This is a genomic window from Dyella sp. 01N448, assembly GCF_056399225.1.
This window is the reverse complement of the sequence record NZ_JBFTQX010000008.1, coordinates 1-56,574: the sequence shown is the minus strand read 5'-3', so window position 1 is coordinate 56,574 and position 56,574 is coordinate 1. Positions and strand designations below refer to the sequence as shown.

Genomic DNA, 56,574 nt, shown 5'->3' with positions numbered 1-56,574 from the left:
GCTCAGTTCGCGCTCCACCTCATCGGCGGCCACGCGCCGGCTCACTACGCGCACACCGGGTGCCTCCCGGCCGATGCTGTCCATCAGTCTCGGCAAGGCAATCGATTCGAGGATGTCGCGAAAGCCGATCACGAACTCCATCTGCAGTCGCGCTGGGTCGAAGCTGGGCTGTGCGTGCGCGCTGGCCATCAGGCCTTTGAGGTGCCCCTGCACCGCCGGCATCATCGCGCGCACCTTGTCCGTGGGCAGCAGGCGATTGCCCTGCCGTACGAATAGCGGGTCACCCAATTGGTCACGCAGACGACGCAGGGCGTGGGTCACCGCCGGCTGGGTCAGGTGCAGCACGCGCGCTGCGGCGCTCACGCCGCCTTGCGTGTAGATCGCGTCAAGCACGCGGAACAGATTGAGGTCGATACGGCTGTCACGATCCATGCTCTGGCCCATTCTTATGGCTAATGTCTACCCATAAAGTATATTCATTTCAATTATTGGCCGCCCAAGGCGTACGCTCCCTGAGAGTTGAGGAGCACAGCCATGGATTTCGCCCCCGCCGAACGCACCCGCGAACTCACCGAACGCCTGCAAGGCTTCATGCGCGATGAGGTGCTTCCCGCTGAGCCCGTCTATATGGCGCAACTCACCGGCAGCGCCGACTATCGTCAGTGGCGCCAGCCCCCGGTGATGGAACAGCTCAAGTCGCGCGCGCGCGCCGCCGGCCTGTGGAACCTGTTTCTGCCCGACCTGGAAGACGGCCCCGGCCTGAGCAATCTGGACTACGCGCCGCTCGCCGAAATCATGGGCCACTCGTTCATCGCGCCCGAGGTGTTCAACTGCAACGCGCCCGACAGCGGCAATATGGAAGTGCTGCATCGCTACGCGTCTGCCTCGCAGCGCGAACAATGGCTGGAACCGCTGCTGCGCGGCGAGATCCGCTCCGGCTTTGCGATGACCGAACCCGATGTGGCTTCGTCCGATGCCACCAATATGCGCGCCACCGCCACCCTCGAAGGCGATGAAATCGTCTTGAACGGCCGCAAGTGGTGGACCACCGGCCTCGGCCATCCGCATTGCCGCTTCGTGATCTTCATGGGCCTGAGCGATGCGCAGGCCGAGCCGCATCGTCGCCACAGCATGGTGATCTGCCCGCTGGATACGCCGGGTGTGCACATCGAACGCATGTTGCCGGTCTTCCACGACTACCACGAGCCCAGCGGCCACGGCGAACTGCACTTCGCCCATGTGCGACTGCCGTTGAGCAACGTGATACTCGGGCCCGGTCGTGGCTTCGACATCGCACAGGGGCGCCTGGGGCCCGGTCGCGTGCATCACTGCATGCGTGCGCTCGGCGCCGCAGAGCGCGCGCTATCGCTGCTATGCCAACGCGCGCAATCGCGTGTGGCCTTCGGGCAGCCGCTGATCAAGCTTGGCGGCAATGCGGATATCGTGGCCAACCTGCGCATGGCCATTGAACAGGCGCGACTACTCACGCTGAAGACCGCATGGGTGCTGGACACGCAAGGCAGCAAGGCGGCGCTAAGCCTGATCTCGCAGATCAAGGTGGTGGTGCCTGCGGTGGCCCAACACGCGGCTGATGCCGCCATCCAGATCCACGGCGGCGCCGGCCTTACCGACGATTTCCCGCTCGCCCAGCTCTACGCCTATGCACGCGTGCTGCGACTTGCGGACGGTCCGGACGAAGTGCATCGCGCCGTGGTCGCCAAGATCGAAGCCAAGGCTCAACTCGCTGCAGGAAGCCCCGCATGACCGCCATTCCGGATCAGGCGCGCAGCGTGCGCGAGGAAGACGCCTTCGATATCGCCCGCGTCGATGCGTTTCTCAAGCAACAGATCGATGGCCTGGTTGGCAGTCCCACCGTCAGGCAATTTCCGGGTGGCGCGTCCAATCTCACTTATCTGCTGAGCTACCCCGATCGCGAACTCGTGCTGCGCCGTCCGCCGCGCGGCGCCAAGGCAAAATCCGCGCACGACATGCTGCGCGAGGCGCGCGTGATGGGCGCGCTGAAAGCCAGCTATCCCTATGTGCCGGCGATCCTCGCGCGTTGCGACGACGACAGCGTGATCGGCCAGGACTTCTACGTGATGGAGCGGCTGAGCGGAACGATACTTCGCCGCGACCTGCCCGCCGAACTCGGACTCGATCGCGACGGCGTGCATGCGCTGTGCCTGGGCTTTATCGATCGCCTGATCGAACTGCATCAGGTAGATGCCACCCAGGCCGGGCTGAAAGAGCTCGGCAAGGGCGAGGGTTATATCGCTCGCCAGCTCGCGGGTTGGAGCGAACGCTGGCGACAGGCGACCACGGAAGGTTCCGACCCGTGCGAGGACGTGATTGCCTGGCTCGATGCGCAGCAACCCGCGCATGACAACGCAAGCTGCGTGGTCCACAACGATTTCCGCTTCGACAACGTGGTGCTCGCCAGCGACAACCCGCTATCCATCATCGGCGTGCTGGATTGGGAACTGGCCACCATCGGCGATCCGTTGATGGACCTGGGCAGCTCGCTCGCCTATTGGGTGCAGGCCGACGACGACGCGGTGTTTCAATCGTTCCGCCGCCAACCCACCCACGAAGCCGGCATGCTCACGCGCCGCGAAGTGGTCGCCTACTACGGCGAGCGCACGGGCATGGATGTGTCGGGCTGGCGCTTCTACGAGGTTTTCGGCCTGTTCCGGCTGATGGTCATCATCCAGCAGATCTACCGGCGCTATGCGCTGGGGCAGACCACCAACCCGCAGTTCGCCGGCTTTGGCGATGCGGCGCGCTATATGGGCATGCGTTGTCGCCGCATCATGGCGGCGAAGGACTGACGCATGCGCGAGCTGCTGTTGATCCGGCACGGACAGGCAAGCTTTCATGCCGAGGATTACGACCAGTTGTCACCGCTGGGCGAACGCCAGTCGCTGCTGCTGGGCGAATGGATGGGCGAATGTGGCGCGATGCCGGATCGGGTGGCGATGGGTCCGCGTGCGCGTCATCGCGACACCGCGCGGCCTTGCCTGCGCGCCGCCGGTGTCAGCACGCCTCCGATCACCCTGCCCGGCCTCGACGAAGTCGATCACCTGGAATTGCTGGCGCGTCTTCGACCCGAGCTGGCCGGCGCCGGTGCCCTGCGCGCGGCGATGAAGCAGCAAGCCGATCCCTATCGCGCCTTTCAACAATTGTTCGTCGAAGCGCTCCGGCGCTGGACCAGCGGTGAGCACGATGCCGACTACAGTCGCAGCTGGCAGGACTTTCGGCGCGACGTGCTGGACGCGCTTGAGCAGCTTACCCAGTCGCCCGCCGAAACGATCTGGGCCTTCACCTCAGGTGGCCCCATCGCCGTGATCGCGGGCGCCCTGCTGCAGGCACCGGAAGCCAAGACCTTCGATCTCAGCTGGTCGCTCGTGAACACCGGGGTGACGCGCCTTCGACTAGGCTCCCGCGGCGCTCAGCTGGCGACGTACAACACATGGCCGCACCTGGAGCGCACGCGTGACGCATCGCTGGTGACCCTGCGATGAAACGACCGCCTCCACGCGCCCATAAGGCACATCGCACGACTCGGACTGGACCTCTCTCAGGAACCCTCACTCCATGACCACATCCAACACCTTCGACCTCGCCGGCAAGATCGCCATCGTCACCGGCGCCAGCCGCGGCATCGGCGCCGAGATCGCCAAGTTGCTCGCCACCCATGGCGCGCACGTCATCGTCTCCAGCCGCAAACAGGCCGACTGCCAGAGCGTGGTGGACGAGATCGTGGGCCTGGGCGGCAAGGCCGAAGCCGTGGCCTGCCATATCGGCGAGATGGAACAGATCGAGGCGCTCTATGCGCACGTCGAGAAGACGCATGGTCGACTGCATATCCTGGTCAACAACGCGGCGACGAATCCGTACTTCGGCCACATCATCGATACCGATCCCTCGGTGTTTCAGAAAACCGTCGATGTGAATATCCGTGGCTATTTCTACATGTCTACGCACGGTGCGCGCCTGATGGCGAAGAACGGCGGCGGTTCCATCATCAACGTGGCCTCGGTGAACGGCGTGGTGCCGGGCTTCCAGCAGGGCATCTACTCGATCACCAAGGCCGCGGTGATTTCCATGACCAAGGCCTTCGCCGTGGAATGCGCGGAGCAAGGCGTACGTTGCAATGCTTTGCTGCCTGGCCTGACCGATACCAAGTTCGCGTCGGTGCTGGTCAATACACCCGCCATCCTCAAGCAGGCACTCGCCCACGTGCCGATGCGCCGCGTGGCGCAGCCGTCGGAAATGGCTGGGGCCGTGCTGTATCTCGCGTCCGATGCCGCGTCCTATACGACGGGCAGCGTGCTCAATGTCGATGGCGGCTATCTCTGCGTCTGACCCAAGGAACCTTCATGAGCCAGCTACAGAATCAACGCGTCGCGGGCAAGCGCGCCTTCGTAACCGGTGCGGCCGGCGGCCTTGGTACCGCGATCTCACACATGCTGGCGCGGCATGGCGCCAAGGTCTTCGTCACCGACGTGAACGCCGCTGCCGCTGCGGCGCTCGCCGATGACATCAATCGCGACGCAGGCGCCACGGTTGCCTGGTCCAGTGCGCACGATGTCAGCGACGAAGCCGCGTGGAAGGACACGCTTGCGCAAGCTGCACAAGCCATGGGCGGCGTGTCGGTGCTGGTCAACAACGCCGGCATCGGTTCACTGGGCGGCGTGGAGAACATCGAGCTGAAGGAATGGCGCCGCGTGATGGGCATCAACCTCGAAGGCGTGATGCTCGGCTGCAAGCACGCGATGCCGTATCTGCGCGACGCGCAGCCAGGCTCGATCATCAATATCTCATCGCTGGCCGCGTTCAAGACCGATCCGAGCTTTACCGCATACAACACCTCCAAGGCCGCGGTGGCTGCACTGAGCAAATCCGTTGCGGTCGATTGCGCGCATCAGAAGATCGATGTGCGCTGCAATTCCATCCATCCCGCCTTCATCCGCACCGGCATCGTCGCGCCGATCTTCGCCAGCATGGGCGAGGCAGATGCCACGCGCCGGCTGGCGCGCGTCAACCCGATGAATCGCCTGGGTGATCCTGATGACGTTGCCTATGCGGTGCTTTATCTAGCCTCGGACGAAAGCCGCTTTGTCACCGCCGCCGAACTGATGGTCGATGGCGGCGCCCGCGCCGTCTGACCAGGAGACCACCATGAGCTTCAAGAATCGCCAGCTGCTGTTGAAGACCCGTCCCGAAGGCCTGGTCAGTCTCGATCATTTCGACCTGCACGAAACCACCACCGCCGAACTGACGGATGGCCAGGCCCTGGTGAAGGTGTTGTATCTGTCCATGGATCCCACCAACCGCGTGTGGATGAGCGACGTCCCGCAGTACATGCCGCCGGTCGCTATTGGCGAGGTGATGCGCGGCCTGGGTATCGGCCGTGTGGTGGCATCGAAATCCGCGAACTATGCGGTGGGCGATCTGGTGCAAGGCCTGGTGGGTTGGCAAGACTATGCCCTGCTCGATGAAAACAAGATGGGCTACTGGGTGAAGTTGCCACCCAAGCCGCCGGTGGCACTGCCCACCTTGCTCGGCGCCTGCGGCTTCAGCGGCATCACCGCCTATTACGGCCTGGATGAAATCGCGCCCGTGCAAGCCGGTGAAACGCTGGTGGTGTCCGCCGCTGCGGGTTCGGTGGGTTCCATCGCCGGACAGATCGGCAAACTGCGCGGCGCGCGCGTGGTCGGCATCGCCGGTGGCGCGGAGAAATGCCGCCACCTGGTGGAAGACCTCGGCTTCGATGCTGCGGTCGACTACAAAGCCGATGACTTCAAACAGAAGCTCGCGGCCGCCACCCCGGATGGCGTGCACGTCAATTTCGAAAACGTGGGCGGGCCGGTGATGCGCGCCGTGTTGTCGCGCATGGTCAACGGCGGGCGCGTGGCGCTGTGCGGACTGATCGCCAACTATGCAGGCGGTGGACGCGGGCAAGACGATTACAGCGTGATCATTGTCAAGCGTCTCACCGTGCGCGGCTTCCTGGCGTTCGATTACAAGGATCAGGCGCGCGCGGTGCGGGATCTGGTGGGCTGGGTGGTCAGCGGCAAGATCAAGGCCGGCGAAACCGTGGCGGATGGGTTGGAGAACGCGCCCATGGTGCTCAATCGGCTGTTCGATGGAAGCCATACCGGCAAATTGGTCTTGAAGGTAAGTGACGACGACTGAGGTTGCGTGGGTCGCGCACAGGGTGCGCTCCTACAATGTCGCGAGGCACCCCTGTGGGAGGGCACCCTGTGCCCGACAGCCACCTGTACGAAAACCAGGCGCCCCGGCTTCCGCCGGGGCGCTTCGCCTTTACGGACTTGCTTCCGGCACCGGCGGCGGCTCTGCCACCTTAGGTTTGCGCGCCCGCCAGTACCCGCCCTTGCTCCACGCCTCAAACCCCCAGCGCAACCAGCCGATCAAGGCATTGGCCAACCACAGCGCCCACAACAGCATGGCGATCTTGTAGACCCACAGCGACACACTCAGCACCCCGCCCTGCGGCAACACGCTGTCGGTCTGATCGGCAAACCAGTTGAGCTGCCACGCGGTGGATTCGTTGCCACTCACATGCATGTCGGGCAGACCGAGCAGACCCTTGGGCACAGCCGAGATCAGCACGACGATGGCCACCAGCGTGACGATACTCAGCGCGATCTGCGCGAGGTTGAAGCTTGCACGATAGCGCTCCGGCAGGACGTGACGCGCGCGCAGCCCCAACAGGATCAACCACACGACCACCACGGCGTACGCACCCCACGCGAATGCGGAAAAGCCCAGGCCCAAGAGCAGCCACTGATGAAAACGCAGCGGCGTGGGCGTGTAGCGGGCCAGCAGCCATGCGGCCATCAGCAGCACGATGAGCTGCGACCAGTACAGCACGGCCGGACCCATGCGCGGCCCCCAGGTCCACAGCACCCAGCGGCTTTCGGGGAGCGTGTGACGCAACTGGATATTCGCAGCCGGTGCATTCAGTTCGAAGAGCGGCGTGCGCGTACCAAACGCCACACCTTGCGGCTCACGCAGGCGCAACGTGTAGACATGCGTGCCCGGCAGCAGCGGCAGGCTGAGCTTGTCGTCGCGTATCGCCAGACTCAAAGCGATGGCATCACGCCTGGCCTCCAGCAGTTCGGCACCCTTCGGCAAGCCGATGGCGTGCTCGCCGCCGCGCGTGCTGCGCGCCGTGAGCGTGAGCAGGGTTTCCGTGCTGCGCTCGCCTGCGCGGCTTTCCACGTCCACCCGGTCGAAGGCCAGGCTGTCACCGGCGATGGCCTTGGGTTGCGTCACCGTGACATGCAGGCTCTCGCCCGGCAGCGGCTGGAAGCGCAGGCCCTGACCGTCCTGGCTGGACGGTACGCCCTTCGCGTCCAGATGCCACATGGGCGAGGACTGCAATACCCAAGTCTCCGCGCGTTCGCCCAGTCCGGGTGCCGTCAAGGAGAGCACGTCGGCGCGATCCAGACGGCTCGTCCAGCTCTTGCTGTTTTCGCTGGCATTGAAGGTGACGCCAATGCGGCCATCGTGCACACGGGCGTCGTCACCCAGGGGATGCTCGCCGGGCAGCAGCGGCAGGTCCAGACTGAAACCGCCTTCGTTGGGGGCGATGCGTTGCACCGTGTTGCGCACCGTCCACTCGCTGCCCAGCACCAGCGTGCGCGTGAGCCGGACATACGGCGGGAATGCCTGCGTCATGGCAGTGGGTGTGCTGCCGTCTTCCATGACGCGCACTCGATTGAACGTGAGGCTATCGCCGAGCAGGCGACCATCGGCCACACCATCGGGTTTCCAGCCATTGCCGTTGAACACGATGTGCTGCGGGCGCAGCGGGAAATGCAGCGTTGCGACGTCGGCCGATGATGCGCTGTACCGCAGCGATACGTGATGCACGCCACGCTCCAGCCTGACCAGCACGCCATCGTCGTCGCGCGTCAACGCAGCGTCCCGGTTATCGACCGCCACGGTCTGCAACATCAATACAGGACCGCCCAAAGGCAACGGCACGGCAACGTCGGTACCGGCGTGCATTTCCATATCGACGATCAGCTGATCGCCATTCGCCAGGAACGTGGCCTGCGCCACAGCCGCGCAATCAGGCGCGCACTTGGGTGCCTCGGTGAGACGGTTGCGCAACTGCACAAGCATGCCGTCGTTCGGCGTGGCCTGCGCATGGGCGCCGTGCGGCACCAAGGCGAGCACCAGCAACGCCGTCGCGCTACCGCGTATGCGCACACCGCGCCACTGTCCCTGCAGCGTTGGCCACAGGCGCGAGGCCAGTCTGGCCAGCAGCATGAGCAGCAAGGCCAGCATCGCCACGCGCAACAGGCGAACCAGCCATGCGGGTGCAATGACCAGATGCGTGGTTTGATCGACCGTGACCGGACCTGACCAGGCGAGGCGATAGTCGTTGCCGACATCCCAATCGGGCGTGCCGCGACCGGCCTGGATGATGCTGCGGGCGTCCGACTCCTGCCCGACATTGATCAGCGAGCCGGTGACGGTGACCGACTCCAGTGAGCGCTGAGGCTTTACCTTCTGCAGGATCATTGGCGGCGGCTGACCGCCAACGATGCCCGCGGACGGCGCGATCATCGCAGGCGCGGCTTCTTCGGACGCCGATGCATCCGCTGGCGGTGGCGGTGGCGGTGGCGGTGGCGGTGGAGGCGCGGGCTGAGCGATGTAGCCCGCCTGTTCCACCATGTCGACCCGTGCCTGGAGCCTACGACTCACTTCCGACTGGACGCCGCTTTGAATACGCCCTTCTTCCAGCTGCGGATGCAGCGCGTATTCCATTTGCGCGGCCGCGAATGGCAGCGTCCACAGCACAGCGATCACCAACAGCGCCATCGCGCCGACGCGTGACGCCCACCTCAACCTGCCTTCGGGTAACGCACGCACCAGCAGCGCCAGTGCAAATGCCAGTGCCAGCGTCCAGCGGGGCGCGCCGGCCTCGTGTTGTGCGAGCGCGAGAAAACCCAGCGCAACGAGCGCCCACGGCCAGCCCAGCAAGCGTCCGGCGAGCAGCGCAATCAGCGCCACCACGAACAGGTCGAGCAGACTCCATTGCGCCACCCAGGAGTCGGGCGAATGATCGGCGCCCGACGCACCGATCAGGCGATAACCATAAGGGAGGTGCAAGGTGGTCTCGATGTTCTCCAACGGCAGCAACCAACCGCCTGCTGGCGCGCTACCACGTTCGGGCAGTCGCAGCCCTGCCGTTAGGTTGAGCCGCGCGTCGCGCAGTTCGACACCGCTGCGACCGTTGCCGCCGTCGGTCACCAGCAGCGGACGCTCCGGCTGCGATGCGTTTTGCAATTGCCACGGCGCAGCGACATCCAGTCGCTGACTGCGGCGCAATGAGCCAGTCAGACGATCGGCGGCAGTAAAACCCTTGCCATCGAAGTCAAGCCACAACTGGCGATGCAGCGTGATCTGATCGCCCTGCCCGCCCTCACCACCGCGCATGCCTTGTTCGATGCTGAGGCCGTGGTTCGCATCGAGGGCGAATGCCGGCAGATCCACCCACAGGTCCGGCACATCGGCCTGGCCAGCGTCGGTAGGCTGTCCTTCGACGCGTGTGGTGCGAAACGAGAGGTGGTCTTCGTAACTCCAGATTTCCTGGGCGGGCCAAGGGGCGCCAGGCAGGTTCAGACTGATCTGTTTTGGGACTTCGGTACTGCGCGCGCCCAAGGTGATTGCCCACTGGCCAGGACGCAGCTGCACGCGAAGGCGTCCGTCACTTTCCAGTCGTGCCGGCAAGCCGCCTTCGATAAACGTGGCGACAAACCCTTTGGGCAAGACCGGTCCGAGCAGTTGTTCGCGCGAACTGCCGGTGACGTTGAGTTGCAGCTCGGTCTGCAGATCGGCCGGCATGCCATCTTGCAGTCGCCGGAACACGCGCATGGACAAGGCATCTGCCACGCGTTGGGCCTCAGCGGCCTCGCCCAGCGTCAACTGCGCGCCGTTGCGTTCGACACGCGTCACGGGAGTGCCGTCCAGTGTCAGCGTGACGAGACCGATGGAAACAGGCACCTCTAGGCGCGCTGGTCGGTTTTCCCAGGGCAGCGTGCCGTGTAGCGCGTAGTCGCCCGGCTCGAGCAGCAAGGCCGGCTTTTCGTCGTGGTCCAGCACGACCATCGGCTTGCCGTTGACACCCACCTGCTGTGGCCAGTTGCGCTCGTCACCGGGCAGCGCCACCCAACTGCGCCCATCCACATGGACGTCCAGACTGAAGCGGGCTCCAGCCTTGCCGGCGTCAAGGGTAAGCCGCCCGGGCCACGCACACTGTCGGTCTGCCGTGGTACCGCTTGCAGTGCTCAGCACCGGGCACGCATGCTCCGGCACTTCATGCAACACCCAATCCTGCCAATCCTTCAACGGTGGTGGTACGTCCTGCGCCATGGCTGGCGCGATCAACAACACAAGCGGGCACAGCCATTCCCACGGACGACGCATGTCTCTCTCCCTGACTACCCGGGTGGGCCGGCTCAGTGTAGGTGCCGGCAGAAGGTGGCGGAAAGCACCCTCGCCAGGTCTAACGGGCCAGTCGGGGAAAAGGGTTCGAGGCCGCGCACAAAAAAACCGGGCGGCTTGCGGCCGCCCGATTGGGTAACACTCGCTTGCCCCTGAAGCTCAGCGCAGGATCGCGGCGGCGTCCTGCTTGCGCACCAGCGCGTTGCACAGCAAGGTGGATTCGCTGGCCTGGGCCAGGCCGCGATCGGCGCCGCTCACGTCCTTCGCGCGATCCTTGAAGAACGCCTGCAAGCGATCGGCTTCGTCCTGCGAGCAACCGCCGCCACCGACGAGATCAGGCAGGCGACCGCCCGAGAAGCTGCCGGTGCGGTCGACGATCTTGTCGTAGTTGGTGGTGGTCCACTGCCACGACGCATCGCGTTCGGTGCGGGTGTCGCGGCTGCCGTGCAGCAGCATCGACATCTCGCCGACCTTCACCTTCTTGTCGAGGGCAAAGTTGCGCACTTGCAAGGTCAGCGACGGATCGTTCGCTTCGGCCAGGCCATCGAGCATGGCATTGCGCAGGGCCGGATCGCTGGTCTGTGGCACTTCGGCGATCAGTGCGTCCACCGCCGGCTTGCCGCGTTCCTGCACGGCGACGCCCAGTGACGTGCCCAGCAGATCCGCGTCGGCGGCCGCAAGATCCAGGCGACCATCGGCCTTGCGCTTGAGCGCGGCATCACCCTGCTTGAGCAGTTCGGCGCGCACTTCCGGCAGCTTGACCGTCAAGGCGAGTTCGTCGGCCAGCGTGCTGCGCAACAGCGAGTCGCTATCGGCTTCGTTGGCCTTGCGCTGGTAGCTCAGCTGCTGCATGCGCGGCAGATAGGCGGCCTTGGCCCAGGCGGCGAGTTTGGCGCGCTCGGCATCGGTCTGCGCCAGGTTGCGGTAGATCCAGTTGAAGGTGGTCAGCGGTGCGGTGGCCACTTCGCGGGTCTTGGACGAGGTCAGCGGCTTGAGCGCGGCGAGCACGTCGCCCGCATCGATGTCACCGTGCTTGAAGCTGGCATAGACCGCATCCGCATAAGCTAGCTGCTCGGCATCGTCGAGCTTGCCGATCTGCTTGCCCAGGTTGCCGAGGTCGCCCTTGGTCATCGCGAAACGGTAGTAGCCGCTGCCGTTGGCATTGGGCAGCACCCACGTACCCTTGCTGGCGCCCTCGAGCACCATCGAGCCGGTGGCCTGGTCGAGCAGTTCGCAGCTCACCTTGCTGCCGCTGGCGGTGCCGTAGCGCACGCACATCGGCACGCCCCAGACCTGCTTGTCGTCACCCTTGCTGCCGGTGGGCAGGTAACGGCTCTGGCTGAGCTTGAGCACGGTCTTGCCGCCTTCCTGGGTCAGCTCGGTCTGCACATACGGCACGCCCGGCTGGTTGAGGAAGCTCTTGAACGCCTGCTTGAAGTTGTCGCCCTTGTCGGCCGCCTTGGCGATGGCGTTGATCAGATCGTCGGCCGTGGCGTTGCCGAACTTGTGCTCCTGGACATAGGCGCGCATGCCCTGCTGGAACGTCGCCTCGCCGACGTAGCCTTCGAACATGCCCAGCACCGCCGCACCCTTCTGATAGGTGATGCTGTCGAAGGCGGTTTCGATGTCGCCATTGCCGGTGATCGGCTGGCGGATCTTGCGCGTGGTGACCAGGCTGTCGCCGTTCATCGCACCCTGCGCGCCGCGCACGCGGTCGAGATCGGCGCGGTATTCCGGATGCACCTTCTGCGTCACCTTCTGCTGCATCCAGGTGGCGAAGGCTTCGTTGAGCCACAGGTCGTCCCACCAGGCGAGCGTGACGGTATCGCCCGTCCACTGGTGGGCCAGCTCATGCGCAGTGACATTGAACGAGCCGCGCACGTAGTTGGCCGGGGAATCCGGATCGATCAGCAGCAGCCAGTCGCGGAAGGTGACCAGGCCCGCGTTTTCCATCGCGCCCGCGGAGAAATCCGGCGCGGCCAGCAGGTCGAGCTTGTCCCACGGATAGCCGAAGCCGTAGTAGTCCTCCAGCGTGTGGATGATCGTCGGCGTTTCGCCGAGCACATGCTGCAGGCGATGGCCTTCGCCCTTGGCCGCCACGCCGCGAAGTTCCAACGCAGCAGTGCGGTACTGGTTGGACGAAATATCCGGCCCCTTCACCACATCCCACGGACCCACGCCGAAGGCGACCAGATAGGTCGGCAGCGGCTTGGTGGTGGAGAAGGTCAGCCGCTTCCAGCCGTCGCCGGCCTTTTCTTCCTTCACCTGCTTGGTGTTGGCCACGCCCACTTCGTCGTTGGGAATGGTCAGGCGGACATCGAACGGCGTCTTGAAACCGGGCTCGTCGAAGCCGGGGAAAGCGAAGCGTGCGCTGATCGGCTCCATCTGCGTCATCGCGTACGGCTGGCCTTCGTGGCTGACCTTGTACAGGCCCTGCAGCTGCTGGTTGAGCGGCGCGGTGTAGTTGAACGCCAGCGTCAGCTCCTGCGGCTTGAGCGTGCCGCCGAAATCGATGCGCACCACGCCTTCCTTCGGCGCCGCTTCCACGTATTTCGCCGCGTGCGCCTTGCCCGCCGCATCGGTCACGGTGACCTTGCTGACCTTCAGCTCACGGCCGTGCAGCCACAGGTGATCGGAGGCCTGGCTCAGCTTCACCTTGATCACGGTGGTGCCGGAGAAATCCTGCTGGCGCGGGTCGACCTTGAAGTCGAGCTGGTAGGACTCCGGCTGGGCCCAGCCCGGCAGGCGGCCGTGCGGCTGGTCGTCGGCCGCAGTTGCGGCGAGGGCGGCGCCGCAGCAAGCGGCGAGGGCGGTAAGAACGAGTGGACGGACAAAACGGCGCATGCGCAAAAGCTCCCCTTGGGTAAAGCAAACGCCGACCCTAGGCGCTGCCGTGACTTTGGACCCAGTGCCAAAAGGCATGAGCGGGCCGTCTTCAGCCAAGTCCTACCACGGGCAGGCGCAGACCTCGGCGCTTGGCGCCCGGCGAGACTGATGGCGCCCCAGGCATTGCCTATGACGATCATCAACCCCACAATCATAGGCGACACCTATCACAAGAACATCGGCTCCGCCCATGAACCTGCGCGACCTCAGCTACCTCGTTGCTCTCGCCGAACACCGCCATTTCGGTCGTGCGGCGGAAGCCAGCTTCGTCAGCCAGCCCACCCTGTCCACCCAGATCAAGAAGCTGGAGGACGAACTGGGCGTGGCGCTGGTCGAGCGCACCCCGCGCAAGGTGTTGCTGACCGAAACCGGTCGCGAGATCGCCCGCCGCGCGCGCGGCGTGCTGTCGGAGATCGACGAGATCAAGGCGATTGCGCAACGCACGCGCGATCCGGAATCGGGCACGCTGCGACTGGGCATCTTCCCCACGCTGGGACCGTACCTGCTGCCGCACCTGGTGCCCCTGGTGCGAAAGAATTTTCCGCGTCTGGAGCTGCTGCTGGTTGAAGAAAAAACCGAGCAGGTGATCCGCATGCTGCGCGAGGGCTCGCTCGATGTGGGCATCCTCGCGCTGCCGCTGCACGAAGACAGCTTGCACACGCAGTTCCTGTTCGAGGAGCCCTTTGTGCTCGCCGTGCCGGAAGACCATCCGCTGGGGCTCAAGCACAAACGCCTGAAGCTCGACGACCTGGCCGACGAAAGCCTGCTGCTGCTCGAAGACGGTCATTGCATGCGCGATCAGGCGCTTGAGGTATGCCAGCTCGCGGGTGCGGGCGAACGCTCCGGTTTTCGCGCCACCAGTCTGGAGACTCTGCGCCAGATGGTCGCCGCGAATGTGGGCATCACCCTGCTCCCCACGCTCGCCATCAAGCCGCCGGTGGCGCGCACCGACAACGTACGTCTGCTGGAATTCGCCGGTCGTGCGCCGAGTCGCCGCATTGCGCTGGTATGGCGCAAGAGTTCGTCGCTGGGGACTTTCCTCAAGCGCTTCGCCGAAGTGATCGGCGATCTGCCGGAAGGTCTGCTCGAGCCGGGCATTGTCGAGGGCAAGCCCGCGGTAAAGTCGGGGCGCTGACGCAGCATGCAACGCTTCATCCTGGTCGGCCTGTTGCTGATTGCACTGCTCGGCGGCGTCAACTGGTGGCGCCATCGCGCCATCACGCACGCCCCCGGCATGCTGGCGACCGACGTGCCCGCGCAGATCGACCTCGGCGACAGCAACACCTTGCAACGCGGTGACTTCAGATTGCAGACACGTGCACGCTTCGAGCTCATCGCACGGGTACTGTCACGCGAAGACTACCGGTTCGATGCCGGCGCAGCACTGGCGCCGACGGATCTCGCGCTGGGCTGGGGGCGCATGTCCGACAGCGACGTGTTGTCGCAAATCCAGGTCAGCCAGGGCAATCGTTTTTACCACTGGCACGTCGATCATTTTCCGATACCGCGTCGTGAGATCGAGCAATCCAGCGCCAATATGCACATGATTCCCGCCGACGACACCGCTCGTCGCGAACTGGACCATGTGCGTGCGGGAGAAGTGATCCACCTGCAAGGCTTTCTGGTCGACGCGAGTCGTGCCGATGGCTGGCGCTGGCGCACGTCGATGACGCGCGACGATACGGGTGATGGGGCGTGTGAGCTGGTTTATGTGGAGAGCATCGAACCCGTGTCGCCATGAGGCAAGCGGGTGTCGCGCACAGGGTGCGCTCCCACAAGGGTGCTGCAAATTGTGGGAGCGCACCCTGTGCGCGACACCCGTTCACCTCAATACCGCAACAACGCCTCCAACGGCGCACTCCCATCCTGCCACCGCTCGCGCCCCTGCAAGCTGGCAAGCTCGATCACCACGCTGGCGCCCACCAGCTGCGCGCCCAGCTTCAACACCAGCGCACGCGCCGCGGCCAGGGTGCCACCTGTCGCCAGCACATCATCGACCAGCAACACGCGTTCACCGGGACGCAAGGCATCGTTGCGCGCCTCCAGCCGATCCACGCCATATTCGAGCTGGTAATCCACCGACACCACCGGCGGCGGCAGCTTGTTGGGCTTGCGCAGCGGCACAAAGCCCGCGTGCAGTTTCTGCGCCAGCGCCGCGCCGAAGATGAAGCCACGCGATTCGATGCCGCATACCGCCTGTACCGCACTGCCCTGCCAGGGTTCGGCCAGCGCATCGATGCAGCGGGCGAAGCCGCCGGCATCGGCCAGCAGCGGAGTGATGTCGCGGAACATCACGCCGGGCTTGGGAAAGTCCGGTACGGCGCGAATCAATGACGCGATCTGTTGCAGCGTGACATCCATGGGGTGTGACTCCTTAGCAGCCGGGCGGCAACCCGGCAGGGTACCGTGCCACGCGAAACGGGCCGGGGCGACATGACAAACGGAATACCGGCGGCGCCGGCAGGGGAACGCGCCGTTCAGCAGAAGGCGGGCTGCGGCGCGTCGGGGTCTTCGTCGGGGTCGTTCAGGGCCAGCCGGGCCTCCTGCAGATCCCGTTCGACCTCGCGCACCACTTGTTCGGCGGCGGCCAGGCTGGTTTCGGGAACCAGCACGGCTACGTAGTCCAGGGCAGGTAGTTGTCCCACGGCCCCGGTGAGGTATTCGCCGGAGACGAACGCCGGGATCTCGGCGCGCTCCAGCGCGTCCTTCACCAGGTGGGCGTCGATCAGGCTTTCGGCTCGGTACGCGATACGCATGCCAGCCACGCTACCCCTGCGGCGATATTCCGGCAAGCGCCGCCTGCTTGAGCGTTGCCGGTGCGAAGGCCGCGGTTCACCGAGGATCGACGCCTCTTCCCTGCCCCGGCCAGCCGCTGAAAAACCGCCGAAACACCCCCACGTACCGGACGAGGTAAACTTCACCGTTTCCGCCACCGCGACCGAGCTTCGATTCCCGATGTCCACCGAAAACGCCGCCGTTGAACCCACTGCCTCCGCCGCTGCAGCCCCGCAGGCCGAGGGTCAACGCGCCGATCTACAAAGGGATTTCATTCGCCAGATCATCCGCGAGGACCTGGCCACCGGTAAGCATCACGCCATCCGCACGCGCTTCCCGCCCGAGCCCAATGGCTACCTGCACATCGGCCATGCCAAGGCGATCTGCCTGAATTTCGGCATCGCCAAGGAATTTGCCGGCTGGTGCAACCTGCGCCTGGATGACACCAACCCCGGCAAGGAAGACCCGGAGTTCGTCGAAGGCATCAAGGACGACGTGCGCTGGCTGGGCTACGAGTGGCACGACCTGCGCCACGCCTCGGACTACTTCGAGGTGTTCTACGACTCGGCCATCAAGCTGATCAAGGACGGCGTGGCCTATGTGGACGACCTGAGCCCGGAAGATATGCGCGCCTATCGCGGCACGCTCACCGAGCCGGGCCGCAACTCGCCGTTCCGCGAGCGCAGCGTGGAAGAAAACCTCGACCTGTTCCAGCGCATGCGCGCCGGTGAATTCGCCGACGGCGCCAAGACGCTGCGCGCGAAGATCGACATGACGTCCGGCAACATGAACATGCGCGACCCGGCGATCTACCGCATCCGCAAGGTCACGCACCAGAACACCGGCGACGCGTGGCCGATCTACCCGATGTACGACTATGCGCATTGTCTGTCCGATGCGCTGGAAGGCATCACGCATTCGCTGTGCACGCTGGAATTCGAAGACCACCGCCCGCTGTATGACTGGTTCGTCGACAAGGTGGACCTGGTCAACCATCCGGAGCTGTGGCAGCACCTGCGCGAAGGCGGTTTCCGCACCGAGCCGGCCAAGCCGCGACAGATCGAATTCTCGCGCCTCAACCTGTCCTACTCCATCACCAGCAAGCGCAAGCTCGCCCAGCTGGTGAACGAGAACCTGGTCGATGGCTGGGACGATCCGCGCATGAACACGCTGCGCGGCCTGCGTCGCCGCGGCTTCACGCCGGGCGGCCTGCGCCTGTTGATCGAACGCCTGGGCGTGAGCAAGCAGAACAGCATCATCGATTACTCGATCCTGGAAAACTGCATCCGCGAAGATCTCGACGCGACCGCAGCCCGCCGCATGGCCGTGCTCGACCCGCTCAAGCTGGTGATCACCAATCTGCCGGAAGGCCACGAAGAACAGCTCACCTTCTCCAACCATCCCAAGGACGAGAGCTTCGGCACGCGCCACGTGCCGTTCTCGCGCGAGCTGTGGATCGAGCGCGACGACTTTGCCGAAGTGCCGCCGAAGGGTTTCCATCGCCTCAAGCCCGAGGGCGAAGTGCGCCTGCGTGGCGTGGGCATCGTCAAATGCGACGAGCTGGTGAAGGATGCGAACGGCAACATCACCGAGCTGCGCTGCTCGCTCGACCTGGAGTCGCGCCAGGGCATGCCAGGCGCCGACCGCAAGGTGAAGGGCACCATCCACTGGGTGAGCGCCAGGCACGGCGTCGCCACCGAAGTGCGCGTGTACGACCGCTTGTTCAACGTGGCCGATCCGGACGATGAAACCGACGGCAAGACCTGGATCGAACATATCAACCCGGAAGCCAAGCGCGTGGTCACGGCATGGCTGGAACCGGCGGCGGCCAAAGTCGATCCAGAGCAGCGTTTCCAGTTCGAGCGCCTCGGATACTTCGTGGCTGACCGCGTCGATCACACCTCGGATAAACCTGTTTTCAACCGTACCGTCACCCTGCGTGATGCGTGGGCTAAACAGGCTGGTTGATATCCGCGTCACAAGGAACGTTGCATGCTGCGTCAACAGATACACCTGACCCTGCCGCCGTGGATCGACGAAGTGGTCGATACGCATAAGCGCTACATCACCGACGAGGAACGCGTGGCTCTTGCCATCGAACTCTCTCGTTTGAACATCGAGCGCAGCCATGGCGGCCCGTTCGGTGCCGCGGTGTTCGATGGCCAGGGACGCGTGGTCTCGGTGGGCGTCAATCGCGTGGTGCCGCAGACGTGTTCGGTAGCGCACGCCGAAATGATGGCGTACATGAGCGCACAGCAGCGACTTGCCGCGTTCCGGCTCAACGCCGACGGCGGTCGCTACGCGCTCGCCACAAGCGCGCAACCGTGCTGCCAGTGTTATGGCGCCACCGTGTGGGCCGGCGTGGATGAGCTGCTGATCGGGGCGCGTGCGCAAGACGTCGAAGAACTTACCGAGTTCGACGAAGGCCCGCTGCCGGCCGACTGGATCGGTGAGCTCGAAAAGCGTGGCATTGCCGTGCGCCGCGACATTCTTCGCGACGAGGCGCGCAGCGTGCTGGCGACCTACGGTCAGAGTGGACAGCACTATTGAGCCGCCTGCGCGCCGCTCTTCCGCTGATCCTGCTGGTGTTAGCCGGCATCGCCTTGTTCAGCTCCGGCCTGATGGACCGGCTGCATCCGGAGCAGCTGGTCCAGCACCAGGACCAGCTGCGCCAGGAGATCGGGACGGCGCCGTGGCTTAGCCGCTTCACCTTTATCGGCCTGCTTACCCTGGCCATGTCCACCGGCATTCCGGGCACGGTCATCATCATCATCGCCGGCGGCTTCGCCTTTGGCGCGGTGGAAGGCAGCATCTACTCGTCCATCGGGCTCACCCTGGGCACCTTGATCCTGTTCCTGGCCAGCCGCTATGCCTTTGGTGCAGGGAGCAAGCATCCGCCCGCCCTGGTGGACAAGCTGCACCATGGTTTCGAGCGGCATCCCGTGGCCTACACCATGTTCTTGCGCTTTGTGCCGATCGCGCCGTTTGGCCTGATCACGGTGGCGCTGGCCTGGCTGCGCTGTCCGTTATGGCTGTTCATGGGCGCCAGCTGGCTGGGCGGTACGGTCTCGCTGATCTTCGAGACGTCCATTGGTGCCGGCCTTGGCGCGGCTCTGGCGCAGAGCAACGGCCATTTCGGCCCGGAGCTGCTGATGCAGCGCGGCGTGTGGATGCCGCTGAGCGCGATTGCGGTGCTGGCCCTGGTTCCGCTGCTGGTGGAACGCTTTACCAGCCGACGCCACAAGACCGCCCTGCCGAGCAGGGCGGGCCATCCTCCAGAGTAAGACCGACAAGCGCCATAGCCCGTTCGTAGGCCCCCAGTCGGCCTGCTGCCTGACGCGGAAAATCGCGCTAGGCTGGCTCAGCCTGACGCATGCAGCGTGCAAGGGGACGTGATGGGTGCAGGGGTCAACTCGCGAACAGTGCAATGGTGGCGTCGCACGTCGCTGATGCAGCGGCTTGCCCTGGTGACACTCATCCCGACTTTGGTCACCGCCACCTTGCTGGTGGCCATGCTGGCGCCGCAGCAAGTGATGACCTTGCGCGGCATGGCGCAGAACACCGCCGATGCGATCGCGACGCAGGCTGCCTCGGTCACCGCCGCACCCTTGCGCGATATGCAGCGGCGCGAACTGGTGCGCATCGCCGAATCCATCAGCGACCTGCCGCATGTCGCCCGCGTGCAGATACGCGCTGCCGACGGCGAGATCCTGGCCGACAGCCTCGGCCGCAGCGGCGCCGATAACAACGAAGGCTTGACTGTGGTGCGCGACGTGATCGACAGCGAGCGCCCGGGGCAACCCGTGCTCGGCTCGGTCGTTGTCGACGTGAGCCTGCGCGATGCGATTGCGATGCAGCAGGCCAGTCTTCGCCACGCGCTGGTGGCGCTGGTGATCAGTCTCTTCGTGGCCGCCATCATTGCGTGGCAGGCCGCGCGCTGGATCAGCGCGCCGCTGCGCCGCCTGGTCGATGCCGTGCATCAACTGGGTCGTGGCGACCGGCATGTGGAAGTGGAAGTCACCGACCAGACCGAAATCGGCGAACTGCAGCGCGGCTTCAACAGCGCCGCCATGGCGTTGTTCGACGTGCAGCGCGGCATGGAACGCGAGATCGAACACGCCACGGTGGAACTGGCGCGCAAGAACGCCGCACTCGAAGCGGCCAGCGTGGCGAAGGCGCGCTTCCTCGCGGCGGCATCGCACGATTTGCGCCAGCCGCTATACGCGCTGACCCTGTTTTCATCGTCGCTTGCCGAAGACGAACGCGACCCGGTGCGCCTGGACCGCATCGCGCATATCCAGGAATGCGTGGAAGCACTCGATCATCTGTTCAGCGAATTGCTCGACCTGTCTCGCCTGGAAACCGGCGCCATGCAGATCGAGATTGCCGAGTTCCCGCTCGACCAGGTGTTCCAGGAAGTCAGCCGCAATTTCCGCATGATCGCCGAGCAGCATGGCCTGCGGCTGATCATGCGCACCACCGATCTGTGGGTGCGCAGTGACCGCACCATGCTTTCGCGCATCCTCAACAACCTGGTGAGCAACGCACTTCGCTACACCAGCCGCGGCGGTGTGCTGGTGGTGGCGCGCCAGCGTGCCGACGGCACAGCGCGCGTGGACGTGTGGGATACCGGCAGCGGCATCGCACCTGAGCATCAGGTGCGCGTGTTCGACGAGTTCTACCGGGTCGAATGCCACAGCAACGAACACGATGTGGGTCGCCGGCGCGGCCTCGGCCTGGGACTTGCCACCGTGCAACGCCTGGCCGAATTACTCGACACGCAGGTGGAACTCAAATCCAAGCCCGGGCGTGGCAGCGTCTTCAGCTTCCACCTGCCCGAAGTGCCCGCGCAGCACATCGCCGCGAGCGTCGAAGAGGCCTCGCCCGATGTATCGGGCATGCGCGTGCTGGTGATCGACGACGAGCCCGCCATCCTCTCGGGCATCCGCTACCTGTTGTCCAGCTGGGGTTGCGAAGTGGCGGTGGCCGAGGATCGCGTGCAGGCGTTGCAGGCGGCGGAAGATTGGAACGTGCCGCCGGATATCGTGATTTCCGACCTGCGCCTGCGCGACGGCGAAAGCGGCCTGGACGTGTTGGCCGCGCTGGATGCGCATTACCAGATCGACGGCAATCCGCCGTTCGCGCGCCTGCTTATCACCGGCGAAACGCGCAGTGATCGTCTGCGCGAAATCATGGCCGCGCGCATTCCCGTGCTCTACAAGCCGGTGTCGCCGGAACAACTGCGCGAAGCACTGATGGTCGCGTGGAGCGCTTCGCGCGCCACCACCGCCTGAAGCGCTCAGCCTTTGGGAGCGACGCGGCGCGCCAGGACGCGGTCGGCAGGCAGGAAGCGATTGAACAAGTCGTCGACGAAATCGCCGTTGGGCGCATCGCTGCGCGAGCCGCCCGTCACGTACAGACCTTGCCAGTGCAGACGGCGCTCGCCATGGACTTCGTTCGCCTGAAGCCGTTCGAGGAAACTGCGCAATCCACGCTGCACGCCATATAGGGACTGCAGGAAGGCAAAGGCCTCGCGGCGTCGACGTGGATCGCGCTCGCTCGCCAGCACGGCCTGGGCGATGGCGAGCAGGCGATCGGATACGGCGTCGGCATGGGATTCCACGCGCGCATCGAGCACGCCGTCTTCGAGCACCGCCGTGTGGCGCCAGCCCAATACGCGTCGAAACACCGACAAGGGCAGCGCCGAGCGGAACGCCGCATGTCCCGGCAAGGCCTCCAGCCCCGTCACCACCACATACACCGGCAACTGCAATTGCAGGCGACGCGTGGCTTCATCGGCGAGGCGATGCAGGCGATCGGCATGTGCGGCGACAGCGCCGTCGGGCTCGCGCAGGCTCTGCGCGGCGATGCAGATCACCATGCCATCCAGCGGAAGCTTGCGACGCTCCTTGGCCAGCAGGGCCAGCGCCTTGGACCACGGCGCATCGCCATCGCCAACGGTGGCATGCGGATGCGAAAGCCGCGGACCGGGCTCGATCGCCACCAGCGCCCGAAACACCCACCAATGCCATGGCCGCGTGTCATTGGCTCGCGCCAGTTCGCGCGCATGCGGTGCAGCGGCGGCGGCCTGCAACAACGAACGGACATCCGCCGCACTATCGCCCACAAACAGCAACCACGGGTGCCGCGACAGCTGTCGCCAGCGACCGCGGCGGCGGAACGGATGCAGGATGGCGCCACGCAGGCGTCGGGCCGCGTCCTTCACTGCCGCCGAGATGCTGCCGACGCCATAGCCTGCTTCTGTACTGTCGGCCACGCGGGTATGGGCGCGCATCATCACCAGGGATTGCCAGGCCAGCACGCTGATCCAGCCCACCACCGCCAAGGCCGCCACGATGAGGCTGCTGGTGAACCATGCCTGCTCGGACAAGGCATGGCTGAAAAGCGGCGCCACGAAAGCGACGAATACCAGCACCACCACCAGCGCCGCCACCAGCTGCGCGAGCCGGCGCCCCATCCAGCTCACGGGCAGGCGCAGTACAGGGGAACCGGGTGTCATATAGGGTTGCGGCGTCACCGATTCGCGCTGCAAGGACTGCAGCAGATTCGCCGCACCGGTGCTGGCCGGGCAGTAGAGCGCCTTGATGCGTCCCAGTTCGCCGCTGTCGCCCTGCTCGTAGTAATACTGGCCGGCGAAGCCAAGCAACAGCGCCATGCTGAACACTTCGCGGACTTCATCGTCGCTGCTGCCAAGGCGACCGAGCTGGTCGAAGAATTCGGTGGCCGCCCCGCCGGTACGAAAGAGTGTCTGCTGCAGCGGGGTCACCTGGCGCCAGCCGCCGTGACGCGTGACTACTTCGTCAAACCATGCCGAGACGGCAAACGCCGCCAGCTCGACCTGGGCCAGCAGCTTGCCGCGCGCAAACGCCGCGCCGCGGCTTTGTTCCACCAGGGCGACTGCGCGAGCGTGCACGGACGGCAATTCGTCGTCGGAGAGATTCTGGCTGGTGGCCTGCTCGTCGATCAGCAGGCCATATGCGAACAGAGGCGCAAAACTTTCCAGCAGCCGCATGGCACCTATAGCCGTCAAAGCCTGTTGCATGTCGCTCCATTGCCCCCGCCGGACCACGTTGCCGCGTCGGACGGGGATGAGCGCCGAAGTCTACGACGATACGCCTCGTCGTGCCGACCAAGCAGTGCCCGCCATGAGACCCAGCCCGAAAAACCGGAGACGAGCGCGTCTCCGGGGAAGAGGGCCATCCATGGCGAACCGGCCGTCGCGGGCATTAGATCCCGCATGCCGGAGGTTCCAACGGGTTTCGGGGGAAGACTGGGCACAGCACGCAGTGGCTCGGGCAGGCCGGTGGCGCGTTGCGTGTCATTCATCTGGTGCCAAGTCTCTAGGTATGCGGTGGATCGTGCCAACGGCTTGCACGACCCGAACGCTCCGCTTCCACCCAGCGGCGGTATCGATGAGCGATTCCCCCGATCGCGGCGGCATTTTCACGATTGGCGCGGCGAGGGGCCATATCTCGTTGAGGCTATGCCGTTCGTACGCGCTTTGTGGTTGCCGCGCGAACTGGCTGGGGCTATGTTGCGTAGGCGGACGTGCGGTGATGGGATTACCGTACAGCGCCATGGGGAATGAGATGCGCATATTGATCGCAGACGACCATCGGCTGATCGTCGAGGGTGTCAAGCTCAAGCTGGCCGAGCTTGGGCCGGACACTGATTTTGTGATGGCCATGGATATGGCTGAACTACGCGAGGCCATCCATTCGCCGGAGGCGCCGTCGCTGTCGCTTGCGCTGATCGACCTGGCCATGCCGGGTGTCCAGGGCAGCGAGCACCTGGCCGAGGTCATCGAACATCTGCCTCACGTGCCGGTGATGGTGCTGTCCGGCTCGGAGGACGGCGCGCTGATGAAGAGCCTGCTGGCCATGGGCGTGCAGGGTTTCATTCCCAAGGCGTATTCGCCCGACGTGATGCTCTCGGCCGTGCGCCTGGTGCTGTCCGGCGGCGTCTACGTACCGCCGCTGCTGTTGCAGGAGCGCGTGGACGGCACGGTGCCGACACCGCCGCCCGCCACGGCGTCGCAGCTGCCGCCCGGCGCCGACTCGCTGGAAGAGCGGCTGCGCAAGTTGCTCACCGAACGCCAGATCGATGTGCTGCGCCTGCTCTCGCAGGGCAAGCCGAACAAACTGATTGCCCGCGACCTGGGCATCAGCGAGGGCACGGTGAAGATCCATCTGGCGGCGATCTTCCGCGCGCTGAATGTACGTAACCGCGTCGAGGCCGTGGTGGCCTCGCGCCGCATCAGCGGCCTCTGATCGCCACGCCGCTGATCCGACGGTAGCCCGCCCGCCTATGCGCCTCGCTCCGGATGCACTCGCCGAGAACAGCACAGACGGACAGTTTTCGCGGCCCATCGGCCAGCCTGCGCTGCCGAAGGCCGCCATCGCCGCCCCACGCATCAGGCCAAAGCGGCGCGGTTTCCTGAGGCTGCTGTGCGCGGCCCCCTTGCTGATCGCCGTCCTCGGTACATCGGCTGTCGCTGCCGAAGCGCCGCAGCACAGCGGCCACATCAATGCGCTGACCTTCGGCATTCTGCCGATCGGCGGCCCGTCCGAATCGTTGGCGGCCTGGCGTCCCATGCTGGACGACCTCAGTCGTACGCTGCATCTGCCCATCCGCAGTCTCTCGGTCAGCACCTATGAGGGACTGGGCCAGGCCATGGCCGAGGAGCGCGTGGACTTCGCCTTTGTCTCGGGCCGGCTGGCGCTCGATGCAGTCATCCACGACCGCATGCAGGTCATCGCCCAACTCACGCGCAGCAACGGTTCGCGTGGCTATTACTCGGTGCTGCTGGTGGCCAAGGATTCGCCCATCCGCAACCTCGACGACCTGTTCCGCCAGCCGGGCAAGCTGCGTTATGCGCGCGGCGAAGTGTTGTCGGTGTCCGGTTATCTCGTGCCCGAGACCCAGGTCTTTGCCAACCGACGGCTGGACTCGGACACCTTCTTTGCCGGCGTGACGGTGGACAACCACCAGAACAATGCGCTGGCGGTGGCCAACGACGAAGCCGACGTCGCTTCCAACAACACTGCCGACATGGAGCGCTTTGCCGAGCGCTTTCCCGATCAGTACGCACGCCTGCGCGTGTTATGGACGTCCAGCCTGATTCCCCATGCCGTGGTGGTGATCCGCACCGATCTGCCGGCGGAACTGCGCCAGCGGGTGGCCGCGGCGCTTACTTCCTATGCCAAGGGCAAGAACGCCCAGGCGGAACTGGCCAAGCTGCATCTGATCCACGACATCAGCGGCTTCTCACCGGCCGGCAACGAGACCCTGGTGCCGTTTGCCGACATCGAATTCAATCTCGATCGCCGCCGCGCCTATAGCGCGCAATGGGTGAGCGACGCAGCCATGCAGACGCGGCTCAAGAAGATCGATGCCGAACACGAGGCGCTGGTGCACCAGCTGATGGCGCCCAGCACCCCGTAGACATCGCCGGCTCAGTGCCCCGGCATATCCTTGATGTTGAAGGTCTGCCCATTGGGCATGATCATGTCGCCCGGCTTCTGCCCCGCCGCGCACTGGCCGATCCAATGGCCGCTGCTGGTCATGGTCATCTCGGCATGACCCATGATCGCCGGGTCGTACTTGATGTGGCCCTGCGTCGAATACGCCGAATCACCCTGATAGTTGGTCTCGCTGTGGCTGGTCATATTGACCTCGCCGCTGGGCGAATTGATCTTGCACACGGCATCGGTGATCACCTTGTTGCCCTGCACATCGATCTTGAACGTGCTGCACATCTGGCCGCTCATGTGCGTGCCCATCTTGTACATGGCGGTATCGGTATCGGCGTCCAGGCAAGCTTTGGTCGTCTGCGCCTGCCCGCCCATGCCGGAGGTCTGCATTTCCCACAGGCCAGGCTTGCGCTTGGGGATATTGGAGGGAATGTCCTGCGCCAGGACGGCACCGGTGAGACCCAGCAGGGAAACCGCAATCAACCAGCGACAACGTGAAGACATGGACTTCTCCGATCCGCCCGGGGTGGGCGTGCGGGTGGCAAGGTAACGCCAATTGCGGCCGCCGTCATGCTGAACCGTTCTGCAGTGCACCACGTCACACTTTCGACCCATAGTCCGTTAGCACTATGGCGCCTCGCGCTAGATCGAACTGTGTATCGAAGGGGCGTACTGGATTCTTTAGAGTGCCAATCAGGGCGCTTGCGTGAAGCGGTGCGCCCATCGAACCAACTTGTTCCCTGCCGGGATCCCGCGTGATGCTGTCAACCTGCCACTGTCTGTACTCAAAGCCCCGACGCCGGCACGACTGCCTGCCGCCGGTGCGCCGTTGCGACCGGGAGGTTTGACGCATGGAGCCGCGAGCGCATCTGCTGCCCCGCCTGTTCATTGATGTGGTCCTGCCCAGCACGATTGCCGCCCTGGCATTGATCCTGGCGCTGTGCCTGCAGCAGACGCACAGCCTGGCCGAGCGCGTGGATGCTGCCGCAAGCCTGCGCCTGGCGCGGCTTGCCGGTGAACTGGCGCTCGCCGAAGGCGTATCGCCGCAGGCGGCGCTCGATCGAACCCTGCACGACGGAAAGACCGACCAGGTGTTGCGGGTGGAATTGCACGGCTCCGACGGCCGCCTGTGGAGCAGTGGCAGCGCAGCGAGCGCCGACAGCGCTACCTATCGCAGCGAGGTGAAGCCGCAGGGCAACATCTCGACGTGGGTGAGCATGGATGTGGACACCCAACCCCTGCGCAAGGCGCAGGCTATGGTGTGGCTGCTCGGTGCGTTGTGCGCCACGGGCATCCTGGTGCTGGCATGGCTGGCGCGCGTGTCGATACGCCACCGCGTGCTCGAACCGCTGTCGCAGGTCCGCTACGCCGTCCATGAACTGGTCAATGCCAGGCATCCGCACATCGACGACACGCCGGTCAGCACGGAGTTTCTCGAACTGCGCAAGACCTTGCAGCGCCTGTCCGAGTTGCAGGAAGCGCAGCGCCGCGACTGGAGCACGATGCAGCACGACAACGCGGTCGAGGCACTCGATCGCTTGCGACAGAGCCAGGCCGCCACACGCAGCAAATCGCAGTTCATTGCGCTGGTCAGCCATCACTTCCGCCAGCCGCTGCAGGCGCTGGAACTGTTCGCCGCCGGCCTCGACCAGAACGGGGGCAACGAGCCGCAGTCGCCGTTCCAGCAGATGCGCCACAGCATCGCCTCGATGACGCGCCTGCTCGATGCCTTGCTTGAAATCTCGCGCCTCGATGCCGGCGTGATCGCAGTGAAACCGATCGGCTTCACCGCCGCCGAACTCTTCATGCGTGATCGCACCTCGCTCAATCACGAAGCGCTGCAGCATCACGTCACGCTTGCATGGCGCGGCAGTCACCATCAGCTGCACGGCGATGCGGACGTGGCCGCCAGCCTGCTCTATCAGCTGGCCAGCAATGCCATCGCCAACGCGCCGGAAGGCCGCGTGCTGATCGCGGCACGCCGTCGCGGCCAGGCCATCCGCATCGAGGTGCGCGACAACGGGCCGGGCATCGCCGTGATCCACCAGCAGCGCATCTTCGAGGAATTCGTGCAATTGCAGGCCGGCGAAAGCGAACGCCGCGGCGGCTACGGCCTGGGCCTTGCGATTGCCGAACGCCTGGCGCGACTGCTGGGCACGCGCATCGGCCTGCGTTCGGAGCCCGGCCGCGGCAGCACCTTCTGGTTCGACCTGCCGCGCATGCCCGTGATGGAACGCCACTCCAGCGCCACTGCGCAGAAGCCGGCCGCGCCGGCCTGGCGCCAGGCGAGCTGAACTCGCCCCTGTTTCAGACAAAGAAAGACCCGCGTCGCCGCGGGTCTCCGAGATCTTTTGGTGGGTCGTCCGAGATTCGAACTCGGGACCAATAGATTAAAAGTCTACTGCTCTACCGACTGAGCTAACGACCCATGCGTCAAAAGCCAGCCCGATATTTTATGGGCTGGGCGCCCTGGGCACAAGCAAGAGCGTTCAGACGTAACGGGTGGGGTCCGGCAATCCGGCAGTCTTGAAGCCCTGGGAACGCAGCACACAGGCATCGCAATGCCCGCAGGCGCGCCCTTGCGCGTCAGCCTGATAGCAGCTCACCGTCTCCGAGAAATCCACGCCCAGGCGCTGGCCCTCGCGGGCGATATCGGCCTTGCTCATGCGCATCAGCGGCGCGTGGATGCGGATGCCCGCGCCTTCCACGCCGGCCTTGGTGGCCACGTTGGCCAGCTGCTCGAAGGCCTCGATGAAGGCCGGACGGCAATCGGGGTAGCCCGAATAGTCCACCGCGTTCACGCCGCACCAGATATCGGTGGAACGGAGCACTTCGGCCCAACCCAGGGCGATCGACAACATGATCGTATTGCGCGCCGGCACATAGGTGACCGGAATGCCCTGCTCGCCGGTCTGGTCGAGCGGCACGTCGATGTCGGCGGTGAGCGCCGAGCCACCGATGGTGCGCAGGTCCACCTGCACCGTCTTGTGCTCCACCGCGCCGAGCAGGCCGGATACGCGCTCGGAGGCGGCCAGTTCCGCGCTGTGGCGCTGGCCGTAGGCCACGCTCAGGGCGTGCACCTGATAGCCCTGTTCACGGGCGATGGCGATGGTGACCGCCGAATCCATGCCGCCGGAGACGAGTACGACGGCCTTGCGGGGAGTTGCTTGGGACATGGGAGAAATCCACTCAAGAGTCAGGCCGGTGATCCGGCCGATTTAGCACCGTCGGCAACACAGGCCGAAGCGCGGAGAGCCGAGTGAGCGACGTGCGATGAGCCATGCATCGGGCACGTTCAAGCGCCCGCTCTCATGCTCGACTCACACCACTCGCCCGAGCTTTTAGTGTCCTGGCTCGTCGTTCCACAGCAGCTTGTGCAGCTGCAACTGGAAACGCACATCCAGTTTGTCCTCGATGATCCACTCGGCCAGGTCGCGCGGCTTGATTGCGCCGTGCACGGGCGAGAACAGCACCATGCAGCGCTTGACCAGATCATGTTCGGCGACCACGTCGCGCGCCCACTCGTAGTCGGCGCGACTGGCAATGACGATCTTCACCTGATCATGCGGCAGCAAGTGCTCGATGTTGGACCACAGGTTGCGCTTGGCTTCGCCCGAATCGGGCGCCTTGAGGTCCATCACCTTGCGCACGCGCGGATCGACTTGCGCGACATCCAGCGCGCCGGAAGTTTCCAGCGACACGTCGTGGCCGGCATCGCACAGGCGCTTGAGCAGGATCAGGCAGCGCTTCTGCGCGAGCGGTTCGCCACCGGTTACGCACACGTGCTTGGCGCCGTGCGAAGCGACCTCGGCCATGATGTCGTCGATATCGCGCCAGTCGCCGCCGTAGAACGAATACTCGGTATCGCACCACACGCAACGCAGCGGGCAGCCGGTCAGGCGCACGAACACGGTGCGCCAGCCGATGGCATCGGCTTCGCCCTGGATCGAATGGAAGATTTCGGTGATGCGCAGGCGCTCAGCCGGCGCCTGCGTCGACGTGGTGGGTTCCACGCTCGTGCTACTGCCAGTCACAACCACTACCTCAGTTGGCCGGCTGGGCCTGCAGGCGGCGCAGGCGCTCCTGTGCCAGGCCAGCGGCCTTGGAGCCGGGGTACTTCGCAGTGACGTTCTTCAGCGTGGCCTTGCCGGCATCGACCTGCTTGAGCTCGATCTGGCTGTAGCCGACCTTGAGCAAGGCGTCGGGCACCTTCTCGCTCTGCGGGAACTGGCTGACCAGGCGCTGGAAGGCTTCCATCGCCACCTGGTAATTGCTGGTGGCGTAATAGGACTCGCCCAGCCAATAGAACGCATTGGGCAGCAAGGAGCTGTCCGGGTACTGCTGGATGAAATTGCGGAAATCGCGCGAGGACTTCACATAGTCGCCGGCACGCAGCGACTTGAAGGCATCGTCGTAAGCGGCCTGCGCGGTGGCATCGCCCTTCACTGCTGCCGCGCCAGCAGCACCCTTGCCGGCCGCTGCCGGTGGCGTCACAGCGGGCGGAGGCGGCGTGGCGTTGGCAGCCGGCGCGGTATTGGGATTGGCATTCCCCGCATTTGCGTTCGCTGCACCGGCGCCGCTTTCAAGGCGACCCAGGCGCGAATCGAAATCCGTGGCCTGCGATTTGTTCTTGTCGTTGGCTTCCTGCAACTGGTGCTGCAGTTCCTCGATCTGGCCCTGCATCTGCTGCAATTGGGACTGCAGTGCCTGGACCTGGTTGACCAGCGTGGTGCCACCCTGATTCTGCTGGCTCTGCGCCTGCTGCTCGAGTCGCGATACGCGGTCGGCGAGGCTGAGCCGGGAATCCTGTGCGTGCACGGAGGCGCCAAAAAGCATGGCGGACGCGATTGCGCCCGCCATGCTCATCCTGGCTGTAAAGCTGTTAGCCAGTCGCTTCTTCATTACTTCGCCGTGTAGACGATCTCGACGCGACGGTTCTTGCTCCAGCAATCTTCGTTGTGCTCACGGCACACCGGCTTTTCCTTGCCGTAGGAGATCACGTTGAGCTGGCTGGCCGAGCCGCCGTTGGACTGCAGCGCGCTGGACACGGCATTGCCGCGACGCTCGCCGAGGGCCAGGTTGTACTCACGCGTGCCGCGCTCGTCGGTGTTGCCCTCGAGGCGGATCTGCGCCATCGGGCGATCCTGCAGGTACTTGGCATGGCAAGCCATGATCTGCTGGAACTCAGGCTTGATTTCGTCCTTGTCGAAATCGAAGTACACAACGCGCTGACGGAGGCAGGCGTCGGTATCGAGATCGGCCGGGGTGTACTTGCCAGCGGTCGACGGAGCCGGGGTGGTCATCGGCGCTTCCGGCTGCGGCTGCGGCTTGACTTCCTGCTTCTTCGAGCATGCGGCCGCGCCAACGCAGAGCAGGGCGACCAGGGCGACGCGAACGGTCTTATTCATGGTGGACGTTCCTTCAAACAGGTTTGAGTTCCGACAGTCAATAATGATTGCGGTTACGGGACAGTTTTCGCCGGTGGACCGGCTGTTATTTTGCCATTTTGATGCCGGCGGTGCGCTGTCTCGCGCCGCCTGGCCCGCCTTCCGCGACGGATTGCCACGGCCGGCAAGCTGTTTGATCCATCCGTGTCGTCCAAGACTTCACGCCCGGATCACATGGCCGTGACGCTTACGCGTCACGGCATGAACTGCTTATCGCTGACGATAGGGACCCCAAGCCGGCTCGCGCACATCGCCATCTGCAAGTACCAGTCGCTGACGGACAAGGCCGTCGGCGGACACGGCATACAGCACACCACGGCGGCCTTCAGAGGCGGCATACAGCAGCATGCTTGCGTTTGGCGCGAAACTCGGTGTTTCGTCGATCGGACCCGGCGAGATGAAGCGCACCTGCCCACCCAGACTGCGGTCCATGATGGCAATACGATACACGTTCCCGTTGCCCTGCACCATCGCGATCTGCTTGCCGTCGTAGCTGATCGAGGCGTTGGCGTTGAACTGGCCCTGGAAGGTGATGCGCTCAGCCCCGCCGCCACCGGCCGACATCTGGTAAAGCTGCGGGCGGCCCGAGCGGTCGGAGGTGAAGATGATGCTCTGGCCATCCGGCGTCCAGCGCGGCTCGGTATCGATGGCCAGGTTGTTGGTGAGGCGGGTCTCCGCGCGGGAGCCCACGTCCATCACGTAGATCTCGGGGTTGCCCTGATAGGACAGCGCCAGGGCCAGCTTGCTGCCATCCGGCGACCAGGCCGGCGCACCATTGATGCCCTTGGCGCGGGCCGAGATCAGCTGACGCGAACCGGTGGTGACGTCCTGCACATAGATCGCCGAGTTGCCGCTCTCGAACGACACGTAGGCGATCTTGCGACCATCCGGCGACCAGGACGGCGACAGCAGCGACTCGCGCGAGCGGGCCACGACCTGCGGGTTATAGCCGTCCGAATCGGCCACGATCAGCGAGTAGGTGGTGTTGTTACCCAGACCCACCGCGGTGATGTAGGCGATGCGGGTCCAGAACGCGCCACGCACGCCGGTGATCTTCTCGTAGATGGCATCGGCGATCTGATGGGCGACGCCACGCAGGTCACCGGCCGGCGCGGTGAACGCCTGGGCCAGCAGGCTCTGCTGCTTGTTGACGTCCCACAGCTCGTACTCGACGCGCATCATGCCGCCGCCGGCATCGCTGATGCGGCCGATGGTCAGGTAGTCCTGCTTGAGCAGGCGCCAGGTGGCGAAGTTGACGTCCGCACCCTTCGACGGCGTCTCCACGATTTCGCTCTTGGCCAGCGAGCGGAATTTGCCGGAGCGGTTGAAGTCGTTGCGGATGACATCAGCGATGTCGGTCGGCAGCGGCGCCCCGCCCGCCTGGGCGAACGGCACCACGGCGATCGGCGTGGCCGTCGCCGTGCCGCCGACGATGTCGACGTTGAGCGACTGGGTCTGCTGGGCTGCTGCGGGACCCGCGAACAAGGCGGCTACCAGGAGCAGAACGAAGGAGTAGCTGAAGGTCAGTTTGCGCATGGGGTCCATCACTGCGGTCTGAAAGTGAAATCGATTTGACGCTGGAACACGCTTTCGAAGCCTTTGTAGGGCAACGGCTGCGCGCGCAGCACCGCGTTTTCGATGGAGCGCTTGCCGGCTTCGTCGTAAGGACAACTGGAGTCGACCTTGGCGCTCATCACGTCGCCTCCTGGCAACTGCACAATATGCACCGTGCACGGTGTGTTGGGCATGTTATCCGGGCGAAGCCAATTCTGAGTGACCGCGTTCTGAATCGCGGCCAAATACTGCGCCAGCAGGCCGGCATCAGGGCCGTTCTGGCCAGTCTGGCGCTGGGCTGCCACCGGCACATTGTCCAGGCCGTTGTCCTGGGCGTTCTTCAGGTCCTGCATCTGCTGCTTGGCCTGGTTCGCCTTGCTCTGGGCCTGTTTGACCGACTTGTCGGCTGCGTCCATCTTGGCGAACAGCTCGTCGAGCTTCTTCTGCTCTTCCAGCTTGTGCTTGGCCGCCTGGGCGTCCAATTCGGCCGCGCGCTGGCGCTGCTTCTCTTCCTGTTCCTTCTTGGCGTCTTCGGCCTTCTCTGCCGCATCGGCCACCACCTTCTCCTGATCCTTGGTATCGGGATGCTCGGGCGGCGGCGGCAAGGTCTTGATCTTCGGGGTTTCTTCCGAAGGCGGCGGCGGGATCGAAGGCGGCGGCGGCACGGTCGGCGGCGTCGGCTTGGCCTGGGCGGCCTTCGGCGGCGGCGCGCCGGTGGGGCCCACCAGGGTGGCTTCGATGATTTCGCCCTGCAGCTGGATCGGCTTGGCGCAGGCGATCGGGTTCCAGCTCGCCGGCAGGTGCAGCGTCTCGAACAGGCTTTCGTAGAACGAGCACGGCACCACCGCGAGTATCAGGAAACCCACGATGCCCAGATGGAGGATGGCGGAAAGGACAACCGCCTTGGACGTGCCCTTGGGGGTGTCTTCCCTCATTTCTTCTTGCCCGACTCCGGTGCGCTCATCAGGCCGACCTTGGCGACGCCGGCCTGTTGCAGGTCGGCCAGCACCTGATAGACACCGTCGTACTTGCCGTCGCGATCACCCGCGACGAGCACGCTGACCTCGGGGTTCGCCTTGACGAACGCACCGACCTTGGCCTTCATGGTGTCCACATCGATCGGCTGGCGCTTCTCGGTACCCAGGGTGAGGTAGAGCTGCCCGTTCTGGTCGACCGCGACGATCACCGGATCCTTCTTGTCCTGCAGCGACTTGGCGTTGGCCTGCGGCAGGTTGATGTCGACGTTCTTGTTGATCATCGGTGCGGTGACCATGAAGATGATCAACAGCACCAGCATCACGTCGATATAGGGAACGACGTTGATCTCGGATTTCAGCTTGAGGCGCTTGTGGCGTGCAGAGCTACGCATGACTAGGAGCCTGACTATGGCCTTCGCATGGCCCGCGCCGGGAGGTGTTTGCGCGCAAGCCAAGGAAGAACGAAGGAGTGTATGTCGATACACGACTGAGTGATGACGCGGGATTGCGGGCAAACAGACCCGGCCCGCAGGGTTGAGCTTGGATAGCCCTGTGGGCGTAGCGCGCGGCTTGACCTGACAGCCAGTCAGGCGCAGCGCCACGCGCTACGCCCACAGGGCTATCCAAGCTCAACGCGGACCATGCGAAGGCCATAGTCAGGCTCCCTCTCCTGTTAGGCCGCTTCGTCAGTCTGGATCTGACGCTGCAGCACCGAAGAGAATTCTTCCTGGAACACCTCATAGCGCGAGGCGACACGCTCAACCTTGTTGGCGAAGCGGTTGTACGCCCACACCGCCGGGATCGCGGCGAACAAGCCCATCGCGGTGGCGATCAGCGCTTCGGAAATGTGCGGAGCCACCACGGCGATGGTGACGTCCTTCATTTCGCCCAGGCCCTGGAAGGCGCCCATGATGCCGATGACGGTTCCGAACAGGCCGACGTAGGGGCTGATCGAGCCGACGTTGGCGAGGAACTCGAGGTTGCGCTCCAGGCGGTTGATTTCACGGGTGCCGGCCACGCGCATGGCGCGCTCGGAACCTTCGATCACCACGCGCATGTCATGCACGCGGCGCTGGCGCTGGCGCACGAACTCGCGAAAGCCCGACTCGAACACGTTTTCCAGGCCGCCGTTGCTGGCGCCGCGATTGCTTACTTCGCGGAACAGCTGGGCAAGGTCGGCACCGGACCAGAAGCGCTCCTCGAAGCTCTCCGCCTCTTCCATCGCCGCCTTCAGCTGCGACACCTTGCGGATGATGATGACCCACGAGAGGAAGGAGAGCACCAGCAGCGCCAGCATGACGAACTGGACCAGGATGCTCGCTTCCGCGACCAGTTTGAAAATATTGACTCCACCGTTCATTGCTCGAAGGTCCTCCAGCACACGTACTTTTATTTAAGGGAAAAGGCCGGGGATAAGATCGGCCGGAATTTGCACCGGACGCATGCGGCGGACATCGACGCACGCCACGCGCACCTTCGCGCGGATCAGCTCCGCGCCGTCCGCCCGGCGGATCGTCTGGGCGAAAAGGATACTGGCTGCCCGCCGTTCTTTGACTTCGACGCTTACCGCCAGTTCATCATCCAGCAGGGCCGCGCCCAGGAAGTCGATCTGCATTTCGCGGACCAGGAAGGCCAGGCCGGTGCTTTCCTTCACCACGGACTGGTTGATGCCCAGGGCACGCAGCCATTCGCTGCGTGCACGCTCCATGAAACGCAGGTAGCTGGCGTGGTAGACCACCCCGCCCGCGTCGGTATCTTCCCAATAGACGCGCACCGGCCATTCGAAGGGCCCGGTCGCACTGGCTAGCTTGGTATCAGACATCGCTGTTGTCGGCCGTGAAGAGGTCGGCGGGCACCGAGGGTCGGGGCGGCGGGGTCAGGCCCAGATGGCGCCAGCCCTTGGCGCTGGCCATGCGGCCGCGCGCGGTGCGCACCAGGTAACCCTGCTGGATCAGATAGGGCTCGACCACGTCCTCGAGCGTGCCGCGATCTTCGCTGAGTGCGGCCGCCAGCGACTCCACGCCCACCGGGCCGCCATCGAAGTTCTCGATGATGATGGTCAGCAGGCGACGGTCGAGCTCGTCGAAACCCTCGGCGTCGATCTTGAGCATGTCGGTGGCGGCACGCGCGGCGTCGCGGGTGATCTGCCCTGCCGCGCGCACTTCAGCGTAGTCGCGCACGCGGCGCAGCAGGCGGTTGGCGATACGCGGCGTGCCGCGCGAGCGACGTGCAATTTCCTGCGCGCCTTCCAGCTCGCAGGGAATGCCCATGATGCGCGCCGAGCGCCGCACGATGGCGGTGAGCTCGTCGGGCGTATAGAACTCCAAACGCTGCACGATGCCGAAACGGTCGCGCAGCGGCGCCGTGAGCAGGCCGGCGCGGGTGGTGGCGCCAATCAGGGTGAACGGCGGCAGGTCGAGCTTGATCGAACGGGCGGCAGGGCCTTCGCCGATCATGATGTCGATCTGGAAATCTTCCATCGCCGGATAGAGCACTTCCTCCACGATCGGCGAGAGACGATGGATCTCATCCACGAACAGCACGTCGTGCGGCTCGAGGTTGGTCAGCAGCGCGGCCAGATCCCCTGCCCGCTCCAGCACCGGACCGGAGGTGGAGCGCAGGTTGACGCCCAGCTCGTTGGCGATCACATGGCTGAGCGTGGTCTTGCCCAGGCCCGGCGGACCGAAGATCAGCACGTGATCGAGCGCACCGCCGCGCTTCTTGGCCGCCTCGATATAGATCGACAGCTGCTCGCGCACCGTCTGCTGGCCCAGGTATTCGGTCAGTCGCCTGGGGCGAATGGAGGCTTCGAGGGCCTCGTCGTCCATCTGGGCGGCAGCGGTAACGATGCGGTGTTCGGTCATGGGGCGAAATTATGGCAGAGCACGATGACGCAGGCTTGAAAAAAAGCCCGCCAAGCCAATCCCCGCCACGAAAAAGGGCGCCGAAGCGCCCTTTTCCTCAAATTTCGACCTGGGCGCCCAGTTCGATCAGACGATTGCCCGGAATCTGGAAGAACGCCGTGGCCGGCAGCGCATTGCGCGCCATGAAGGCGAACAGCTTGTCGCGCCACAACGCCATGCCCGGACGCTTGGCGTCCGCGATGATGGTTTCGCGCGAGAGGAAGAAAGTCGTGTCCATCATGTCGAAGGGCAGACCCTTCTTGGAGCACTTGGACAGCGCATAGGGGATGTTCGGATCTTCCGCAAAGCCGAAGCGCAAGGCCAGTCCGTAGAAATCGCCGCCGAGCTCGGTGATTTCGATGCGCTCGCCCAGGTCCGCTGTTGGCGTTTCCAGCATTTCCACCGTCAGCAGCACGTTGCGCTCGTGCAGCACCTTGTTGTGCTTGAGGTTGTGCAGCAGCGCGTGCGGCACGGCGTTCTGGTTGGCGGTAAGGAACACGGCCGTGCCCGGCACGCGCAGCGGCGGATGCTCGGCGATGTTCGCAATGAACGGATCCAGCGCCAGGCCCGATTGCTTGATCTCGCGCACCACCAACTCGCGGCCACGACGCCAGGTGGTCATCACGATGAAGATCGCCACGCCCAGCACCAGCGGGAACCAGCCGCCGTACTCGACCTTGATCAGGTTGGCGCCCAGGAACGACAAGTCGATGGTGAGCAACAGCACGCCGGTTGCGATGACCGTGATGCGGCTCCAGTGCCACTGCCTGCGCGCCACGATCAACGCCAGGATGCTGGTGATGGTCATGGTGCCGGTCACCGCGATGCCGTAGGCCGCGCTCAGGTTGTCCGAGCTGCGGAAGCCAAGCACCGCGATCAGCACCATGATCAGCAGGAAGTTGTTCACCCACGGCACGAAGATCTGGCCGGACATCTCGCGCGAGGTATGCACCACCGGCATGCGCATCGAATAGCCCAGCGACATCGCTTCGCGCGTCATCGAGAACGCGCCGGAGATCACCGCCTGCGAGGCGATCACGGTGGCGATGGTGGCCAGGCCGATCATCGGATACAGCAGCGGCTCCGGCGTCAGCTTGAAGAACGGGCTGTCGATGGCTTCCGGATGACTCAGCAGCAAAGCGCCCTGGCCAAAATAGTTGAGCACCAGGGCCGGCAGCACGAAGCTGAACCAGGCGAGGCGGATTGGACGCTTGCCGAAATGGCCCATGTCCGCGTACAGCGCTTCGGCGCCGGTCAACGCCAGCACCACGCCGCCAAGCGCGATGAAAGCCTGCATACCGTGGCTGAAGAAGAACTTCACGCCGTAGACCGGATTGATCGCCAGCAGCACCTGCGGATTCTGCACCACCATGCGCAGGCCCAGCAGCGCAATGACGATGAACCACACCACCATCACCGGGCCGAACAGTCGGCCGACGCGTTCGGTGCCATGACGTTGCAGCGCAAACAGGAAGAACAGGATGACCGCGGTGATCGGCACCACCCAGTGGCCCAGATGAGGTGCGGCCACCTTCACGCCTTCCACCGCCGACAACACCGAAATGGCGGGCGTGATGACGCCATCGCCATAGAACAGTGCCGCGCCAAAGATACCAATGATGGCAAGCAGCCAACGCTGGCGCGCATCGCCACGCACGCTGCGCAGCGCCAGTGCGAGCAGCGCCATGATGCCGCCCTCGCCCTTGTTGTCCGCGCGCATGATGAACACGACGTACTTGAGCGAGACCACGATGATCTGCGCCCAGAAGATCAGCGACAGCACGCCGTAGATGCTCTCGGGCGTCGGCTTCATGCCGTCGTGGCTGAGCGTGGTCTGCAAGGTGTACAGGGGGCTCGTGCCGATGTCGCCATAGACCACGCCGATCGCGCCGAGCGCGAGCGTAGCCAGCCGACGTTTGGTGTCCGCGTCGGACATGCCGTGAGAGGAATCAGGGGTCACGTCTCAATGTCCTAGTGCGGCGCGCAGCGCCTTGCGAATGATAGCTTCGGCCGTGTCGCCATCGGCGGCGACCTTCTGCACCAGGCGGGTCACTTCGGCCGGCTTGTAGCCAAGTTGCTGCAAGGCCACGGTGGCTTCGCCCGTCGGGTCCAAAGGTGCGCCATTGGGCGCCGCATGCGAGCCCGGCAGCGTGGTGGCCAATCCGTCCACGCGGTCGCGCAGCTCCACCACCATGCGTTCGGCGGTCTTCTTGCCGATGCCCGGAATCTTGGTGAGCGCCACCACGTCGCCCGTCTGCACGAGACGCGCGAAGTCGTTGGTGGACACGCCCGACAGCACGGCCAGCGCAATCTTCGCGCCGATGCCGCTGACTTTCTGCAGGTTGCGGAACAGGGTGCGTTCGGACTCGTGCATGAATCCGTACAGCGCCACGCTGTCTTCCTTCACCGCGTAGTGCGTGAGCAGGGTGACTTCCTTGCCGGTCTGCGGCAGGTCGTAGATGGTGGACATGGGCGCTTCGAGCTCGTAGCCCACGCCGCCCACTTCCACCATCAGCCACGGCGGCTGCTTGGACACCAGGGTGCCGCGCAAACGACCGATCATCGACGCCTCCAGGCGGTACGGGGAATGCCCACGCGCGCGAGGCTGGCACGGGTATGTGCATGGGTCACTGCGATGGCGAGCGCGTCTGCCGCGTCAGCCTGCAGGGGGCCCTTGAGTCCGAGCAGGACGCCAATCATGTGCTGCACCTGGGTCTTGTCGCCGCGGCCGCTGCCGACCACGGACTGCTTTACTTCTGTCGCCGCGTACTCGTGCACCGCGATCCCCTGGCTGACCACCGCGCAGATCGCGGCGCCCCTCGCCTGCCCCAGCTTCAAGGCCGAGTCCGGGTTGCGCGCCATGAACACGCGCTCCACGCCGCACTCGTCCGGCCGATGGGCGGCGATGATGGCACACAGCTCGTCAAATATGCGTTTCAGGCGCAGCGGGAAGGTGGCCTCGCCAGCCACCGCCAGCGCGCCATGGAAGACGTGGGTCAGCTTGCCTGTGGCGTCGACATCGATGATGCCTACGCCGGTGCGCTGACTGCCCGGGTCGATGCCGATGATGCGGGTCATGGGCGAAGAGTCGTCGCGGGCCGATGAAGGGCCCGCGAACTTAGCTCGCAGCCTCGGCCGGCAGCAGCGCGTTGTGCGAAACCTCGCTGACGTCGTCGAGCGCGTCGAGCTTCTCGAGCAGATCGAGCAGGGTCTCGAGCGCTTCGTCCGGCACCGCGACGCGATTGCTCGGGCGCATGCCCACGCCGGCATGCTGCGCGCTCAGACCCGAGGCGATCAGCGCCTGCTGCACGGCTTCGAAACTCTCCGGAGCGCACAGCACGGTGCTTTCACCATGCTCGTTGACCACGTCGTCGGCACCCGCTTCCAGGGCCGCTTCCAGCACCTTCTCTTCGGCCGCCTCGTTGCCGCCGGTGGCAAACACCAGCTCGCCCACGCGGGAAAACTGGAACGCCACGGAGCCGGTGGTACCCAGGTTGCCGCCGTGCTTGGTCAGCGCGTGGCGCACGTCGGCCACGGTGCGGGTCGGGTTGTCGGTGAAGCAGTCGATGATCAGGGCGATGCCGGCCGGGCCATAGCCCTCATAGCGCAGCTCTTCCATCGCGGCGCCGCCGTCGGCGCCCGAGCCGCGCTTGATCGCGCGCTCGATGGTGTCCTTGGTCATATTGGCCGACAAAGCCTTGTCCACCGCCGCGCGCAGGCGCGGGTTGGCGGATGGATCGGCGATGCCGGCGCGTGTTGCCACGGTGATTTCGCGGATCAGCTTGGTGAACACCTTGGCGCGCTTGGCGTCTTCGGCATTCTTGCGACCTTCGATGGACGGGCCTCTACCCATGGCACTTCCTGCAAATCTGATGAACGGACGAGGCGCGAATTCTATCGCTTCGCGGCGTAGTACGGGCAAGCGGCACGCGAAAGCGCCTGGGAGTGCGCCCTGTCAGGCCTCGGCGCGATCGAAACGACCCTGCTGGAGGAACTGGGTGACCTGGCGCGCGGCTTCCTGGGAAAACAGCAGCCCCGTATGGTTGGTCTCGATGGCGCAATGGTCGGCAATGCCTGGGAGGAACGTCTCTTCCAGCGTCACACAGCCGTCGTTATCGCCCTCGAACTGCCCGATCATCGCGCCCAGGCCGAGCGACACCTTGCCGGCGATCACACCCACTTCGCGCTCGCCCTGCCAGCGGTCGAAGCCGTTTTCCAGCAGTTCGCGATTGTGGCCGAGCAAGACCTCGCCACCGCGCCCCATGCCGGCGAAGCGACGCGCGGCGGCGCTGCCCTTGAGCGGCGACCCCAGGCAGACCACGCGCCCCGGTGGCAACGCGACTTCGGCGCAGGCGCGCAGCGCCAGCAGACCGCCCAGGCTGTGTCCGACCAGATGTACCCGTTGGGCGTCCTGCCCCAGCTCATGGATGCGAGCCTGCAGGCTGTTGAGAATGCGCGGCTGCGAAGCCGCCACGCTCATATAGTCGAAGCGATGAACGCGAAAGCCCGCTTCCATCATGCGCCGATGCAGCAGCAAGAGCGCGAAACCGCGCATCCAGAGGCCGTGCAGAAGAATGACGTGATCGGTCATGGCGCCAGGGTGTGATGCATCAACGACAGGGCAGATGGCCGCGCGTTGGAAGCGCGGTCATTGTGTAGAGTCGATTGTGCACAGAAAGTTGCGACGGCGTCGCGACGCAGTGCGCGCTGGGGTTTGCTCGTCATTCCGGCGCAGGCCGGAATCCAGAGACTCAGTGGATGGTTTTCGCGAAAACCCTGCACGCTCGCTACTGGATTCCGGCCTGCGCCGGAATGACGGCGGAAAATCAGACCGGCTTCGCTTCCGCAGCCACCTTCACATGCAGCTCCTTCAGCTGCGCCTCGCTCACCAGCGACGGCGCATCGGTCATCAGATCCTGCGCGCTGGTGGTCTTGGGGAAGGCGATCACGTCGCGGATGGATTCGGTGCCAGCCATCAACGCGGCGATGCGGTCGATGCCGAAGGCCAGGCCGCCGTGCGGCGGCGCGCCGAATTTCAGCGCCTTGAGCAGGAAGCCGAACTTCATCTCGGCCTCTTCCGGCGTGATGCCGAGCAGGTCGAACACCGTGCTCTGCATGTCCGGGCGATGGATACGGATGGAACCGCCGCCGATCTCGTTGCCGTTGAGCACCATGTCGTAACCGCGGCTCACGGCGTTGGACGCATTGGCGCGCAGCTCGGCGATGTCGTCCACCTTGGGCGCGGTGAACGGATGATGCAGGGCGACGAAGCGCTTTTCTTCCTCATCGTATTCGAACATCGGGAAGTCGGTGACCCACAGCGGCTTCCAGCTGTTTTCGACCAGGCCGCGGTCCTTGCCGACCTTCAGGCGCAGCGCGCCCATGAAGTCGGTGACGGCCTTCCACGTGCCCGCGCCGAAGAACAGCATGTCGCCCGATTCGGCGCCGGTGAGCTTGAGCACGCCTTGCAGCGCCTGATCGTCAAGGAACTTGGCCACCGGCGAGTTGATGCCGTCGCGGCCCTTGGACAAGTCATCAACGCGCAACCAGGCCAGGCCCTTGGCGCCGTACTTGGCCACGTATTCGGTGAGCTGGTCGATTTCCTTGCGGGTGAAGGTGGCGCCGCCCGGCACGCGCAGCGCGGCCACGCGACCGTTGTCGGCATTGGCCGGCTCGGCGAACACCTTGAATTCCACATGCTTCACCGCGTCGGCGATGTCGACCAGCTCGAGCGCGATGCGCAGGTCCGGCTTGTCCGAACCGAAGCGACGCATGGCTTCGGCCCATGTCATGCGCGGGAACGACGCGTCGAGCTCGACGTTGACCACTTCCTTGAACACGTGGCGGATCAACTCCTCCACGAAATCCTGCACGTCCTTCTCTTCGACGAAGGCGAACTCAAGGTCGAGCTGGGTGAATTCCGGCTGGCGATCGGCGCGCAGGTCTTCGTCGCGGAAGCAGCGGGCAATCTGATAGTAGCGGTCGAAACCGGCCATCATCAGGATCTGCTTGAACAGCTGCGGCGACTGCGGCAGCGCGTAGAACTGGCCCGGATGCACGCGGCTGGGCACCAGGTAATCGCGCGCGCCTTCGGGCGTGGCCTTGGTCAGGATCGGCGTTTCGATGTCCTGGAAACCCGCCGCATCCAGATACCGGCGCAGCGACTGCACCAGCTTGATGCGACGGCGCATCATCTGCTGCATGTCAGGGCGGCGCAGGTCGAGGTAGCGATACGTCAGGCGCATCTCCTCGTTGGGATTCTCGTGCATCGCGAACGGCAGGTCCTTCGCGGCGTTGAGGATCTCGACCTGGTCAGCCACCAGTTCCACCGTGCCGGTGCGCAGCTTGTCGTTCACCGACAGGCGCTTGCGGATGGTGCCGGTGACGCGCAGGCAATATTCGTTGCCGATTTCGTTGGCCACGGCAAACGCGGCGGCGTTGTCACGCTCGATCACTACCTGGGCCAGGCCCTCGTGATCGCGCAGGTCGACGAAAGCCACGTGGCTCTGCAGGCGCAGGGTGTTGACCCAGCCACACAGGGAAACGGTCTGACCGACCAGTGCCTCATCGATGAGGCCGCAAAAATGCGTGCGCATGCGCTTGGAACTCCGGGCCGCTGGGCGGCGTGATGCGTGGACAAGAAGACCCGGAATGTTAACACCGACCCGCCCGGCGGCGGGCAGCAGGCGGGGTTGGAAAACCGCGCCTGCGCCCACGTTTCAGCCCATTACCAGCGGCGATTCACCGAGAACAGGCCGCGGCAGCCCTTGGAAACCCACACGCCGGCACGGTTCCAGCCCCAGCTGTAGCCCTGCTCGCAGGGCGAACCGGACAGCTGGCGCAGCAGCACGGCATTGCCACGGCCACCCACGTCCACCTGGCAGAAGTGGTACTGCTTGTCGTTGCTTTCGCACTGCAGGCGGATTTCGCGATCCCAGTCGGGACCCGGGCGCCAGCCGCCGTTGTCCGGCGGCCGATAGCCCGGCGGCGGGTAATAGCCACCACCACCCGGCGGGCGGTAACCGCCACCGCCCATTTCGACGAACTGGGCGCGGCAGCCCTGATCCACCCACAGGCCCCCGCGATCGACGCCCCAGGTCCGCCCGCGGATGCACGGGCTGTTCGATTCCTGGCGGATCATTTCGGCGTCGCGCCACGGCACCTGGCAACGCGTGAAGCGGCCATCGTCGCTGCCGCAACGCACCTGGTCGCGACCCTGCGCATGCACGGCCGGCGCCGCCACCCACAGCAGGCCTGCCATGAGACCTGCCGCTACACCCATCAAGCCTGTTCGTATCCGGAACATCAATCCCACTCCTCTGTGACGGCTAGTCACGCTAGTGGGAATATCTTCAACCGGAATTGAATATCTTGCGACTGTTCGCAGAAACCTGCCGGCCGGCTATCCGGCGTTCAGCCATGCGGCTCGCTCAGCTGTCGCTGGAGGAGCTCGATGAGCTGGAGGGCGCGGGCGGGCTCGGCGCACTGGCCGCAGGCGCGGCGCTGTCGCCGGCCAGGTTGCGCTTCTTGTCGCCGTCCTTCTTGAAGTCGGTCTCGTACCAGCCACTGCCGGCCAGGCGGAAACCCGGGGCACTCAGGCGTCGCTTCACTTCGGCCACGTCGCAAGCCGGGCACACCGACGGATCGGGATCGGCGATCTTTTGCAGGCGGTCAAAACGGTGGCCGCAGCTGGCGCATTCAAATTCGTAGATAGGCATGGACACTCCGAAGGATCGATCGCCGTGCCGGGATCACGCACCGGCGCATACGACGACAACTGTCCATTATCGAGGCGAACGGCGGGAATTCAACGATTTGTAGGTGCTGACAAGGCAAACCGCTAGAGCGCCAGCGCCACCAGTACGGCCGCCTCCGTGAATTCGGTCAGCGCACCGCAGGTATCGCCGGTCATGCCGCCCAGCCGGCGCATGCAGGTCCATCGCCACCAGACAAACACCAAGGCGGCCACCAGGATGGCCCACAGCCCCTGCCAGCCGGCCAACAGCGTAACGATGGCGGCGAGCAGCAGGGCCACGGCGCATATCGTGCGCGACTCACCCACCAGGCCGCTGCCCAGGCCGCCGCTGCGCACGTAGGGCGTCGTCATGAACGCCGCGGTGAGCACCGCGCGCCCCAACAAGGGGGCCACCCACAACATGGCCGACGGCTGCGGCACGCTGGCCAGCGCTGCGAACTTCAACAGCAAGACCAGCACGATCGCGGTAACGCCGATCGGGCCGCTGCGCGGGTCCTTCATGATGGTCAGCGTGCGCTCGCGATCGCCCAGGCCGCCCACCCAGGCGTCCGCGCTGTCGGCCAGGCCGTCCAGGTGCAGTGCGCCCGTGAGCGCCACCCACGCGACCAGCAATAGCGCTGCCGCAAGCAAGGGCGACGCGCCGGACAACAACCAACCCAGGCACCACAGCAGTGCGCCAAGCAGCAAACCCACGGCGGGATACCAGGCCAGCTGTGCCGAGGGCGACGAGGCGCCGTCGAACGCACGCGCCGGCAGCGGCAGGCGCGTGAGAAAACCGATGGCGGCGAACAGTCCTCGCATCAGGACTGGTCTTGCTTACTCGTGGGCGGTACCCACGGCAACACATGCAGCGATGCGTGCGGCACGTCGATGTTCGCCATCTCGCCGAAGTCGCGCGCTTCCGCCTCGCAACGCAGCAGGCGGATCGCGCCGCCATGGGTCACCACCAGCACGCGCTGGGTCTCCGCCGCTTCGGCGACTTCGTTCAAGGCCGAGCAAAGACGATCGCGAAAGGCCGCGAACGACTCGCCGCCCGGCGGCGGATGCGCGACGGGATCAGCCCAGAAGCGCGCCAGCGCATCGCCCTGTTGCTGGGCCAGCGTCTCGATGGGTACGCCCTGCCAATCGCCGAAGTGATATTCGGCCAGACGCGGATCGACCCGCATCGGCACGCGGCGTGCACAGGCCAGATCCTGCGCGAACTCCGCGCAACGACGCAGCGGCGACGTGACGATGGCATCCCAGCTGCGTCCGAAAATAGCCGCACGCAACTGACTCCAGCCCAGCGGACTGAGCGCGTCGTCGAGTTGGCCGCGATAGCTGCGCTGCCCGGTATCGCCATGGCGCAACAGATCGATGCCGGTGTGCTTGCCGATCATGCGTTGCTCACCCCCGCCTGCGCGAAAGTGGCCATGCGCGCGTGCAGATCGCAGGCCAGGCGCATCAGCGGCACGGCCGCGGCAGCACCGCTGCCCTCGCCCAGGCGCAGGCCAAGGTCCAGCAACGGATCGGCTTCGAGCACCGAAAGCAGGCGCGCGTGCCCGCGCTCGCGCGAACGGTGCGCGAAGAACATCCACTCACGGCAGGACGGATTGATGCGCACGGCTGCCAGGGCCGCGGCCGTGGTGATGAAGCCATCGACCAGCACCGGGATGCCGCGCTGCGCCGCGCCGATATACGCGCCGCACAACGCGGCGATCTCGAAGCCGCCCACCCGACCGAGCCAGGCCAGCGCGTCGTCATCGGCGGGATAGAGCGCCAGCGCACGCTCGATCACCGTGGCCTTGTGCTGGATGCCCGCGGCATCCAGACCGGTGCCGGCGCCGGCGAGCGCACTGGGCGACTCGCGCAGCAAGCCGCAGGCCAGCGCCGCTGCCGAGGTGGTGTTGGCGATGCCCATCTCGCCGCCGATAAAAAGTTTTGCGCCTGCCTGCCGTGCTGCCTCTGCGCTATCGGCACCGGCACGCAGCGCCAGCTCCAGTTGCACCGCACTCATCGCAGGCTGCTCGCAGAAATTCCTGGTCTGCGGCGCAATGATGGCGTGGCGCACGTTGGGCAGTTCGCCGGGATCGTTCACCGTGCCCAGGTTCACCACTTCGAGCATGGCGCCCAGGCTGCGTGCGAGCACGCTGATCGCAGCGCCGCCATTGGCGAAGTTGCGGACCATCTCGCCTGTCACCACTTGTGGAAACGCTGAAACGCCTTCCGCGGCCACACCGTGGTCACCCGCAAAAATGCTGATCCATACCGACTGCACCGATGGCATCACCGTGTGCTGCATGCCGGCCAGACGCACGGCCAGTGTTTCCAGTGTGCCTAGCGAACCCGGCGGCTTGGTCAACTGCGCCTGGTGTTCCAATGCGCGTTCGCGGCTCGCTTCGTCGATCGCGAAGCAGGGTTCGGTCAGCCAGTCTTGGCTCATGTAAGACTTCCTTTGAGAGGCATGGGCAATCCGGCAGCGACAAACACCACCCGCTCGCACTGCGCGGCAAGGGCTTGGTGCAAGCGTCCGGCTTCATCTACAAAACGTCGCGTGAGTTCACCCATGGGCACTACGCCCAGGCCCACTTCGTTGCTGACCAGCAGCAGCTGTCCCTTCAACGAGGGCAGCAGCTGTAGCAAGGCGTCGCGCTCCTGCGCGAGGCGTGCATCGTCGGGTGCGCCAAGCAGGTTGCTGAGCCACAGCGTGAGGCAGTCGACCAGCACGCAGCGGCCAGGGCGCGCATGCGCGTCCAGGGCCGCGGCCAATGCCAGCGGTTCTTCCACGCTGAGCCAGTGGGACGGACGCTGCGCCCGGTGATGCGCGATGCGCGCGGCCATTTCCTCATCGCGCGCCTGCGCCGTGGCGATATAGACCACCTCGTGCCCCGACTCGGCAGCAAGACGTTCGGCCAGTGCGCTCTTGCCGGAGCGGGCGCCGCCCAGGATCAGGGTGCGCATGGCGTGGACTCCTTCACCGGTTGCAGCAGACGCAGCAGCGCCGGCGTATCGAGGTGTGCTTCCACGGCATCTGCCACGCGGTCGATGCTCGCCTCGCGCAACGCACGCAGGTCCAGCGGGGCGGCATGGCGCAGGCCTGCCCAGGCGAGCAGGGCCGAAAGCGCCTGCGGCTCATCGAACAGGCCGTGGAGGTAGGTGCCGAAGATCTGACCATCAGGCGACAGCGCACCGTCCGGCTCGCCTGAGGCGAGCACACTCGCCGGCTGCTCCAACGCTGCACCACGACTGACGCCGCAGTGGATTTCATAGCCGCTCACCCGCGCGTCTCCCAGGACCAGTTTCCCCTCCACGCGGCGCAATTGCTTGCGCGATTGAAGCGTGGTCTCCATCTGCAACCAGCCCAGTCCAGCGCTCGAGCCCGGCTCGCTCTCGATGCCCTGTGGATCATGCACGAAGCGCCCCAGCATCTGGAAGCCGCCGCAGATGCCGATCACTTTCCCGCCGTAGCGTAGATGGCGCGTGATGGTTTCGTTCCAGCCCTGGGCGCGCAGCCAGGCCAGGTCGACGCGGGTGGATTTGGAACCGGGCAGGACGATCAGGTCGGCCGGCGGATGCGCCTCGTCGGGACCCACGAAACGAAGCTCGACGTCCGGGTGGGCGAGCAAGGCATCGAAGTCGGTGTGGTTGCTGATGCGCGGCAAGGCCGGCACCAGCACGCGCAGGCGCGCATCCCTCTTTTGGACTGCGTCGCGCGGCAAGGCGTCTTCGGCCTCCAGGTGCAGGCCGTGCAGATAGGGCAGCACGCCCAACACCGGCTTGCCGGTTTCGCGTTCCAGCCAATCCAAGCCGGACTGGAGCAACGCCATGTCGCCGCGAAAGCGATTGATGACGAAGCCGGCGATGCGTGCACGCTCGCTGTCCGACAGTAGCGCCAACGTACCCACGAGATGCGCGAACACGCCGCCGCGGTCGATATCGGCAATGAGGATCACCGGGCAGTCGACCGCCTCCGCGTAACCCATGTTGGCGATGTCGCGATCGCGCAGGTTGATTTCCGCGGGGCTGCCCGCGCCTTCCACGATCACCGCGTCGTAGCGATCGGCCAGGCGGCGATGAGAGGCGAGCACGGCATCCATCGCGATGCGCTTGTAGTCGTGGTAGTGGCGTGCATCCATATTGGCCACCGGATGCCCGTGCACGATCACCTGAGCGCCAATATCGCTATTGGGCTTGAGCAGGACCGGATTGAAATCGGTATGCGGCTCCAGGCCAGACGCCTGCGCCTGCACGGCCTGGGCGCGGCCGATTTCGCCGCCATCGATCGTCACCGCGGAATTCAAGGCCATGTTCTGCGGTTTGAACGGCGCCACGGCGATGCCGCGTCGGCGCAACCAGCGACACAAGCCCGTGACCAAGGTGCTCTTGCCCGCATCGGAGGTGCAGCCTTGCACCATCAGCACGCCAGCGCTCATCGCCGCCTCTCCTTCAAGTCCAGCGCGCCCAGCGCATCGTCGAGTCGCCGTAGCGCAACCTCATCAGGGGGCAGGCCAAAACGCAGACTTGCGGGCGTCTCGAACAGCCGGGTCAGGATGCCTTGCCTGGCCAGCGCTATATGCACTGCTTCTGCGCCTGCGTGCCGCCACCACTGGAAGAACGCGCACCCTGCCGTGGCTGCCATGCCATGACGCAGCAGCACGGCCGCCAGACCGGCGCTCATATCCTGCAGCCAGGAGCGCGCCGTGGCCTGCCATGCGCGATCAGCAAGGGCCAGCCCGAGTACATGACGCGTCGGCCCGCTCAACGTCCACGGGCCCAATCGATCGCCCAGTGTTTCAAGCAACGCAGGATGCGCAGCCACAAAACCCGCGCGCGCTCCGGCCAGGCCAAAGAACTTTCCGGCAGAGCGCAGCACGATCAGCCCGTCGCGGTACGCTTCGCTGCACAGGCTTTGCTCTGGCGTGACATCCATGAAGGCCTCGTCGACGATCAACCAACCGCCACGCGAGGCCAGCGCGGCATGACATGCCAGCAAGACGTCACGCTCGAAGCGCTCGCCGCCGGGGTTGTTGGGATGGATCAGGACGATCACGTCGTAGCGCGATGGATCGGCCAGCAAGCTCGATGCCGACTGCGTTTCCACCGCATGACCCGCGCGGCGCCAGGCATGCGCGTGTTCGTTGTAGCCAGGCGCAATCACTCCCACGCCCGAGGCTTGCCGCAGACTGGGCAGCATCTGGATGGCGGCCTGCGATCCGGCCACGGGCAACAGCTGCGACGCACCGTAGTACTCGCATGCGGCACCGACGAGGCCATCGTCGTCTTCGGGCAATCGCTGCCAGACCGATGCCGGCAGGACGGGCACCGGCCAGGCATAAGGACTGATGCCGGTGGACAAGTCCAGCCACGCATCCGGCGCAATGCCGTAGTCGCGGGCTGCTCGCAACAGGCGTCCGCCGTGTTCAAGCATGGCCGGCTCCCCAGCTCACGATGCCCAGCAGCATGATCACCAGCAGCCAGAGCACCACGCAGCGACGCACCAATTGCAGCGCGCGCACGATCGATTGACCATCCGGTGCATCGCCCTCGCCCAGCACCGGGCGCGGCTCCCACACGCCGTCATAAGGCGCCGCTCCGCCGAGGCATACACCCAGCGCGCCCGCACCGGACGCCATCACTGGTCCGGCGTTCGGGCTGTCCCATTGCGGCGCCTGTACGCGCCAGCAGCGCCACGCCCGCGCCGCGTCGCCCAGCAACAGGTAACTCATGGCAGTCAGGCGTGCCGGCAGAAAATTGAGCACATCATCGATCCGCGCCGCCGCCCAGCCGAAGCGCTCGTAGCGCTCCGTGCGATAGCCCCACATCGCATCCAGCGTGTTGGCCAGTCGATACAGCACCGCGCCCGGCGCACCCAGCACGAGGAACCAGAACAGCGCGCCGAACACGGCATCGTTGCCATTTTCCAGCACCGATTCCGTCGCGGCCGCGGCGACCTGGGCGTCATCCAGTGCAACCGTGTCGCGACTGACCATGCGGCCTACCGCCGTGCGTGCGCCAAGAATGTCGCCGGCGGCGAGTGCGCGAGCCACCGGCATCGCGTGATCGCCCAGGCTGCGCAAACCAATGGCCAGGTAAAGCACGAGCACATCGAGGAGCAGCCGTAACCAGGACGCTGCATGCCCGAGCCACGTGCCAAGCAACCAGGCCAACGCCACCAGCGGCAGCACCACCACGCACCAGGCCAGCACACCTGACGCACGACGATCCGCGTGCCATCGCGATTCGGCCCAGGCGGCCAGACGTCCAAACGACACCAGCGGGTGCATCTGCCGCGGTTCGCCCAGCCACGCATCCAGCAGCACCGCGAGCAGCATGTCCAGGGCGGTGGTCATGGCCGGAACAAGGCCACGGCCGCCGTCGGGTTCGACGGAAAATAAAGGTGCATGAAGCTCGCCGTGAATCGTTCGCGGCGAAACACGCCTTCCCGGCTCGGACCGCCATCCGGGTTGCTGGCCATCGCCAAGGGCGCCTCGTCGATTTCGGCTAGCGCGTAGTGAAAGGTGTGACCGCGCAACTCGCCTTCGGGCAAGGCAACGGATTGCATGCCTAGCCCCCCCAGTCGCGTCTGCATCGTCGCCTGACCGCGCAGCAGGCCCGCCATCGGAAACGCCGCGCCATCGGTGCCCGCCAGGGAATCCAGCGCGTAAAGCATGCCGCCGCATTCGGCCAGCAGCGGGCGACCGGCATTCACATGATCGTGCAAGGCGCTGCGCAACGTGTCGCTATCGGATAGCGCATGCAAGTGCAGTTCGGGATAGCCGCCAGGCAGCCATACCGCATCGCATTCGGGCAGCGCGTCACCGGCCAGCGGCGAGAAGTAGCGCAAGTCGGCGCCCGCTTCGCGCAGCAGATCGAGATTGGCCGGATAGAGAAAACAGAACGCCGCGTCGCGGGCAATCGCGATGCGGCAACCCTGCAATTGCTTGGGCACCGGCGCGTGTGACGCTGCGGGAAACGTCACCGGCGGCGGAAGTTCGGCATTGGCATGGGTGCCCCATGCGTCGGCCAGTGCATCCAGGCGCGCGTCGATATCGCCCAGCTCGCCAGCGGCCACCAGACCCAGATGCCGCTCGGGCAGGGCCAGCGCCGCATCGCGCGGCAAGGCACCCAACCACTGCAGAGGGGACGGCACACTGCCGGCAAGCAGCTGCGCGTGATACGCACTGCCCACGCGATTGGCGGCGACACCATGCACGCGCAGGCCGTCGCGATAACTCGCCAGTCCCAGCGCCAGGGCACCAAAGGTCTGCGCCATCGCCGAACCGTCGATCACGGCCAACACCGGCAAACCGAAACGCTGGGCGAGGTCCGCACTCGACTGGCCGCCGTCGAACAAGCCCATCACGCCTTCGACCAGGATGAGATCCGCCTCGCCAGCCGCTTCATGCAAGCGCGCGCGTACGTCGTCCTCGCCGTTCATCCAAAGATCGAGCTGGTAGACCGGCGCGCCACTGGCGCGCTCCAGCACCATGGGGTCGAGAAAATCCGGACCCGTCTTGAAGACGCGCACGCGCCTGCCCTGCCGGGCATGCCAGCGCGCCAGCGCCGCCGTCACCGAAGTCTTGCCCTGCCCCGACGCAGGCGCCGATACCAGCAAGGCAGGACAGGAGGCGATCTGGTCAGTCATCGGTGAACTCCGTCGTTGGTGCCGCTTGCCACGCCGAACCGTCGCGTCAGAGCTCGATGCCCTGCTGCGCCTTGATGCCTGCCTGGAAGGCGTGCTTCACCAGGCGCATTTCCGTCACCGTATCGGCCAGTTCCACCAGGCCATCCGGCGCGCCGCGCCCGGTGATCACCACGTGCTGGCGTGGCGGGCGCGCCTTCAGCGCGGCGCACACGATGTCCAGGTCGATATAGCCCTTGACCAGGGCGATATTGAGTTCGTCCAGCAGTACGAAGTCGAGCGACTCATCCACCAGCATATTGGCCGCCACCTGCCAGGCCGCTTGCGCCGCCTGGATATCGCGCGCCTTGTCCTGCGTCTCCCACGTATAGCCTTCGCCCATCACGTGGTAATCGAGCTCATCGGGAAAGCGGCGGAAGAACGCTTCCTCGCCGGTGGAGAAACTGCCCTTGATGAACTGCACCACGCCGCAGCGAAAACCATGGCCGAGCGAACGCGCCAGCATGCCGAAGCCCGAGGAGCTCTTGCCCTTGCCGTTACCGGTATTCACCACCAGCACGCCGCGCTCGATGGTGGCGCGGGCGATCTTGCGATCGACCAGCTCCTTCTTGCGCTGCATGCGCTCGCGGTGGCGTTCTTCGGCATTCGGCGTTTCGGGCGTGTCGCTCATGCTCAGGCTCCCTTCTGGTGTGCCGTAGAAGACGATGCCGCGCGCACGATCACAGCATGCAGCACCAGGGCTGCCGCGACGTAGCCCAGGGTGGTGCGCACGAACAGCGGCCCCCACTGCCACAGGCGCGCCAGGTATTCGCTCATGTGCGGCTGCGCATAACGGCCGCCCAGCCAATAGAACGAGCCATTGGAGATGGCGAACGAAGCCACGGCCGCCAACACGGCCACGCCGAATGCTCCGAGCAGCGACAACGCGCCCTGATTCACGCGCGGCGCATACCAGCGTCCGGCGTACCAGAGCACTGCGTAAGCCAAGGGCAAAAACGAGTACGCCAGCGTCACGCAGAAGGCGCTCACGCCCGCGTAGCTGATTGAAATCCAGTCCAGCGCCACCGCAAGCAGCACCATCACCACGAAGGTCCAATGGCGGCGCAGATAGAGACCACCAAGAAAGAACAACGCCATCGAAGCATCAGGCAGATGCAGCGTGTCGCCGAAATGCTTGAAGCGGGTAGCGATCATCACCGCGACCAGTACCAGCCACAGCGCGTTGAAACGGGAACCGGAAAGAGCTTTCACGAAACGACTCCTGGTCGAATGCATGGAAAAACGCCGGGGCCTTCGCGGGCCCCGGCGTCATGGATTACTGCGCGGGCTGATAACGCAGGGTCAACATGTAGTTGCGACCTGGCTGGTTGAAGTACCAGGCGGTTTCATAGTCCTTGCCGAAGGCGTTGTTCAATGCCAGCTGCAGCTTGAAATCGCGCGAGATGGCATAGGCTACGCGCAGGTTGGTGATGGCGTAGCCGCCCAGCGGATGCTGGTTGGCCAGATCATCGTAGCGACGGCCCGAGACGAACCACGTGCCACCCACGCTGAAGTCGCCGAAGCTGCGGTCCAGATCGATATTGCCGGTCTGGCGCGCACGGCGCGGCAGCAGGTTGCCTTCGTACGCGGTCGACTCGTCGCGCGGATCCAGCCAGGTGGCCGTGCCCGTCACCAGCCAGCCCAGCACGTGCCCGCTCACCACGCCTTCCGCACCACGGATGCGCGCCTGGTCCACATTGCCCGGCGCCTGGGTGGCGGCGTCGTAGGTGATCAGGTCGGTCACGTTGTTGCGGAACGCGTTCAACGACCAGTAGCCCCAGTCGTAGCTGCCGCGCAGGCCGAGTTCGAAGTTCCTCGAACGTTCCGGCTTGAGATTCGGGTCGCCGTAGAACGGGTAGTACAAATCGTTGAAGGTCGGCGCCTTGAACGCGGTGCCATAGCTCGCGGTGAGGCGCAGGGTTTGGGTGAAGTCCCAGCCCCACAACAGGCTGCCGGTGTTCTTGCTGCCGAACTGGCTGTTGTCGTCGTGACGCACGCTGGCCTGCACCGACTGGCTGCCGAAGGTCTGCTGCCACTGCACGAAGCCGCCGCGGTCGATGCGGCTGTTCACCGGCTCGCCCGTAAATGCATTCATGTAACCGGCCGTGCTGTCCACGTGATCGCGCTGCCAGTCGAAGCCGGTCGTCAGCAGGCCGCCCCAGAAGCCGATATCCGCCTGGAACGAACCCAGGTCGCGATGCGTGTCGAAACGATCGACGTACACACCCTGGTAGAAGTCCTTGCTGAAATCGCCGCTGGTGCCGAGGCTGAGCGTGAGCTTCACATTGGACGCCGGACGATAGTGCACGCTGCCGCCCACCACTTGCGTGGCGCTCTTGTCGGAGTCGGTGTACGTGCCGTCGTAGTAGTTGTGGCCTTCGCTGCGGAACAGGCGCACATCGGCGTCCCACTGTTCGTCGAACTTGTAGCCGCCTTGCAGGGTCAGCGCATTGTTGCGGTAGCCATCCTTGTCCGGCTGATCGGCAAAGCAGGCCGCGCCCACTTCGGCGGCACCCACGCGGCAGGAATTGATGCCATGCGTCTGATCGTGAGAGGCCTCCAGCGAGTACCAGCCGTCGCCGCTCTTGCCGGCAAAACCGGCCGAGCCATTCAGATGGCTATAGCTGCCGACGCCCAGGCTGAAGGACGGCACGAAGGCGCCTTCCGGACGACGCGTGAAGATCTGGATCACGCCGCCGATCGCTTCGGAGCCGTACAGGCTGGAGAACGGGCCGCGCACGATTTCGATGCGCTCGATCTGGTCGACCGGAATATCCTGCAACGCCGCCGTGCCCAGCGTGGCCGAGCCGATCTTGACGCCGTCGATCATCACCAGCACGTGGTCGGCTTCGGTGCCACGCAGGAAGGCGCTGGTCGCCTTGCCAGGACCGCCATTGTTGGCAATCTGCATGCCCGGCGTGCCGCGCAGCAGGTCCGCCAGCGAAGACGGCTGCAGGCGTTCGATATCGGCGCGGTCGATCACCGTCACCGCGGACAGCGTCTGGTTCTGCGTCTGCTCGGTACGCGTGGCGGTCACCACCACGCCGTCGAGGTTGGTCGTGTCGTCGGCGAACGCCGGGAAGACGATGGTCGAAAGTGCCGTCGCCAGTGCGGCGCGACGGATCATGGAAAGTCGGGTAGTCAAAGTACTGCTCCTCAACCGCGCCTGCCCGCGCGGAACGCATGGGAAATAGACAGGCAGGAGGAGCGTGGCGGCCGTGCGCATGCACGACATCCATGACACGGCCCACCGCCTGTCTGGTCGTACCTCAAGGCCGGTCTCCGGGCTCGCGGGCGAAGACGCAATGTCTTCCGGAACGACGCCTTCCCATGCGCTTGGCACAGTGGCTCGATGTCGCTCCGTCGATCCCCATCTGGATCGCGCCTGCCTACCGTTGCGGGGGCAGCTCCGGAATAGGCGCATCAGCGCCGCACCGGATTCCCGTTTCAACTCCCAACCGACTGGCTGGGGGTCACCTCAGGTGGGCGCATGGTAGCAGAGAAAAGGACGGCCCTTTTGGACGGCGTGGCCGCACAAGAGTGGCAGCAGGACTGCATGCGGTCCTAGGTAAGATCGAGAAGATCGATCTTGCATCGCGACAAACGTGTCCAATGGCCTCACGAGGCACATGGAAGTGCCGAGCAGACATGAGAGGAGCGTCATATGACACTGGAGCCGCTTGAGCTACCCAAGGTTGCTCATCCCAAAATAGGACTCACCAGGCAGGTTCTTGTCTGCGTCGTGATGTCGACGCTGGCGCTTGCCCTTTTGTACATGCGACGTAGCTCGATCTGGACCATCTTCACTGCCGGGCAATCGATGGCACTTCAAGTTGGTTTCGGTCTTGCGATAGGTGCTTCCTCGGCGTCGATGGCGTGGATTGCTTACAGTCTGCAAAGGTCCAATAGCTCTACCAAATCCGTTGTGACCAGTTACAGCCGCCTCGACCTGGGCGGTTGGAATCCAATCTTGCTGAGTTTTGCTGCAGGAATTGGCGAGGAACTGCTATTTCGCGCCGCACTCCAGCCAGTGCTCGGAATGGTCCTCACCTCACTGATATTTGTGGCGGCACATGTGCGTGCGTACCAGATGAAGGCACTCACGCGGACGACATTGACCCAGGCGATCAGCTTGTTTGCCAGCAGTATCTTCCTTGGCGTCATCTTTCAGTACATCGGGCTGATCGCCGCCATATTGGTCCACATATTGATCGATATTGCAGGGCTTTACAGCGTGCGGTATGCGGTAGCCCAAGCTTCGGGGTCCGCTGGCTGATTCAACGGGATGGAGTTCATTCCGTTTTGCCGGCTTTCGATTGCTGCGCTTCCGCGATCGGGTCGCCTACGCGGCGGGCGTTTCGAACGGCTGCCGCCGCTCGAGTCACTTTTCTCTTGCTGGCCCAAGAGAAAAGTAACCCAAAGAGAATGGCCTGATAACGCCCGCAGCATCGTGCTGGGATAAGCCCGAACGCTCGAGGCGCGTGGTTGTGGGACAACCTCCGAGGGTACACAGGGGGTACCTCAAAGCGCTGCGCAACGCGCCCGAATCGCTGAGGACTTAAAGCGGGGTCTCGCTGCGCATCGGCTTTGATCGTCCCGCCTTTTCCTTGCCGCGCCTTCTTGTCTGTGGGAGCGCA

The 56,574-nt window shown here is 65.0% G+C and carries 52 protein-coding genes, 1 tRNA gene and 1 riboswitch (1 of these 54 only partly in view); of the genes, 16 read left to right on the top strand and 37 right to left on the bottom strand.

Translation table 11 applies throughout. The features are described 5' to 3' along the window. Positions 1-432, bottom strand: the 5' portion of a protein-coding gene (locus tag AC1DKY_RS14980; RefSeq protein ID WP_441603107.1) for a LysR family transcriptional regulator. It extends 486 nt beyond the left edge of the window; the window shows 432 of its 918 coding nt (coding positions 1-432); the start codon lies at positions 430-432; its stop codon lies off the left edge, out of view. Positions 433-534: 102 nt separating this feature from the next. On the opposite strand from AC1DKY_RS14980, the gene AC1DKY_RS14975 reads away from it, so the two are divergent. The 6 genes from AC1DKY_RS14975 (at position 535) to AC1DKY_RS14950 (ending at position 6,198) form a co-directional block, all read left to right on the top strand. Beyond that, positions 535-1,764, top strand: coding sequence for an acyl-CoA dehydrogenase family protein (locus AC1DKY_RS14975; protein WP_441603108.1), 1,230 nt, complete (start codon positions 535-537; stop codon positions 1,762-1,764). Next, positions 1,761-2,828 carry a phosphotransferase family protein gene (locus AC1DKY_RS14970; RefSeq protein WP_441603109.1) on the top strand — a complete coding sequence of 356 codons (1,068 nt, stop codon included), beginning with the start codon at positions 1,761-1,763 and terminating at the stop codon, positions 2,826-2,828. Before AC1DKY_RS14975 ends, AC1DKY_RS14970 begins: the two co-directional genes overlap by 4 nt. A 3-nt stretch (positions 2,829-2,831) precedes the next feature. Then, complete coding sequence (locus AC1DKY_RS14965) at positions 2,832-3,521, top strand: histidine phosphatase family protein (RefSeq protein ID WP_441603110.1); 690 nt, start codon at positions 2,832-2,834, stop codon at positions 3,519-3,521. A gap of 73 nt (positions 3,522-3,594) precedes the next feature. Next, positions 3,595-4,365 carry an SDR family oxidoreductase gene (locus AC1DKY_RS14960; RefSeq protein WP_441603111.1) on the top strand — a complete coding sequence of 257 codons (771 nt, stop codon included), beginning with the start codon at positions 3,595-3,597 and terminating at the stop codon, positions 4,363-4,365. A 14-nt stretch (positions 4,366-4,379) separates the two neighbouring features. After that, positions 4,380-5,168 (top strand): SDR family oxidoreductase, encoded by a 789-nt coding sequence (locus AC1DKY_RS14955; protein ID WP_441603112.1) that lies wholly within the window; start codon positions 4,380-4,382, stop codon positions 5,166-5,168. Between the two features lie 13 nt (positions 5,169-5,181). Then, entirely contained in the window at positions 5,182-6,198 is a 1,017-nt protein-coding gene (locus AC1DKY_RS14950) for an NADP-dependent oxidoreductase (RefSeq protein ID WP_441603113.1), read from the top strand. Positions 6,199-6,327: 129 nt separating this feature from the next. Here the strand turns inward: AC1DKY_RS14950 and AC1DKY_RS14945 are convergent, their stop codons facing one another. Beyond that, positions 6,328-10,467, bottom strand: a complete 4,140-nt coding sequence (locus AC1DKY_RS14945) for a hypothetical protein (protein WP_441603114.1) — start codon at positions 10,465-10,467, stop codon at positions 6,328-6,330. Between the two features lie 177 nt (positions 10,468-10,644). After that, the gene (locus tag AC1DKY_RS14940; RefSeq protein WP_441603115.1) at positions 10,645-13,329 is read right to left on the bottom strand and encodes a M1 family metallopeptidase; all 2,685 of its coding nucleotides are present in this window, start codon (positions 13,327-13,329) and stop codon (positions 10,645-10,647) included. A gap of 232 nt (positions 13,330-13,561) precedes the next feature. Here AC1DKY_RS14940 and oxyR point away from each other — a divergent pair, with 232 nt between their 5' ends. Together oxyR and AC1DKY_RS14930 are read left to right on the top strand one after the other, a co-directional pair. Then, positions 13,562-14,506 carry a DNA-binding transcriptional regulator OxyR gene (gene oxyR, locus AC1DKY_RS14935; RefSeq protein WP_441603116.1) on the top strand — a complete coding sequence of 315 codons (945 nt, stop codon included), beginning with the start codon at positions 13,562-13,564 and terminating at the stop codon, positions 14,504-14,506. Positions 14,507-14,512: 6 nt separating this feature from the next. Continuing rightward, positions 14,513-15,112, top strand: a complete 600-nt coding sequence (locus tag AC1DKY_RS14930) for a hypothetical protein (RefSeq protein WP_441603117.1) — start codon at positions 14,513-14,515, stop codon at positions 15,110-15,112. A gap of 86 nt (positions 15,113-15,198) precedes the next feature. On the opposite strand, the gene AC1DKY_RS14925 is transcribed toward AC1DKY_RS14930, so the two are convergent. Beyond that, a complete protein-coding gene (locus AC1DKY_RS14925) occupies positions 15,199-15,732 on the bottom strand; it encodes an adenine phosphoribosyltransferase (protein ID WP_441603118.1) in 534 nt (177 codons plus the stop codon). A gap of 116 nt (positions 15,733-15,848) precedes the next feature. Further along, positions 15,849-16,127, bottom strand: coding sequence for a putative signal transducing protein (locus AC1DKY_RS14920; protein WP_441603119.1), 279 nt, complete (start codon positions 16,125-16,127; stop codon positions 15,849-15,851). Between the two features lie 199 nt (positions 16,128-16,326). Between AC1DKY_RS14920 and AC1DKY_RS14915 the strand changes: the two genes are divergently transcribed. The 4 genes from AC1DKY_RS14915 to AC1DKY_RS14900 all read left to right on the top strand — a co-directional run bounded on the left by AC1DKY_RS14915 (position 16,327) and on the right by AC1DKY_RS14900 (position 21,440). Then, positions 16,327-18,114 (top strand): glutamine--tRNA ligase/YqeY domain fusion protein, encoded by a 1,788-nt coding sequence (locus AC1DKY_RS14915; RefSeq protein WP_441603120.1) that lies wholly within the window; start codon positions 16,327-16,329, stop codon positions 18,112-18,114. A gap of 24 nt (positions 18,115-18,138) precedes the next feature. After that, positions 18,139-18,696: a nucleoside deaminase gene (locus AC1DKY_RS14910; RefSeq protein WP_441603121.1), complete on the top strand. Its 558-nt coding sequence runs from the start codon at positions 18,139-18,141 to the stop codon at positions 18,694-18,696. Continuing rightward, a complete protein-coding gene (locus tag AC1DKY_RS14905; RefSeq protein WP_441603122.1) occupies positions 18,693-19,430 on the top strand; it encodes a TVP38/TMEM64 family protein in 738 nt (245 codons plus the stop codon). The genes AC1DKY_RS14910 and AC1DKY_RS14905 overlap by 4 nt, the downstream gene beginning before the upstream one ends. A gap of 165 nt (positions 19,431-19,595) precedes the next feature. Beyond that, a complete protein-coding gene (locus AC1DKY_RS14900) occupies positions 19,596-21,440 on the top strand; it encodes an ATP-binding response regulator (protein WP_477179610.1) in 1,845 nt (614 codons plus the stop codon). A gap of 5 nt (positions 21,441-21,445) precedes the next feature. On the opposite strand, the gene AC1DKY_RS14895 is transcribed toward AC1DKY_RS14900, so the two are convergent. Next, positions 21,446-23,179: a type VI secretion protein IcmF/TssM N-terminal domain-containing protein gene (locus AC1DKY_RS14895; protein WP_441603124.1), complete on the bottom strand. Its 1,734-nt coding sequence runs from the start codon at positions 23,177-23,179 to the stop codon at positions 21,446-21,448. A 577-nt stretch (positions 23,180-23,756) separates the two neighbouring features. Here AC1DKY_RS14895 and AC1DKY_RS14890 point away from each other — a divergent pair. Further along, entirely contained in the window at positions 23,757-24,437 is a 681-nt protein-coding gene (locus tag AC1DKY_RS14890) for a LuxR C-terminal-related transcriptional regulator (protein WP_441603125.1), read from the top strand. A 37-nt stretch (positions 24,438-24,474) separates the two neighbouring features. Beyond that, entirely contained in the window at positions 24,475-25,611 is a 1,137-nt protein-coding gene (gene phnD, locus AC1DKY_RS14885; protein ID WP_441603126.1) for a phosphate/phosphite/phosphonate ABC transporter substrate-binding protein, read from the top strand. An 11-nt stretch (positions 25,612-25,622) separates the two neighbouring features. Here phnD and AC1DKY_RS14880 read toward each other — a convergent pair whose 3' ends face one another. Then, complete coding sequence (locus AC1DKY_RS14880; RefSeq protein ID WP_441603127.1) at positions 25,623-26,144, bottom strand: DUF3617 domain-containing protein; 522 nt, start codon at positions 26,142-26,144, stop codon at positions 25,623-25,625. Positions 26,145-26,491: 347 nt separating this feature from the next. Between AC1DKY_RS14880 and AC1DKY_RS14875 the strand changes: the two genes are divergently transcribed. Then, the gene (locus AC1DKY_RS14875; RefSeq protein WP_441603128.1) at positions 26,492-27,934 is read left to right on the top strand and encodes a sensor histidine kinase; all 1,443 of its coding nucleotides are present in this window, start codon (positions 26,492-26,494) and stop codon (positions 27,932-27,934) included. Positions 27,935-27,992: 58 nt separating this feature from the next. On the opposite strand, the gene AC1DKY_RS14870 is transcribed toward AC1DKY_RS14875, so the two are convergent. The 30 genes from AC1DKY_RS14870 to btuB form a co-directional block, all read right to left on the bottom strand. Further along, positions 27,993-28,068, bottom strand: a tRNA-Lys gene (locus AC1DKY_RS14870). A gap of 61 nt (positions 28,069-28,129) precedes the next feature. Continuing rightward, positions 28,130-28,816, bottom strand: a complete 687-nt coding sequence (gene queC, locus AC1DKY_RS14865; protein WP_441603129.1) for a 7-cyano-7-deazaguanine synthase QueC — start codon at positions 28,814-28,816, stop codon at positions 28,130-28,132. 165 nt (positions 28,817-28,981) lie between these two features. Then, the gene (queE, locus tag AC1DKY_RS14860) at positions 28,982-29,653 is read right to left on the bottom strand and encodes a 7-carboxy-7-deazaguanine synthase QueE (RefSeq protein WP_441603130.1); all 672 of its coding nucleotides are present in this window, start codon (positions 29,651-29,653) and stop codon (positions 28,982-28,984) included. A 31-nt stretch (positions 29,654-29,684) separates the two neighbouring features. Next, complete coding sequence (gene ybgF / locus AC1DKY_RS14855; RefSeq protein WP_441603131.1) at positions 29,685-30,500, bottom strand: tol-pal system protein YbgF; 816 nt, start codon at positions 30,498-30,500, stop codon at positions 29,685-29,687. Between the two features lie 41 nt (positions 30,501-30,541). After that, positions 30,542-31,048, bottom strand: a complete 507-nt coding sequence (gene pal, locus AC1DKY_RS14850) for a peptidoglycan-associated lipoprotein Pal (protein WP_441603132.1) — start codon at positions 31,046-31,048, stop codon at positions 30,542-30,544. 249 nt (positions 31,049-31,297) lie between these two features. Next, positions 31,298-32,623 carry a Tol-Pal system beta propeller repeat protein TolB gene (gene tolB, locus AC1DKY_RS14845; RefSeq protein WP_441603133.1) on the bottom strand — a complete coding sequence of 442 codons (1,326 nt, stop codon included), beginning with the start codon at positions 32,621-32,623 and terminating at the stop codon, positions 31,298-31,300. Positions 32,624-32,631: 8 nt separating this feature from the next. Further along, complete coding sequence (tolA, locus tag AC1DKY_RS14840; RefSeq protein ID WP_441603134.1) at positions 32,632-33,576, bottom strand: cell envelope integrity protein TolA; 945 nt, start codon at positions 33,574-33,576, stop codon at positions 32,632-32,634. Further along, entirely contained in the window at positions 33,573-34,010 is a 438-nt protein-coding gene (gene tolR, locus AC1DKY_RS14835) for a protein TolR (protein WP_046971050.1), read from the bottom strand. Before tolR ends, tolA begins: the two co-directional genes overlap by 4 nt. A gap of 281 nt (positions 34,011-34,291) precedes the next feature. Further along, a complete protein-coding gene (tolQ, locus tag AC1DKY_RS14830) occupies positions 34,292-34,978 on the bottom strand; it encodes a protein TolQ (protein ID WP_121882443.1) in 687 nt (228 codons plus the stop codon). Between the two features lie 33 nt (positions 34,979-35,011). Then, positions 35,012-35,440 (bottom strand): tol-pal system-associated acyl-CoA thioesterase, encoded by a 429-nt coding sequence (gene ybgC / locus AC1DKY_RS14825; protein ID WP_441603135.1) that lies wholly within the window; start codon positions 35,438-35,440, stop codon positions 35,012-35,014. Continuing rightward, positions 35,433-36,482, bottom strand: coding sequence for a Holliday junction branch migration DNA helicase RuvB (gene ruvB / locus AC1DKY_RS14820; protein ID WP_441603136.1), 1,050 nt, complete (start codon positions 36,480-36,482; stop codon positions 35,433-35,435). Before ruvB ends, ybgC begins: the two co-directional genes overlap by 8 nt. Positions 36,483-36,579: 97 nt before the next feature. Continuing rightward, complete coding sequence (locus AC1DKY_RS14815) at positions 36,580-38,457, bottom strand: potassium transporter Kup (protein WP_441603161.1); 1,878 nt, start codon at positions 38,455-38,457, stop codon at positions 36,580-36,582. A gap of 27 nt (positions 38,458-38,484) precedes the next feature. Further along, on the bottom strand, positions 38,485-39,084 hold the full coding sequence (ruvA, locus tag AC1DKY_RS14810) for a Holliday junction branch migration protein RuvA (protein ID WP_441603137.1): 600 nt from the start codon (positions 39,082-39,084) through the stop codon (positions 38,485-38,487). Beyond that, positions 39,081-39,599, bottom strand: a complete 519-nt coding sequence (ruvC, locus tag AC1DKY_RS14805; protein WP_441603138.1) for a crossover junction endodeoxyribonuclease RuvC — start codon at positions 39,597-39,599, stop codon at positions 39,081-39,083. The genes ruvA and ruvC overlap by 4 nt, the downstream gene beginning before the upstream one ends. A 40-nt stretch (positions 39,600-39,639) precedes the next feature. Then, positions 39,640-40,374, bottom strand: a complete 735-nt coding sequence (locus tag AC1DKY_RS14800; protein ID WP_441603139.1) for a YebC/PmpR family DNA-binding transcriptional regulator — start codon at positions 40,372-40,374, stop codon at positions 39,640-39,642. A gap of 102 nt (positions 40,375-40,476) precedes the next feature. Continuing rightward, on the bottom strand, positions 40,477-41,112 hold the full coding sequence (locus AC1DKY_RS14795) for an esterase/lipase family protein (protein ID WP_121882450.1): 636 nt from the start codon (positions 41,110-41,112) through the stop codon (positions 40,477-40,479). 235 nt (positions 41,113-41,347) lie between these two features. After that, a complete protein-coding gene (aspS, locus tag AC1DKY_RS14790) occupies positions 41,348-43,117 on the bottom strand; it encodes an aspartate--tRNA ligase (RefSeq protein ID WP_441603140.1) in 1,770 nt (589 codons plus the stop codon). A 131-nt stretch (positions 43,118-43,248) separates the two neighbouring features. Further along, a complete protein-coding gene (locus AC1DKY_RS14785) occupies positions 43,249-43,803 on the bottom strand; it encodes a DUF3011 domain-containing protein (RefSeq protein ID WP_477179625.1) in 555 nt (184 codons plus the stop codon). A gap of 148 nt (positions 43,804-43,951) precedes the next feature. Then, a complete protein-coding gene (locus AC1DKY_RS14780; RefSeq protein ID WP_441603141.1) occupies positions 43,952-44,239 on the bottom strand; it encodes an FmdB family zinc ribbon protein in 288 nt (95 codons plus the stop codon). A 122-nt stretch (positions 44,240-44,361) separates the two neighbouring features. After that, positions 44,362-45,081 (bottom strand): adenosylcobinamide-GDP ribazoletransferase, encoded by a 720-nt coding sequence (locus AC1DKY_RS14775; RefSeq protein WP_441603162.1) that lies wholly within the window; start codon positions 45,079-45,081, stop codon positions 44,362-44,364. Continuing rightward, positions 45,078-45,656, bottom strand: a complete 579-nt coding sequence (locus AC1DKY_RS14770) for a histidine phosphatase family protein (protein WP_441603142.1) — start codon at positions 45,654-45,656, stop codon at positions 45,078-45,080. The genes AC1DKY_RS14775 and AC1DKY_RS14770 overlap by 4 nt, the downstream gene beginning before the upstream one ends. After that, the gene (gene cobT / locus AC1DKY_RS14765; RefSeq protein ID WP_441603143.1) at positions 45,653-46,699 is read right to left on the bottom strand and encodes a nicotinate-nucleotide--dimethylbenzimidazole phosphoribosyltransferase; all 1,047 of its coding nucleotides are present in this window, start codon (positions 46,697-46,699) and stop codon (positions 45,653-45,655) included. Before cobT ends, AC1DKY_RS14770 begins: the two co-directional genes overlap by 4 nt. Next, on the bottom strand, positions 46,696-47,217 hold the full coding sequence (cobU, locus tag AC1DKY_RS14760) for a bifunctional adenosylcobinamide kinase/adenosylcobinamide-phosphate guanylyltransferase (RefSeq protein ID WP_441603144.1): 522 nt from the start codon (positions 47,215-47,217) through the stop codon (positions 46,696-46,698). The genes cobT and cobU overlap by 4 nt, the downstream gene beginning before the upstream one ends. Further along, positions 47,205-48,689, bottom strand: coding sequence for a cobyric acid synthase (locus tag AC1DKY_RS14755; protein ID WP_441603145.1), 1,485 nt, complete (start codon positions 48,687-48,689; stop codon positions 47,205-47,207). The genes cobU and AC1DKY_RS14755 overlap by 13 nt, the downstream gene beginning before the upstream one ends. After that, entirely contained in the window at positions 48,686-49,684 is a 999-nt protein-coding gene (gene cobD / locus AC1DKY_RS14750) for a threonine-phosphate decarboxylase CobD (RefSeq protein ID WP_441603146.1), read from the bottom strand. Before cobD ends, AC1DKY_RS14755 begins: the two co-directional genes overlap by 4 nt. Continuing rightward, positions 49,677-50,588 carry an adenosylcobinamide-phosphate synthase CbiB gene (gene cbiB / locus AC1DKY_RS14745; protein ID WP_441603163.1) on the bottom strand — a complete coding sequence of 304 codons (912 nt, stop codon included), beginning with the start codon at positions 50,586-50,588 and terminating at the stop codon, positions 49,677-49,679. Before cbiB ends, cobD begins: the two co-directional genes overlap by 8 nt. Before the next feature lie 14 nt (positions 50,589-50,602). Further along, complete coding sequence (locus AC1DKY_RS14740) at positions 50,603-51,901, bottom strand: cobyrinic acid a,c-diamide synthase CobB (protein WP_441603147.1); 1,299 nt, start codon at positions 51,899-51,901, stop codon at positions 50,603-50,605. 46 nt (positions 51,902-51,947) lie between these two features. Then, the gene (cobO, locus tag AC1DKY_RS14735; RefSeq protein ID WP_441603148.1) at positions 51,948-52,568 is read right to left on the bottom strand and encodes a cob(I)yrinic acid a,c-diamide adenosyltransferase; all 621 of its coding nucleotides are present in this window, start codon (positions 52,566-52,568) and stop codon (positions 51,948-51,950) included. 2 nt (positions 52,569-52,570) lie between these two features. Further along, positions 52,571-53,149, bottom strand: a complete 579-nt coding sequence (locus AC1DKY_RS14730) for a hypothetical protein (RefSeq protein WP_441603149.1) — start codon at positions 53,147-53,149, stop codon at positions 52,571-52,573. A gap of 64 nt (positions 53,150-53,213) precedes the next feature. After that, on the bottom strand, positions 53,214-55,163 hold the full coding sequence (btuB, locus tag AC1DKY_RS14725; RefSeq protein ID WP_441603150.1) for a TonB-dependent vitamin B12 receptor: 1,950 nt from the start codon (positions 55,161-55,163) through the stop codon (positions 53,214-53,216). Positions 55,164-55,193: 30 nt separating this feature from the next. Continuing rightward, positions 55,194-55,433: riboswitch (cobalamin riboswitch) on the bottom strand. Positions 55,434-55,601: 168 nt separating this feature from the next. Here btuB and AC1DKY_RS14720 point away from each other — a divergent pair. Further along, complete coding sequence (locus tag AC1DKY_RS14720) at positions 55,602-56,213, top strand: CPBP family intramembrane glutamic endopeptidase (protein ID WP_441603151.1); 612 nt, start codon at positions 55,602-55,604, stop codon at positions 56,211-56,213. The last annotated feature ends 361 nt before the right edge of the window (positions 56,214-56,574 follow it).

Excerpts from the sequence above, each read along its gene's own strand:
- AC1DKY_RS14975 (WP_441603108.1), top strand. The coding sequence starts at position 535 with ATGGATTTCGCCCCCGCCGAACGCACCCGCGAACTCACCGAACGCCTG.
- AC1DKY_RS14970 (WP_441603109.1), top strand. The coding sequence starts at position 1,761 with ATGACCGCCATTCCGGATCAGGCGCGCAGCGTGCGCGAGGAAGACGCC.
- AC1DKY_RS14965 (WP_441603110.1), top strand. The coding sequence starts at position 2,832 with ATGCGCGAGCTGCTGTTGATCCGGCACGGACAGGCAAGCTTTCATGCC.
- AC1DKY_RS14960 (WP_441603111.1), top strand. The coding sequence starts at position 3,595 with ATGACCACATCCAACACCTTCGACCTCGCCGGCAAGATCGCCATCGTC.
- AC1DKY_RS14955 (WP_441603112.1), top strand. The coding sequence starts at position 4,380 with ATGAGCCAGCTACAGAATCAACGCGTCGCGGGCAAGCGCGCCTTCGTA.
- AC1DKY_RS14950 (WP_441603113.1), top strand. The coding sequence starts at position 5,182 with ATGAGCTTCAAGAATCGCCAGCTGCTGTTGAAGACCCGTCCCGAAGGC.
- AC1DKY_RS14945 (WP_441603114.1), bottom strand. The coding sequence starts at position 10,467 with ATGCGTCGTCCGTGGGAATGGCTGTGCCCGCTTGTGTTGTTGATCGCG.
- AC1DKY_RS14940 (WP_441603115.1), bottom strand. The coding sequence starts at position 13,329 with ATGCGCCGTTTTGTCCGTCCACTCGTTCTTACCGCCCTCGCCGCTTGC.
- oxyR (WP_441603116.1), top strand. The coding sequence starts at position 13,562 with ATGAACCTGCGCGACCTCAGCTACCTCGTTGCTCTCGCCGAACACCGC.
- AC1DKY_RS14930 (WP_441603117.1), top strand. The coding sequence starts at position 14,513 with ATGCAACGCTTCATCCTGGTCGGCCTGTTGCTGATTGCACTGCTCGGC.
- AC1DKY_RS14925 (WP_441603118.1), bottom strand. The coding sequence starts at position 15,732 with ATGGATGTCACGCTGCAACAGATCGCGTCATTGATTCGCGCCGTACCG.
- AC1DKY_RS14920 (WP_441603119.1), bottom strand. The coding sequence starts at position 16,127 with ATGCGTATCGCGTACCGAGCCGAAAGCCTGATCGACGCCCACCTGGTG.
- AC1DKY_RS14915 (WP_441603120.1), top strand. The coding sequence starts at position 16,327 with ATGTCCACCGAAAACGCCGCCGTTGAACCCACTGCCTCCGCCGCTGCA.
- AC1DKY_RS14910 (WP_441603121.1), top strand. The coding sequence starts at position 18,139 with ATGCTGCGTCAACAGATACACCTGACCCTGCCGCCGTGGATCGACGAA.
- AC1DKY_RS14900 (WP_477179610.1), top strand. The coding sequence starts at position 19,596 with ATGCAGCGGCTTGCCCTGGTGACACTCATCCCGACTTTGGTCACCGCC.
- AC1DKY_RS14895 (WP_441603124.1), bottom strand. The coding sequence starts at position 23,179 with ATGCGGCTGCTGGAAAGTTTTGCGCCTCTGTTCGCATATGGCCTGCTG.
- AC1DKY_RS14890 (WP_441603125.1), top strand. The coding sequence starts at position 23,757 with ATGCGCATATTGATCGCAGACGACCATCGGCTGATCGTCGAGGGTGTC.
- phnD (WP_441603126.1), top strand. The coding sequence starts at position 24,475 with ATGCGCCTCGCTCCGGATGCACTCGCCGAGAACAGCACAGACGGACAG.
- AC1DKY_RS14880 (WP_441603127.1), bottom strand. The coding sequence starts at position 26,144 with ATGTCTTCACGTTGTCGCTGGTTGATTGCGGTTTCCCTGCTGGGTCTC.
- AC1DKY_RS14875 (WP_441603128.1), top strand. The coding sequence starts at position 26,492 with ATGGAGCCGCGAGCGCATCTGCTGCCCCGCCTGTTCATTGATGTGGTC.
- queC (WP_441603129.1), bottom strand. The coding sequence starts at position 28,816 with ATGTCCCAAGCAACTCCCCGCAAGGCCGTCGTACTCGTCTCCGGCGGC.
- ybgF (WP_441603131.1), bottom strand. The coding sequence starts at position 30,500 with ATGGCGGGCGCAATCGCGTCCGCCATGCTTTTTGGCGCCTCCGTGCAC.
- pal (WP_441603132.1), bottom strand. The coding sequence starts at position 31,048 with ATGAATAAGACCGTTCGCGTCGCCCTGGTCGCCCTGCTCTGCGTTGGC.
- tolB (WP_441603133.1), bottom strand. The coding sequence starts at position 32,623 with ATGCGCAAACTGACCTTCAGCTACTCCTTCGTTCTGCTCCTGGTAGCC.
- tolA (WP_441603134.1), bottom strand. The coding sequence starts at position 33,576 with ATGAGGGAAGACACCCCCAAGGGCACGTCCAAGGCGGTTGTCCTTTCC.
- tolR (WP_046971050.1), bottom strand. The coding sequence starts at position 34,010 with ATGCGTAGCTCTGCACGCCACAAGCGCCTCAAGCTGAAATCCGAGATC.
- tolQ (WP_121882443.1), bottom strand. The coding sequence starts at position 34,978 with ATGAACGGTGGAGTCAATATTTTCAAACTGGTCGCGGAAGCGAGCATC.
- ybgC (WP_441603135.1), bottom strand. The coding sequence starts at position 35,440 with ATGTCTGATACCAAGCTAGCCAGTGCGACCGGGCCCTTCGAATGGCCG.
- ruvB (WP_441603136.1), bottom strand. The coding sequence starts at position 36,482 with ATGACCGAACACCGCATCGTTACCGCTGCCGCCCAGATGGACGACGAG.
- AC1DKY_RS14815 (WP_441603161.1), bottom strand. The coding sequence starts at position 38,457 with ATGTCCGACGCGGACACCAAACGTCGGCTGGCTACGCTCGCGCTCGGC.
- ruvA (WP_441603137.1), bottom strand. The coding sequence starts at position 39,084 with ATGATCGGTCGTTTGCGCGGCACCCTGGTGTCCAAGCAGCCGCCGTGG.
- ruvC (WP_441603138.1), bottom strand. The coding sequence starts at position 39,599 with ATGACCCGCATCATCGGCATCGACCCGGGCAGTCAGCGCACCGGCGTA.
- AC1DKY_RS14800 (WP_441603139.1), bottom strand. The coding sequence starts at position 40,374 with ATGGGTAGAGGCCCGTCCATCGAAGGTCGCAAGAATGCCGAAGACGCC.
- AC1DKY_RS14795 (WP_121882450.1), bottom strand. The coding sequence starts at position 41,112 with ATGACCGATCACGTCATTCTTCTGCACGGCCTCTGGATGCGCGGTTTC.
- aspS (WP_441603140.1), bottom strand. The coding sequence starts at position 43,117 with ATGCGCACGCATTTTTGCGGCCTCATCGATGAGGCACTGGTCGGTCAG.
- AC1DKY_RS14785 (WP_477179625.1), bottom strand. The coding sequence starts at position 43,803 with ATGGGTGTAGCGGCAGGTCTCATGGCAGGCCTGCTGTGGGTGGCGGCG.
- AC1DKY_RS14780 (WP_441603141.1), bottom strand. The coding sequence starts at position 44,239 with ATGCCTATCTACGAATTTGAATGCGCCAGCTGCGGCCACCGTTTTGAC.
- AC1DKY_RS14770 (WP_441603142.1), bottom strand. The coding sequence starts at position 45,656 with ATGATCGGCAAGCACACCGGCATCGATCTGTTGCGCCATGGCGATACC.
- cobT (WP_441603143.1), bottom strand. The coding sequence starts at position 46,699 with ATGAGCCAAGACTGGCTGACCGAACCCTGCTTCGCGATCGACGAAGCG.
- cobU (WP_441603144.1), bottom strand. The coding sequence starts at position 47,217 with ATGCGCACCCTGATCCTGGGCGGCGCCCGCTCCGGCAAGAGCGCACTG.
- AC1DKY_RS14755 (WP_441603145.1), bottom strand. The coding sequence starts at position 48,689 with ATGAGCGCTGGCGTGCTGATGGTGCAAGGCTGCACCTCCGATGCGGGC.
- cobD (WP_441603146.1), bottom strand. The coding sequence starts at position 49,684 with ATGCTTGAACACGGCGGACGCCTGTTGCGAGCAGCCCGCGACTACGGC.
- cbiB (WP_441603163.1), bottom strand. The coding sequence starts at position 50,588 with ATGCTGCTCGCGGTGCTGCTGGATGCGTGGCTGGGCGAACCGCGGCAG.
- AC1DKY_RS14740 (WP_441603147.1), bottom strand. The coding sequence starts at position 51,901 with ATGACTGACCAGATCGCCTCCTGTCCTGCCTTGCTGGTATCGGCGCCT.
- cobO (WP_441603148.1), bottom strand. The coding sequence starts at position 52,568 with ATGAGCGACACGCCCGAAACGCCGAATGCCGAAGAACGCCACCGCGAG.
- btuB (WP_441603150.1), bottom strand. The coding sequence starts at position 55,163 with ATGCGCACGGCCGCCACGCTCCTCCTGCCTGTCTATTTCCCATGCGTT.
- AC1DKY_RS14720 (WP_441603151.1), top strand. The coding sequence starts at position 55,602 with ATGACACTGGAGCCGCTTGAGCTACCCAAGGTTGCTCATCCCAAAATA.